General features: G+C 50.6%; 46 protein-coding genes and 2 pseudogenes. 8 read left to right on the forward strand and 40 right to left on the reverse strand.

Annotated features, from left to right (window positions below):
• Nucleotides 1-342 precede the first annotated feature (342 nt).
• From AC52W5_RS04010 to AC52W5_RS04135, 26 genes and pseudogenes are all read right to left on the reverse strand, one after another.
• The gene (locus AC52W5_RS04010) at nucleotides 343-828 is read right to left on the reverse strand and encodes a lysozyme (protein WP_074975878.1); all 486 of its coding nucleotides are present in this window, start codon (nucleotides 826-828) and stop codon (nucleotides 343-345) included.
• A gap of 26 nt (nucleotides 829-854) precedes the next feature.
• Nucleotides 855-1,130, reverse strand: coding sequence for a hypothetical protein (locus AC52W5_RS04015; RefSeq protein WP_495670066.1), 276 nt, complete (start codon nucleotides 1,128-1,130; stop codon nucleotides 855-857).
• Nucleotides 1,127-1,450 (reverse strand): hypothetical protein, encoded by a 324-nt coding sequence (locus tag AC52W5_RS04020; protein WP_256210557.1) that lies wholly within the window; start codon nucleotides 1,448-1,450, stop codon nucleotides 1,127-1,129. Before AC52W5_RS04020 ends, AC52W5_RS04015 begins: the two co-directional genes overlap by 4 nt.
• Nucleotides 1,451-1,452: 2 nt before the next feature.
• Nucleotides 1,453-1,626 (reverse strand): hypothetical protein, encoded by a 174-nt coding sequence (locus tag AC52W5_RS04025; RefSeq protein WP_177219780.1) that lies wholly within the window; start codon nucleotides 1,624-1,626, stop codon nucleotides 1,453-1,455.
• Nucleotides 1,627-1,735: 109 nt separating this feature from the next.
• Complete coding sequence (locus AC52W5_RS04030) at nucleotides 1,736-2,326, reverse strand: HI_1402-related protein (protein ID WP_081363689.1); 591 nt, start codon at nucleotides 2,324-2,326, stop codon at nucleotides 1,736-1,738.
• Nucleotides 2,317-2,667, reverse strand: a complete 351-nt coding sequence (locus tag AC52W5_RS04035) for a hypothetical protein (protein WP_074975875.1) — start codon at nucleotides 2,665-2,667, stop codon at nucleotides 2,317-2,319. Before AC52W5_RS04035 ends, AC52W5_RS04030 begins: the two co-directional genes overlap by 10 nt.
• Nucleotides 2,667-3,563 carry a hypothetical protein gene (locus tag AC52W5_RS04040; RefSeq protein WP_495670067.1) on the reverse strand — a complete coding sequence of 299 codons (897 nt, stop codon included), beginning with the start codon at nucleotides 3,561-3,563 and terminating at the stop codon, nucleotides 2,667-2,669. The genes AC52W5_RS04035 and AC52W5_RS04040 overlap by 1 nt, the downstream gene beginning before the upstream one ends.
• Nucleotides 3,564-3,566: 3 nt before the next feature.
• Nucleotides 3,567-4,190, reverse strand: coding sequence for a phage adaptor protein (locus tag AC52W5_RS04045; RefSeq protein ID WP_495670068.1), 624 nt, complete (start codon nucleotides 4,188-4,190; stop codon nucleotides 3,567-3,569).
• On the reverse strand, nucleotides 4,187-4,519 hold the full coding sequence (locus tag AC52W5_RS04050) for a DUF6682 family protein (protein ID WP_074975872.1): 333 nt from the start codon (nucleotides 4,517-4,519) through the stop codon (nucleotides 4,187-4,189). Before AC52W5_RS04050 ends, AC52W5_RS04045 begins: the two co-directional genes overlap by 4 nt.
• Complete coding sequence (locus AC52W5_RS04055; RefSeq protein WP_074975871.1) at nucleotides 4,519-4,887, reverse strand: hypothetical protein; 369 nt, start codon at nucleotides 4,885-4,887, stop codon at nucleotides 4,519-4,521. Before AC52W5_RS04055 ends, AC52W5_RS04050 begins: the two co-directional genes overlap by 1 nt.
• 74 nt (nucleotides 4,888-4,961) lie before the next feature.
• Nucleotides 4,962-5,402 carry a hypothetical protein gene (locus tag AC52W5_RS04060; RefSeq protein WP_495670069.1) on the reverse strand — a complete coding sequence of 147 codons (441 nt, stop codon included), beginning with the start codon at nucleotides 5,400-5,402 and terminating at the stop codon, nucleotides 4,962-4,964.
• A gap of 82 nt (nucleotides 5,403-5,484) precedes the next feature.
• The gene (locus AC52W5_RS04065) at nucleotides 5,485-6,756 is read right to left on the reverse strand and encodes a phage capsid family protein (RefSeq protein WP_495670070.1); all 1,272 of its coding nucleotides are present in this window, start codon (nucleotides 6,754-6,756) and stop codon (nucleotides 5,485-5,487) included.
• Between the two features lie 14 nt (nucleotides 6,757-6,770).
• Nucleotides 6,771-7,733, reverse strand: coding sequence for a hypothetical protein (locus AC52W5_RS04070; protein ID WP_495670071.1), 963 nt, complete (start codon nucleotides 7,731-7,733; stop codon nucleotides 6,771-6,773).
• 157 nt (nucleotides 7,734-7,890) lie between these two features.
• Nucleotides 7,891-8,085 (reverse strand): hypothetical protein, encoded by a 195-nt coding sequence (locus tag AC52W5_RS04075; protein WP_495670072.1) that lies wholly within the window; start codon nucleotides 8,083-8,085, stop codon nucleotides 7,891-7,893.
• Nucleotides 8,086-8,354: 269 nt separating this feature from the next.
• Entirely contained in the window at nucleotides 8,355-9,323 is a 969-nt protein-coding gene (locus AC52W5_RS04080) for a hypothetical protein (protein WP_495670073.1), read from the reverse strand.
• Nucleotides 9,320-10,144 (reverse strand): hypothetical protein, encoded by an 825-nt coding sequence (locus tag AC52W5_RS04085; protein ID WP_495670074.1) that lies wholly within the window; start codon nucleotides 10,142-10,144, stop codon nucleotides 9,320-9,322. The genes AC52W5_RS04080 and AC52W5_RS04085 overlap by 4 nt, the downstream gene beginning before the upstream one ends.
• A gap of 297 nt (nucleotides 10,145-10,441) precedes the next feature.
• Nucleotides 10,442-10,829 (reverse strand): annotated as a pseudogene (locus tag AC52W5_RS04090) (ATP-binding protein); the annotation flags it as partial.
• 165 nt (nucleotides 10,830-10,994) lie between these two features.
• Nucleotides 10,995-12,764, reverse strand: a complete 1,770-nt coding sequence (locus AC52W5_RS04095; RefSeq protein WP_495670075.1) for a portal protein — start codon at nucleotides 12,762-12,764, stop codon at nucleotides 10,995-10,997.
• Nucleotides 12,761-15,094 carry a PBSX family phage terminase large subunit gene (locus tag AC52W5_RS04100; protein ID WP_495670076.1) on the reverse strand — a complete coding sequence of 778 codons (2,334 nt, stop codon included), beginning with the start codon at nucleotides 15,092-15,094 and terminating at the stop codon, nucleotides 12,761-12,763. Before AC52W5_RS04100 ends, AC52W5_RS04095 begins: the two co-directional genes overlap by 4 nt.
• Nucleotides 15,095-15,111: 17 nt before the next feature.
• Complete coding sequence (locus AC52W5_RS04105; RefSeq protein ID WP_495670077.1) at nucleotides 15,112-15,687, reverse strand: terminase small subunit-like protein; 576 nt, start codon at nucleotides 15,685-15,687, stop codon at nucleotides 15,112-15,114.
• 337 nt (nucleotides 15,688-16,024) lie between these two features.
• On the reverse strand, nucleotides 16,025-16,627 hold the full coding sequence (locus AC52W5_RS04110; protein WP_495670078.1) for a hypothetical protein: 603 nt from the start codon (nucleotides 16,625-16,627) through the stop codon (nucleotides 16,025-16,027).
• A gap of 1,475 nt (nucleotides 16,628-18,102) precedes the next feature.
• Complete coding sequence (locus AC52W5_RS04115) at nucleotides 18,103-19,869, reverse strand: thiamine pyrophosphate-requiring protein (protein WP_495670079.1); 1,767 nt, start codon at nucleotides 19,867-19,869, stop codon at nucleotides 18,103-18,105.
• 166 nt (nucleotides 19,870-20,035) lie between these two features.
• On the reverse strand, nucleotides 20,036-20,638 hold the full coding sequence (locus tag AC52W5_RS04120) for a hypothetical protein (RefSeq protein ID WP_495670080.1): 603 nt from the start codon (nucleotides 20,636-20,638) through the stop codon (nucleotides 20,036-20,038).
• A 60-nt stretch (nucleotides 20,639-20,698) separates the two neighbouring features.
• Nucleotides 20,699-21,082 carry a hemerythrin domain-containing protein gene (locus AC52W5_RS04125; RefSeq protein ID WP_495670081.1) on the reverse strand — a complete coding sequence of 128 codons (384 nt, stop codon included), beginning with the start codon at nucleotides 21,080-21,082 and terminating at the stop codon, nucleotides 20,699-20,701.
• A gap of 63 nt (nucleotides 21,083-21,145) precedes the next feature.
• Complete coding sequence (locus AC52W5_RS04130) at nucleotides 21,146-21,712, reverse strand: NADPH-dependent FMN reductase (RefSeq protein ID WP_074975881.1); 567 nt, start codon at nucleotides 21,710-21,712, stop codon at nucleotides 21,146-21,148.
• A gap of 170 nt (nucleotides 21,713-21,882) precedes the next feature.
• Nucleotides 21,883-22,749 (reverse strand): pirin family protein, encoded by an 867-nt coding sequence (locus AC52W5_RS04135; RefSeq protein ID WP_495670082.1) that lies wholly within the window; start codon nucleotides 22,747-22,749, stop codon nucleotides 21,883-21,885.
• 111 nt (nucleotides 22,750-22,860) lie between these two features.
• Here AC52W5_RS04135 and AC52W5_RS04140 point away from each other — a divergent pair, with 111 nt between their 5' ends.
• The gene (locus AC52W5_RS04140) at nucleotides 22,861-23,766 is read left to right on the forward strand and encodes a LysR family transcriptional regulator (protein WP_495670083.1); all 906 of its coding nucleotides are present in this window, start codon (nucleotides 22,861-22,863) and stop codon (nucleotides 23,764-23,766) included.
• 72 nt (nucleotides 23,767-23,838) lie between these two features.
• Here AC52W5_RS04140 and AC52W5_RS04145 read toward each other — a convergent pair whose 3' ends face one another.
• On the reverse strand, nucleotides 23,839-24,942 hold the full coding sequence (locus tag AC52W5_RS04145; protein WP_495670084.1) for an NAD(P)-dependent alcohol dehydrogenase: 1,104 nt from the start codon (nucleotides 24,940-24,942) through the stop codon (nucleotides 23,839-23,841).
• A gap of 185 nt (nucleotides 24,943-25,127) precedes the next feature.
• Between AC52W5_RS04145 and AC52W5_RS04150 the strand changes: the two genes are divergently transcribed.
• Nucleotides 25,128-25,754 (forward strand): PEP-CTERM sorting domain-containing protein, encoded by a 627-nt coding sequence (locus tag AC52W5_RS04150; protein WP_495670085.1) that lies wholly within the window; start codon nucleotides 25,128-25,130, stop codon nucleotides 25,752-25,754.
• A gap of 86 nt (nucleotides 25,755-25,840) precedes the next feature.
• On the opposite strand, the gene AC52W5_RS04155 is transcribed toward AC52W5_RS04150, so the two are convergent.
• From AC52W5_RS04155 to AC52W5_RS04165, 3 genes are read right to left on the reverse strand one after another with little or no spacing between them, the layout of a single operon-like run.
• Nucleotides 25,841-27,385: an FAD-binding oxidoreductase gene (locus tag AC52W5_RS04155; RefSeq protein ID WP_074975853.1), complete on the reverse strand. Its 1,545-nt coding sequence runs from the start codon at nucleotides 27,383-27,385 to the stop codon at nucleotides 25,841-25,843.
• Nucleotides 27,386-27,410: 25 nt separating this feature from the next.
• Entirely contained in the window at nucleotides 27,411-28,430 is a 1,020-nt protein-coding gene (locus tag AC52W5_RS04160) for a hypothetical protein (protein ID WP_143104384.1), read from the reverse strand.
• Between the two features lie 28 nt (nucleotides 28,431-28,458).
• A complete protein-coding gene (locus AC52W5_RS04165) occupies nucleotides 28,459-28,788 on the reverse strand; it encodes a c-type cytochrome (RefSeq protein WP_495670086.1) in 330 nt (109 codons plus the stop codon).
• A gap of 299 nt (nucleotides 28,789-29,087) precedes the next feature.
• On the opposite strand from AC52W5_RS04165, the gene AC52W5_RS04170 reads away from it, so the two are divergent.
• Nucleotides 29,088-29,528 carry a hypothetical protein gene (locus AC52W5_RS04170; protein ID WP_495670087.1) on the forward strand — a complete coding sequence of 147 codons (441 nt, stop codon included), beginning with the start codon at nucleotides 29,088-29,090 and terminating at the stop codon, nucleotides 29,526-29,528.
• A gap of 44 nt (nucleotides 29,529-29,572) precedes the next feature.
• Here AC52W5_RS04170 and AC52W5_RS04175 read toward each other — a convergent pair whose 3' ends face one another.
• Both AC52W5_RS04175 and AC52W5_RS04180 read right to left on the reverse strand, forming a co-directional pair.
• The gene (locus AC52W5_RS04175; RefSeq protein ID WP_495670088.1) at nucleotides 29,573-31,420 is read right to left on the reverse strand and encodes an autotransporter outer membrane beta-barrel domain-containing protein; all 1,848 of its coding nucleotides are present in this window, start codon (nucleotides 31,418-31,420) and stop codon (nucleotides 29,573-29,575) included.
• A 746-nt stretch (nucleotides 31,421-32,166) separates the two neighbouring features.
• Nucleotides 32,167-32,427: a hypothetical protein gene (locus AC52W5_RS04180; RefSeq protein ID WP_074975849.1), complete on the reverse strand. Its 261-nt coding sequence runs from the start codon at nucleotides 32,425-32,427 to the stop codon at nucleotides 32,167-32,169.
• Nucleotides 32,428-32,694: 267 nt separating this feature from the next.
• Here AC52W5_RS04180 and AC52W5_RS04185 point away from each other — a divergent pair, with 267 nt between their 5' ends.
• Complete coding sequence (locus AC52W5_RS04185) at nucleotides 32,695-33,225, forward strand: DUF4142 domain-containing protein (protein ID WP_074975848.1); 531 nt, start codon at nucleotides 32,695-32,697, stop codon at nucleotides 33,223-33,225.
• Between the two features lie 98 nt (nucleotides 33,226-33,323).
• The gene (locus tag AC52W5_RS04190; protein WP_495670089.1) at nucleotides 33,324-34,712 is read left to right on the forward strand and encodes a hydroxysqualene dehydroxylase; all 1,389 of its coding nucleotides are present in this window, start codon (nucleotides 33,324-33,326) and stop codon (nucleotides 34,710-34,712) included.
• 167 nt (nucleotides 34,713-34,879) lie between these two features.
• On the opposite strand, the gene AC52W5_RS04195 is transcribed toward AC52W5_RS04190, so the two are convergent.
• Together AC52W5_RS04195 and AC52W5_RS04200 are read right to left on the reverse strand one after the other, a co-directional pair.
• A complete protein-coding gene (locus AC52W5_RS04195; RefSeq protein WP_495670090.1) occupies nucleotides 34,880-35,239 on the reverse strand; it encodes a hypothetical protein in 360 nt (119 codons plus the stop codon).
• A gap of 253 nt (nucleotides 35,240-35,492) precedes the next feature.
• On the reverse strand, nucleotides 35,493-36,479 hold the full coding sequence (locus AC52W5_RS04200; protein WP_495670091.1) for an MBL fold metallo-hydrolase: 987 nt from the start codon (nucleotides 36,477-36,479) through the stop codon (nucleotides 35,493-35,495).
• A gap of 233 nt (nucleotides 36,480-36,712) precedes the next feature.
• Here AC52W5_RS04200 and AC52W5_RS04205 point away from each other — a divergent pair, with 233 nt between their 5' ends.
• Nucleotides 36,713-37,327, forward strand: coding sequence for an undecaprenyl diphosphate synthase family protein (locus AC52W5_RS04205; protein WP_495670092.1), 615 nt, complete (start codon nucleotides 36,713-36,715; stop codon nucleotides 37,325-37,327).
• Nucleotides 37,328-37,519: 192 nt separating this feature from the next.
• On the opposite strand, the gene AC52W5_RS04210 is transcribed toward AC52W5_RS04205, so the two are convergent.
• Nucleotides 37,520-38,017 (reverse strand): hypothetical protein, encoded by a 498-nt coding sequence (locus AC52W5_RS04210; RefSeq protein WP_495670093.1) that lies wholly within the window; start codon nucleotides 38,015-38,017, stop codon nucleotides 37,520-37,522.
• A gap of 466 nt (nucleotides 38,018-38,483) precedes the next feature.
• Here AC52W5_RS04210 and AC52W5_RS04215 point away from each other — a divergent pair, with 466 nt between their 5' ends.
• On the forward strand, nucleotides 38,484-38,990 hold the full coding sequence (locus AC52W5_RS04215; RefSeq protein WP_107762748.1) for a hemerythrin domain-containing protein: 507 nt from the start codon (nucleotides 38,484-38,486) through the stop codon (nucleotides 38,988-38,990).
• 442 nt (nucleotides 38,991-39,432) lie between these two features.
• Here the strand turns inward: AC52W5_RS04215 and AC52W5_RS04220 are convergent, their stop codons facing one another.
• The 3 genes from AC52W5_RS04220 to AC52W5_RS04230 form a co-directional block, all read right to left on the reverse strand.
• Nucleotides 39,433-42,291 carry a PAS domain S-box protein gene (locus AC52W5_RS04220; RefSeq protein WP_495670094.1) on the reverse strand — a complete coding sequence of 953 codons (2,859 nt, stop codon included), beginning with the start codon at nucleotides 42,289-42,291 and terminating at the stop codon, nucleotides 39,433-39,435.
• Nucleotides 42,292-42,906: 615 nt separating this feature from the next.
• The gene (locus tag AC52W5_RS04225; protein WP_495670095.1) at nucleotides 42,907-43,266 is read right to left on the reverse strand and encodes a lysophospholipid acyltransferase family protein; all 360 of its coding nucleotides are present in this window, start codon (nucleotides 43,264-43,266) and stop codon (nucleotides 42,907-42,909) included.
• A gap of 92 nt (nucleotides 43,267-43,358) precedes the next feature.
• Nucleotides 43,359-43,634, reverse strand: a complete 276-nt coding sequence (locus tag AC52W5_RS04230; protein ID WP_074974588.1) for a helix-turn-helix domain-containing protein — start codon at nucleotides 43,632-43,634, stop codon at nucleotides 43,359-43,361.
• Between the two features lie 156 nt (nucleotides 43,635-43,790).
• On the opposite strand from AC52W5_RS04230, the gene AC52W5_RS04235 reads away from it, so the two are divergent.
• Nucleotides 43,791-46,253 carry a putative bifunctional diguanylate cyclase/phosphodiesterase gene (locus tag AC52W5_RS04235; RefSeq protein ID WP_495670096.1) on the forward strand — a complete coding sequence of 821 codons (2,463 nt, stop codon included), beginning with the start codon at nucleotides 43,791-43,793 and terminating at the stop codon, nucleotides 46,251-46,253.
• A gap of 169 nt (nucleotides 46,254-46,422) precedes the next feature.
• Here the strand turns inward: AC52W5_RS04235 and AC52W5_RS04240 are convergent, their stop codons facing one another.
• Together AC52W5_RS04240 and AC52W5_RS04245 are read right to left on the reverse strand one after the other, a co-directional pair.
• Entirely contained in the window at nucleotides 46,423-46,836 is a 414-nt protein-coding gene (locus tag AC52W5_RS04240) for a hypothetical protein (protein WP_495670097.1), read from the reverse strand.
• Between the two features lie 269 nt (nucleotides 46,837-47,105).
• Nucleotides 47,106-47,213 (reverse strand): annotated as a pseudogene (locus tag AC52W5_RS04245) (IS5/IS1182 family transposase); the annotation flags it as partial.

Consider the following 47,213-nt stretch of genomic DNA (forward strand, 5'->3'; position numbering starts at 1 on the left):
CAAACGCAATCTGCTGCTCGGTAAATTTGCTTTTCTTCACGTCATGACTCCTTTCCAAAAAGGTAAAAATCATGCCGGAAATTCTACTTTTAAATGGTACGGTTTATCGGGGTAGGGTCACAATTTTTTCTCCAGTATTAAACGCGCCATATCCTGCCGTGCTCTTTCCCCCACCCCAATTCCAGCACTCGCTATCACTCAAGCCAGACGGAACCTTAGATAGAAACTGGCATTTTGTACTGCAATATTTCTTACGATACACCCCGTCAAAAACAATCTTGCATGTTCTACATATCGGCATTGCATTCTCCTATGTCATACCGATATTATAAAACTAGGGAATCAGTTTAACTCTCCTAAGCACTGTTTTTTTTCTTGCTCTCTTCTATTAACCAACCCGTTAACCTTTCTTCCTTTTACATAAACCCATTTTGTAAATTCGTTGCAAGCCCCTTCATAATCACCAGCATTTAACTTCTTAACGAGAGTGCTATTACAAAATGCGCCAACGCCTATATTGTAAGAAATGCTTATCATGGCCTCATACTCATGCTGGAATAGCGGAACCTTGACGCACCGCTTTACGCCCGCCGCATAGACGTTTTCAACCTCGTCAAGCAGGTATTGCAAACCGCGCACAGGATTGGACTTGTCCCCCATCTTGACGCCTTTGGTGCGCCCGAAATCAATGGTCGGCACATCTCCGGGAACGGGGATATACGCCTCATCCTTATACCCCTCGTGCACCGCGATCCCAACCAGCGTGGATGCCGCCAACACTAATAGCGCTACAGCAGACCTGCCTTGGCTATATAATGGCTTGCTCATCTTTCGATTCCTCGTGTCCCATTATGTCAGGGAGCATTTTCTGTAATGCAATCCAGCTTCGCCTTTATGGTCTCCTTCAGATCGCCTGCATCCAGTGTGGCGCAGGAGGATATTTCCGAAACGGGAGATGCTGTCTTGGACTTTGGCTTCGGAATTTCTGCAGTGCTCATCGACGTTTGCGGTTGTACAGTTGAAACAGGTGACTCCATTGCGGTTTCGTTCGGCGCCAGTGGTTCATTCGTCACCAGGGGCGTAAGCATGGTGCATGACGCCAGAAACAAAGCTCCCAGCAGATACCTCATGGCTTTCTCCCTCTCGTCCATTTCTCGATGATTCTGTCAAGCTTGTCGTTGAATTCCTTCAACGTTTCACGCTGCTCGGCTCTCATTGACTTGATTTCATCATCAAGACGTTCATTGGTTCTTTCCTGATACAACTCACCCCGTTTCAGGGTCGCAATATCATTTTGCAGTGTGTTGTATGTAGCTACGCCCGACGCAACGAGGCCAGCCACTGCAATAATTCCACCGAAGGATAATGTGTAGGTGGACGGCCCGCGCCGCCTTTCTGTCCTCCTCGCAACCTTATGATCGCCGTCATCATCTGACATATCATCTGACATGATCAGGACAAACTCCACAAAACCATGATTGCAAATACGACCGCACCCAGCAATATTGCGGCCGTCCATTTCGACCCCTTCAACTTTTCCAATAAACCGTCTGCGCGGCCTTCGACTGCGGCATGTTGTCTTTCCACCTCTTCCTGAATGGCTTTAATGCGTTTGCGTTGAAACATGGTCACAATAATTCCTCCTGGGTATTGAATAAAAAAGCCCGTTCGGGCGAAAAAAAAAAGCGGCTACGCCGCGTCTTGCTCTCTTGTTCAAAAAGTTTCGATCATGTGTTTACCATTTGATGTCATCCAATTGCTGCGGGGTGGGAAAATCGCCAAGGGCAGCAATCATGTCCTGTAATCTCTGCCTCTTGCCCGTCAGTTGACCGTGCACCCCTGCAAATGCAGCAGCCTTGGTGGTAATTTTGGCTGCCAGATCTGCCTTACTTATACTTCGCGCCTCAGCAGCGCTATCCAGCCAGGGAGTATGGGCTTGAGGATTCGAAAACCATGTCTTTGCTTCCGCTTCCTGTAACGCCCAGCTCTTCACTTCTTCCTCTGGATAAACTGCTGTCAATTCCCTTACCTTGGACTGATAAGCAGTGTTAATACGAGCCAGGGCCGCTGCTCTCATTTGATCCGGACTCGGTGCAGTCAACGAGGTGATCTGTTCTGACGCCGCGGCTTTCCATAGATCCACAAATGACTGAAACTCTGCTATGTTTGTGAACAGCGTATTTGCAGTATCGTCATACTCTATATGACCGCTTGTACCGTTCCACTGCACAGCGCGCACATTGGCCCTCAACGACGACAAATCGATTCGCCTGAATACGCCATCTACTCCAACCGCGCTGTCGTCCCGAATGATTGTCACTCGCATATCTCACTCTGCTCCGATAAACCGTTACCCTGGACCTTCCTGTTCGCCATGTGCGCTGCCACAAGCAGCACTCGTTGGGTTTTCTCGCTGTGCTTCACCATCTCATTACGGAAGGATTCTGTAGCTGCGGTGCCCTTGCGGGATTCGTTGGCTGCGTTGATCATCAGTGTGGGCAGCCAGCCTATAGCGCATCCCCATGAATCGGTTTCCTGTCCCGTGTTGACATTTACGCCACGAACCTGCACATACCATGGACATCGATAGAGGACAGGTTTGCTGTCTTCGAGCTTAAGCTCTTCACAGTTTGCTCCCAGGGGACAATTCGCTGTACGTATTTCCATCAATCCTTACTCGCTATGATTATGTCGATGTATTGCACGGCAAGGTTGATGGCCGTGCCGGTAAAAATATGGTTGTGCGAGCCGCCGCCGCCTGTGCCGGCATCCGTAATTGGCATTCCGGTAATAACTCCCCCCCCTCCACCGCTGGGGTTGGCTCCTCCACCTGATGTTCCATACACACTCAAACTATGGGTATGCGCCGGTATCTGCGCCGAGGTCAATGTCGTCGCGCTGTTCCAGCCGGAAACCGCCTGCGACGTGAAGGCTGACGTGAAGGCGACTGAACCGCCCGAACCGCCACCGGTGCTTCCAACAACACGCAGTGCCTTATTATGGTGTGTCGTGACCTGAGTCCAGCCTGTCGGTGCCGTCGCCTGAAAAAATGACATAACAGTTCCGGGAGGAATGAGGCTGGCGGGCGCAGCGCCCAGTGTCGCTCTCGCAACCGCCGCATTATCATCATCCAGCAAGCCCCGGATATAGGAGCTCAGATTCGCCAATGCGACTGTGCCCGGGCCCGTGAAATACGCCATCTTATCGGCTGACGTTTCCAGGGCGCCAAGCGCCTGGAGATTTGGATTTGCAAGGGATTCCTGCAAGGCGATGCTGGTTACACCGGCAACGAAGTAATCGCCTGCTGCCCAGGTACGGGGAGCCGTACCGTCCAGTCCTCGTCCTCCTTGCGCGATGATTAAGCTGTCGGTCGTACGTGCCTCGATTTTCACAATTTCCCGATTGCCGGAAGCATCCTTGAATATGCCATAGAAATAATCGCCGATGCCTGGCGATGGAAAGAGAACGCCCTTTCCGGCCTCCACTGTGAAGCTCAATCCCGTTGTCCCACTGGGAGCGGAACTGATGATGGCCTTGCCAAAATTCGAGAACTTGAGTCCCATGTTTTATCCTCGTTTCAGGATTGCCGTCTGGAGGGGCGCTCGGGCATAGCTTTTGGCCACCCTCACGCCCGCTGCCGCCGTCTTGATAATGAACTGCTGTTGGTGATAGGCGGCTAGCTGGATATCGGTATAAGGCTTTTTGGGTGACAGCATCAGCCGCGCCATCGAGCCGTGAATGATGGCTTCGCGGTATTCCTGGAATAGCGCGCCATCAATCCCTGTACTGGTGGCCGAGGGTTTTAATGCGACCGTTATTGTCAATATCCCGTTACTATCCGGAGTTGGAACCAGGGTCAGCGAAAATGGACCGCCAAGAACATATCGTGGCTTGCCAGTTTGTCGGCACAAGTTTTTGATCGTGATGTTCTTCTCGCAGGCAAAAGACTCTACTTCTTCTCCATCCAGCACTGCATGTATGATGGCATGAACTGCCGCGCCTTCAGGGGGGGAGTAGGCATATTCCGCAATGCCCCCCATTACGAAGACAGGCAGATGCTCGGTTTGCCAGGCCAGGGATTGCTCACAGAACGCTATAGAGGATTGACGCAATGCACTGTCGGCTGCAGCAGCTGGGCATCCGGGCAGGTCTGGCATAAGCAGATCATAAAAATCGCTCCAGAATTTCACGGCTGCGCCTCGGAGCCGAACAACTGCATGAACAGAGCCGCACGCCCGGAATTGACATGCTCATCGTCAGACATTTCTGCTCTGGCCGTGACATAATCTGCTACTGGCTGGAGGCATATAGGCGGTAGCGGAAAAGCATCATCCAAGGCCCGTTCCCCATCGGGCAGGTTGTTGAACTCACCTATGAACAGATCCGGCCGCCGTCTGAGAATCTGCAGCATCCCCTGATTGGCAAAGGACAGCAACACAGTATCCGAGTAACGTGTTTTGTCTTCATCATTCAGCGGAATACGAGCCAGCTCGACGATTGACTGATATGAGAATGACATCAGTCCGGCATCTCGTTCTTGGAAAACAGGGCAATCACTTTATGCCGTATGGTTCCCTCGTTTTGACGCCTGTCTAGCCGTTCGTTGTATTTGCGCTCGGCAAACTCAAGCAGAGCTTTTTTTCTCATGGAATGAAAGTCGATCACCGGCAGCGGTTCTTCAACCGGTTTCTCTGCTTGAGCCAGCCCGATCGGCACAACGTTATCCAGCGTCTCATCGTAGACGCGCATCCAGGTATCGGAGTAGACGAGCAGCCTCTCAGCAACTTCAGCACTTACATTCCGCACTTGATCCGGTTCCCAGCGCAGCCCCACGCCATTGATGCTGTCAATCTTGATGCCGGTGGCAATATATTTGACTTTTGGCATATAAAATCCTCAATAAAAAGGCGATTCCCAGAGATTCTGGGAACCGCCTTTGACTTCCTGATTACTGCTTGCTTTTACTTGACGCCTGTCGCCTCGCCCGCAACGATTGCAGTGATATTGCCCGAAACAAACGCAGTAGCCGGTACAGTTACCGTCATGATGATGTACACATCTTTTTCGAATTTGATGGGTTGAAATCTCAGGTCGGTAAGAGCCGGGCCGGATAAAATTGTGGTGGCAGTGGAAAAATAACTATCATTTTCAACAGGACCTTGACCGGAGTCGACTGGGGTATAGCCGATTTTTACAGCAAATGTAGTGCCGCCTGTATCCATATCGTCATTTACTATCCGTAACGCTGTAACACTCATGCCAGCCGGGATTCTGACCGGACGGTAGATGCTTCCAACTACTCCGGATAAGGGCGTTGCTGTCCCATAAACCACCGCGGCGTTGCCATAGTTGCCCATGGGCAGCGCTTTGCTGTTCAGATCTGGTGCGCTAAAAGTGGCCATTTATCTATATCTCTCGAAAAAGTGATGGGTGAAAGCAGAACATTAAAGCCCCGCTTTCATGTATCAAACGGGTTAAAATGGATTAAAGTGGTACAACCGAGTCAACCGCAATCACACCAAAGTCGGTGGGTACCTTGAAACCTGTTCCATCGTCGATAGAGAAACGGGTTTTCGCTTTGCCACAAACCTTCTCACCCATTACTTCCAGGTTACTTTCAAAGTTATACCAATGCTCCTTCCATCCGAACTGCATTCCGCTGACCCTGGTTTTGCCATAAGCGACACCCAGTGCTTGTGCGCCCAATAATAATCCGCGCTCGATCGCATAGCCGGCAGTCAATGCTCCATTGACAGCTTGATCGGTTTCTGCTGCAGTTGCCGCGTTTGCTGCGGTAACTATCTTCGTGTTTTCTCCCGGCATAAAGCGGATCGCGCGCTCATTCTTGATCACCAGAATGCCATTCCACATTCCAACCTCACCGGCAAATAGCGGGTGGCGCTCGTCAAAATATGCCGCCCGATTGATGGCGTTCTGCTGGAATGCACGTAACGAACCTTCGGTCAAAAGGAGCGAGTACTGATTGGGTGTGGCGAGAAATACCCAAATCTTGGAAGTCTGCGCGGCCCGATCCCCTGCCAGTTTGACGGATTGCAGCGGCTGATCCATGTCATCGAGCCTCTTCCGCAGCAGATCCAGATGCGACAAGCGCAGGGCGTCCGTTGAAACGATGGATCCCAACTGCTGCCCTCCTGAGATCAGATTGGCGCCGTTCACTACAAAATGGCGATTATAGGTAGGCGCCTTCACGGGGTTCACCATTATGGAACCGAAGTTTGGGGCGCTTTGAAGCGGTACTGTCCAGTCCGAACCGGTTTGCGATCCGCGCGCCCCAGCGAGATGTACCAGTGTTTCCTGGGCGTCGAGACGGGGGAAATACCCTGACAACTGCGCCAGGGCAATTTCACGCAACTGATGTTTGGTTCGCTGCTGAGACATGCTGCCACCTGCATCGATGACCTTACTGGATAGATCGATTTTGATCTCCATCGAGGAAAACGAAAGCGCACTGCCCCGTCCTTCACGATTGACATCGCCCATTAGCGGTTCGCCACCCACGGTATCGACCAGATCGAGCGATACGACATCGCCAGCACTCTTCATCAAATTATCGATACGCACAACAGGCATGCCCGGATTTGTCTGCCCGGCAATTTTCTGCATTGCTACCGAAGGCTCGACCGGACCGACAAGGCTGTCAATCGCTGTGGATCCTTTGAGCGTGTTGGCGAAGAGCGCCGCGCTATAATGTTTGACTGCCAGTGAACTTCCGCTTGCTACGTTTGTTTCAGCCATTTAATCAATAATCCTTAATCAAGTTCGGCTCTCAAGGCTGCCGCCTGATGCGTGGGCATCTTCATCAGCTTCTGAGCAAGTTCAAATGGGCTCAGATTCTCAAGCTGCTCACGTTCAGAGGCTGGATTTGCTCCACCCTGAATATCCGATAGAGTTACAGGCTTCCTCACCGGGGCTGCCTCAAGCTTGGCTTGCACATCCGCTTTCATCATTCCCGGATCGGGCTTCTTTTTTGGAGTGGAGGCTTCCGGCATAATCGCCCTAACACGCCGGACAACCTCCTGGAAACGTTCCGCATAAGGCTTTCCCGCCCACTTCGTATTGGTTCTCAGAATTTCGTCCTGCCTCAGCGCTTCTTCCCAGGCGTCAGCGTCATTACTTTCCCAATTCACGAGATCAGGGTTATTGTCTTTTGCCTCAGCGACTTGCTCTGCAGTACTCTGCTGGCTTATGCGCTCGGATTCCTCCTTTTCACGCTCCAGTTCCCGCAGCGTTTGCTCCAGCCTTTCGCCTTGCTTCCGACTCCCCTCGAGCAGCGCACTGAGTACCTGATGAAGTTGAGGCATCTCTTCCTTCAGAGCCTCAAGGTGCGTCTTGAATTTTTCATCCAGCACAACGGGCTCTGCTTCCTTTGCTTCCTCTTTCCGCATCAGGAATTCGTCGAGTTTGCCTTGCGTGGACTTTAGCTGCTCGCGCAGCGCTGAGTTCTCTACCCGCAGTTCCTTGTGCTTCTTGTAGGGAATAGTTCCCTTGCCGCTCTTGTTCAAAACGACAGGCTCATCTTCACCTTCATCGTCACTCACTTTGCTGAACGCATCGTCTTTCACATCAGAGCTAGATTTCTCCGTTCCTTCTTCCTCAGGTACTTCCTGTCCGCCTAGAATTTCCGCAAGCTTGCCCGGGTCGCTTTCCAATATCTCGATTTGTTCCGGTGTAAGATTTGCGATTTGCTCATCCGTAAGCTGATCCACTTCCATTTTTTCTCCAAACTACTTAACCCAGTGAGCGGGCCTGTCCTTAGCAGGGTTCAAAAAAGAAACCCCCGAGCAACACGAGAAGCGCATTGATCAGAGGTTTCAGGAGACTACTACTGCAATATTGTCCTAGTACTTCATTTCAGCGGATTTGAAGGGTTCAAGCGGCATATTTTTCCATGGCCCCAGGCGCGCCTGTGCCAACGGCCGGTAGAGCCATGACGATGCCTCCGGATGGACCACCCGGCAGGGCCAGTACCTGGCATTCATTTATGCCTACACCATTATTCATGGGAAGGCGCCAGCCGAGCGCGATATGGAACGTTTCTTTCGTACCACGCCGCCCAGTGTTCACAGCATGCTCCAATACCCTTGAACAACATGGCTTCATCCGGCGTCAGCCAGGCATGGCACGATCGATTCAACTACTCGTCCCCTGTGAGCAATTGCCTATTCTTAAACAAGTCCAATGATGTTCTAAATCAACACTTCAAATCCCCTGAAATGGGGTACTAGCGTATTCACATGAGTGAAAACCAATAAAAAGCCGCAAGAGCGGCTTTCAATTAGGGTCCATAGCAGGCACTCAACCGAAACCCTGTGCCATTTCTGAAAATGGAAGCGTTAACCTATTATTGATATCGCATTTCTAATTGCTGCCCAATAGTTGCTGCTAGCCCCGCCCCTTGCATACCAGGCTGTGATGTTGGCACCGTACACTGCAGCGGTACGCGCGTTTTCAAGGTATCTTTCTGTAAGGCTCGAATCATTATTTCCCGTGCTCATGTAGTCGACGCACATAAGCGTTTTCATTGCCATCGGATAAGCGCCTGCAACTGGCTGGATGCCGGATAGCATTTGTGGCAAACGAAATGTGTCTGTAATTCCCGCACACATCCCTTGACCAATCGACCAATCCAATTCCGCTAATACCTGTTCCGATGTACTTCCATCACAATAGTTATAAAATGGGTAAATTTCTTTACCAGGAAAACAACTTTGAAAATGTAAACATTTTTCTCTATGTGCATAGCGGACTTGTGCTGCCGTCAGACCAGCCGTTGCTAAAGTTCCCCAAAGGCTGCCATAACTCCATGCGGATTCATCTGGTGCCATCCCTTGCAAGGCAGGATGGTTGCCAAACTTATCCGCCATGCTGGTGATAAGCGCTTTGAAACGCTCCATTACTGCCGGATGCTCGAATCTCGGTGTATGCCCGCCGAATGCATTGGGCCTGACTCCCCCTTGGGATGGGGAGCCACCGTAGGTGATCTCGTCGTTCAGCATGTAGCTAGGGATTGGTTTTGGCTGCGTGCCCGAATAGCTCTTATAAAACACCCTTATAATCATTTTTTTTCCGTTAGTCGCGGCGAAATTTAGCGCGGACATAACAGCCGAAAAATTATAGACGCCTGCCTCGCTTTCGAGGTCTCTCCAGTGGACGGTATACAGTATCCCGTCTGTATCCATCACGCACTGATGGTAGTAAGAGCTGTTTAAGTTCGCGTTATAGCTTTCTGGTAACATCCAGTTCTCGTGCCCGACAGGAAATGGGGTTATGGGCGAAAGATTGACGCCAAGCAAAAGACTCATTGCGATTCCAGTACTACTGAGTACCCGATCAAGTCAAAAGAATCAAGCGCATTCGCGGAAGCAATGCCTATCGACAATTTCATTGCAGCATCCGTGTTGATATTGGCAGTCATGGTTGAAAATGCGCTTGCCGCACTAGCGCCTGGAGCCAGCCAGAATGTAGATGTCAGGGAACTGGAAGTTGCCGTCCCTATCTCCAGGTCGGTTCTGGTTTGCTGTAAGTCGCCGTTAAAATTAAGGCTAAAAGCAGTAGCGTCTGCAGTAGTTCCCGTTATACCCAGATAAATCCTAGCTATGGCGGTCCCATTTGCGCCGCGCCGGTGAAACAATGCTGCTACTCGCAACAAACTACGGCCAGGTATCAGCATTGTCGCGGGAACAACTGACGATCCAGCACCACCATTTACGATGAATAATGCTCCGGTCGATCCTGTAATGCTTGCAGCAGGAGAGGTGACAGAACCCCACTTAGATGCTAGCTTGACCGAGCCATTGAGCGGAACCCATCCCGCTGGGGTGGCCTTCCAGAGCGATCCCGCTTCTCCCCCGACATCCCGTATATTGATTACTGTTCCGGCGGGGGTGATGAATGCATTCGGGCGAGTATTCCAGGTATACGAAAGCGCAAGGGGAATGCCTGCGTCCCCATCACCGGTCAATCCAACAATATTGCCGTTTTGATCTCTCGAAAATACTCCGGTTCCACGGTCCGCATCGCCATTCGCCAGCAAATACAGTTCAATTGATGGGTCGAGGTTTAAGAGACTACCCATTCCATGGCGGATTCCACCAATAGTTGTGTCACGTAAAAGACGAATCATTTTAATACCTCCAAATCGGGTTGGAGGGGAGATTACTCTCGCCGTCCGCCCCCACCCCACCATACGTGGGGCTCCGCATACGGTGAAACACACTGAAAGCGCTGCACTGTATCGAGTAGCGAAACCAGCCCCAGTTGATCAAACCAACGCTTCGGATACACCCGATCCATATGCGCAGCCTTCCGGTTCCACCACGCCCGTGTCGACGGCAATTTAAAACTGATACAGTTTTTTCGTTATCGATAATTGAAATTTGATACACCCCTTTGTCGTGTTATTGGTGTTACTGATAATTTTTTACAATTGCATATCCTCCTTTTCGATGGGTTTGTTTCGGGCCAGCAGCCCGGTGCGGCACTTGTCGCGTAAACGGAAGCTTTCTCCCTGAATCTAGGCCACATGAGCGTGATGCAGCAGTCGATCTAGCATGGCGGCCGTGAGCGTGGCATCCCCGGCGAAGGTTTGATCCACTGCCCAAACGGCAGATTGCTCGTCAAGATCATGCTGCCTTTTTCATGGCACTTGGCATCGCCTGGAAGAACAGGTTGGCCTGTTCCTGGCTCATTGGCAAATAGCCGATCTCATCGATGATCAACAACCGATACGGATTGACGAAATGCTTGAGTGCCTCGGCAAGCTGGTTTTGCCGGTGCGCAGTCGTCAGAATCAACAACAGATCGGCAGAGATCAGCAAATGAGCAATTTGTTCAATGAACTTCTAACTCAGGATACTAGCGGCTCATTTTGATTATGCGTAGATTATGTGGTCCGTGGCCCCTGGTAGGCAATAAGCGAAGCGCATTGCGCTGAACGAAAACACCGACTTTTGCTGCCGTGTTTGCTCAGCCCCTTAATCGAGCCCTCCTCCGCCGCTGAGCTTGCGCAGGCGATCCGCCAGTTCATGCCGGTTAGGTAAGTCAGATAACTCCAACATTACAGGGTATAAAATCGCCTGATACATGGGTGGTGCTGCTTGCACAATCTGGCTGAATGCTTGCAACTGTTGTGCCCGGAAGCTGGGTGTGGCGGGGACATCTTCCAGTACAACCTTAACCTGAGCCGTGGCAATGTCGTTCTCTACGATCGGGCCACCGGGAGTCATCACCGAATGATTAAAATAGATGAGTTTTTGCTTTGCGCCTTGTCTGATTGTGACGACCTTCTGACTGCCCAACATATCCTCCTTGATCAGCGCAAGAAGTTGCTGGCCAACAAGTCGGCGAGCATGGCGAAAATTATCATTGGGCTCCGCCAACACGGTCGAACCCTGCTCCACCAGACTGTTGATCGCCACACCGCTACTTGCTGAGGTATGTGCTCCCAGCATAGTACGATAGATTCCCCCCACTTCTTCGATTCTGCGCTTGCGTTCCTGCACGAGCTGAAACACTTGGGCGGCAAGCTGATGCTCACGTATCACCCTGAAGCCGCTGGAATTCCTTCGCTGAGAGTTGAGGATGGTCATCGAGCGCAGACTGCTTATATTATTGGCAACCTCCTGATAAGAATTCTGGCTGAGATCGAGCGCATCATTGTCCACTTCAACTTTTACTGAATTGAGGACTTCGTAGAGAAGAATATCCAGATCGATTATCTGATCCTGGGGTCCCCGCATGTCACGAATCAATCCATAGGGAGCCCGACTCCTATCCTTGCGAAAGCACCAGAATGGAACGTATGGAAAATCTGAATGAGGTAATGGGCTCGGAACGTCCATGAGTTTATGCGGCCCCAGCCAGATTGAAACCCGCATCCTGGTGAGAACCGACTTCTGGACCTGCACGAGACCTTGGGCAACCGCTGCCTGATGATATGGATTATCCTCGCTGTATTCGATCACCTTCCCATCAGGCAATACTAGGACGTATGCATCCTCGAAATGCCGATACCATAATTCGGAAAGCCTGACCATACCCGAGTTTCGGTTCAGGTAATCTTCCTGGTTGCGACTCCATGCCTGCTCGATTTCATAGGCTCTCGCCAGGCTGTTGTCATAACCTTCATATACATCCGTGCCATTCCACCCCTTCCAGCTATTTGCAATGATTTCCGCCCTGTCCGGGAACATAAGTGCAGCCTGAAGCTGGTCTATCCACTTATCGCGTCGCAAATATCGAGCATCGGACAGATCCGGCTCTCTTGAACTCCAGTCCCAGTAAATTTCGTTACGATGCACCTCCCGGACACGATACGGATATTTGAGCGCATCAAATTCCCGGGATATTTCCACCCACCCGATACCTGCACGGATCATGCTGGAATACGCATCTGACATGGCCCGGTCTGCCCGTGACTCGGTCTCGGCCTCCTTGATTTTTGCGGAAAGACCTTCCGCAATCTCTGCCTGGCTCTCATCATCCGCCGTCACCCTGTAATCCGTTCGGCTACGCGCTTCCAACCCCAATACTGCATTGATCGTCGGCTTGATCAGATTGGAGTCCTGGGGAGGAATACCTGCCATCTTCAGCCGCTCGATCACCTCCGCGCTGGTCTGCGCGCCGTCGTAATAATCACAGTCCGTGTCCGAGTCCGCTCGCCACTTCGGTTGATCCCGAATATCGCGGCATATTTTGTCGTAAGCTTCAATCGAAATATCTGCCGTAACACCTGCCTCAGTCATGCCCGCCAACCTTTCATATTAATGCCTCGCGCACTCACAGCCGGTTTATCCTCCTCGATTGCCACAGCAAAATAGCGAAAGGCATCGGCTGCATGGCTGTGATAATCATGTAAGGGTCTTGCGCTGAATTGACCGGAATCGGGATCGACATCAAATCGATAATGCCTCAGGCTTTGCAGGCCTTCTGCACAATTCAGCTCATCAAAATAGCAACGTGGAAAGATAGTTCTCGCCGCGTTGATACCATCATGAATGGAGAGATTTGGCACAATTCTTACTTGTCGCCCCGCTGCAAGCATAATTTCCTCCACGCTACGTCCGGTTGCCAACGTTCGAGCCCTGGCATCGTGTGGTAACCAATCTGTACTGTACATATACCCTTTGTTTTGCAGCACTCCGATATAATGCTGAATTGGCATCTGACTATTACTGTAGTAATCGATCAACCTGAGTTCGTTACCAACGGTCTGCGCAAACCAGATGCTGGTGTTGTCGGCCCAGCCGAGATCAAAGAAGGTGTGTACCGGCTTTGCCTCATCATATGGCACACTCCGTATCCTTCCTTCTTCCTGTGCCAATCGCAGCTCCTTCGCATAAACCGCTCCGTCCAACGTTACCCTACAATTCCCTTCCCATACGTTCTGGTAAGCATCCGGGTCACGCGCTTTCAGTTCATCCTTTTCCCGTCGCAGGGTCTCCGGAAACCATGGGTTGTCATTCCAATTGATTTTTACTACGACAGCGCCAACAGGGGGATTGACTGCAAACCGCTGATGAGTCTCATCAGTATTGAGCTCAGGGTTGTAAGTCACCCAGATTTCCGACCCCTCTTTACGAATAGTCGGAATAAGCGTATCCCAACTTGTCTTGCTCACTGTCTGTGCTTCTTCCACCCAGACCCTGTCCACACCCTCGAACGACTTGATCCTGGTTACATTGCTATGCAGACCGGCAAAGATGAACTCGGAACCGTTTGCTCCCCGGATAACGTTGTTTTGCACTTCGTAAAATGAGCTTAAACCGATGGCCTCTATCTGAGCTTTCAATAAATGATGCACAGATTCGACGATAGAATTCTGAAATTCTCTCGCACACAAGATGCGCAATGGGGTTGCAGCCGCCTGAATCAATAATGCCCTGCCAACACCCCACGAGTTATGTGTCACAGTGCCATCAGCAAGGCAAAACAAGTGATCGCCATCTATAGAAAACCCGGCGTAAGGGCCAGCACCTATGCTCTCTACACTGAAATAGGACAGCATCTTGTCCTTATTCGGCTTGTAGTCTTCTTTCCTTATCTGCTTTCGCTTTACTTTGCATGGAATCTTCCAGCAATCCCCATTGATTCCAACTCTCCAAGCAACTCCGTGCACCCCATTATTTGTACATACTGTTCTATTTTTGGAAATTGAAGTACGGAAACCAAGCGTATCGGCTAAGAGCTTTATTTCATTAGCAAGCCTCTCGTTTGCAAGCGCTATCGCGTAACCGTTTTTTTTCATTGATCCATCAGTATCAATCAGCCCAGCAAGCACTTGAAGCCTGATCTCTTCGCTGTTTGATAGATAGATTTGCGGAATATGCTTGTTCGATACGACACCAAGTTCTTTAAACCCACGCCATACTGGATTTTCTCGCCCGTTTGCTGGGTTCCTGCCCAGCCTGTAATCAGAAGCAAGATTTCCTTTCTTGCCGCCTTTGGTAAAAATCAGATCATTCTCAACGCAAAACTCGCGCATCCATTCAATAATTTCTTCATCGGCAGACGTAATCATCAACTTACGATGAAGACCGTCGCCAAGCCACACACCGAGTAGATAAGGATTAACTGGAACTGGACGCTGATCAAATTGAATCAGGCCAGCCTTATATCCGCGAAAGTGATCTTTCCAGCGCTTCGATTGCGCTATGTAATCCACAATTCGGATGTTTGTCACATCGGGCCAATCTGGATATCTGCCTCTTGGCCTTCTGAGGTTTCCACTTGGCATCGTGCCGCCCGTATCCATCGAACTTGATTTCGATTTTCTGAGGGAAAGGATATGCTCATCATTAACAACGTATGTCATGGCGGAAGTCTGAGAAACTCTAAAAAGTTCAGACTCTCCACGAATCGTGGAGATAACCGTTCTTGGGGTTGAATCAGGCCCCATTACCAGATCCCCAACCGCAACCTCCTCCACAGCCTTGATTGTTCCATCGAACATCAAGACAGGCGTTCCAAGGCCAAGGCATTTCGCCCCTCCCCTCCCCCCATATAAAACCTTGTATCGCGCAGGTTCAAATAAAAATTTGAGCTTTACGGGGAATTCAGCTCTATGGAAAGTCATAGCTTCCGACCAGTTTTTTAAGACGACATGTTTAGCTTGTCGACCCCGTCTTCCGGAGCGACAAAGGCTATCGCGATATTATGCACTACGGATTTCTTGGCATCGCCGCCTTCGTGTGTGACAGGTAATTTGTCGCCATATTTCCTTGGTGCCAGTCGTGCGGCATACCACTTGCGTGCATCGATGCGCAATTGCGCGCGCGCAATAACCTCCCGGTTTATGACCTCCCGCCCCTTCTCATCGACATACGTATCTCTTGATCCCTCGTCCGAAATTTCGATGATTTCCTCCGCGTAGGCATCCACGCAAAGCTCCTTGGCACGTTGATATTGGCGCATAAGTTCTTCGTCACTCGCTAGCCAGTTCCATAAAACCCTCTGACTGATGCCAACCTCCACGCACATTGCACGAGCCGACTTTCCAAGTGAAATGCCAGCAAAGATCGCGTCAACTACCTCACGCTTCTTTATGGCTCGACTGCTCTTTTTCGGACTCGCAGGCTCTACGCTTATTGCACCCTTTTCTGTTTCCTCGCTGGATATTTCACTCTCGAATTTCCACATGTCCGGCTTTATCAGCGCTTCCCTTTCCATTTCCTTTTACAGGCTCCTCATACCCTTCTTGCATCCTCTCAATGCAGCAAGTAATTTGACCTCACATGCCGATCTTTCTTCTATTTCCGTACGCAGCGCTCTATTGATCGTTAGAGGGTCGTCCTTGATTGACACGCGATCAATCGCATAGGCCGACTTGCACTCGGATGGAGTATCAACGAGACAAGGGACAGCAACAGGTTTCTCGATCACCTGAGTCTGAATCACCGGCTTCCCCGCACAACCGGCCAATAAGGTCGCAAAAACCAGCGCCAAGTGGGCTAGCAAGCAGCGATTGAATCGCGAGGAGGCGCTATGGGGATACACGGAGTTGAATCTAATCGGTCTGATGGCGGCTCTGCACATACTCTATCTGCTCTCTCGTGATTGCCTCATACTGATGCTCGGGTGCTACTGATGGAAGGGTGCGTATTTTCTTTGCATGGCTTATGTGCTTTGCCGCAGCAGCAGTCGCATGACGCATTGCCTCGGCTGCATTTTTTTCTCTCTCAGCCGCCACTTCTGTCAACGTACTCATCGCTGTCCTCACCGACTGGATATCCAATGCACACTTTTCATTTGCCGCCGACAATACTGCATTCTGCGAACTCAAGCGCTGCATCTGCGATTCAGATCGCCAATCACTGACAAAGTATCCACCGGTAAAAGCAAGGGCTGCAAAAATGGCAACCAGGATTGCTGTAATCCTTGGTCTGATTGCCTCAATTACTGGCTTGATGGCACCAATCATTGATTTGATTGCCGTAATCATTTTCTCGTAAACATTTGTGTTGTTGCCTCGAAAAACCCGCGAGAAGCGGACATAAAAAAACCCGCTCGAGGCGGGTTGGCTATTACTGCAAATACCGGATACGGGCTTAGAATTAACTGAACGTGGGAACAGCTGATCTAGAGCTGCCCTCCATCCTTTGTCTTCCATTCGCTTCGATCTGAGTTGCAGGATCGAGGTGATGAACGAGACAGATGATGAACGAGACTTAAGGGATGTTTATCGAAGCACCGCGTCTATCGACTGTTCAGTTCCGTCTTCTGATATCAATAACGAAGCTGTAAGATGCTAAGCAGGCATCGCACACCGGTTCAATTATTTTCTGACACCATAGAAGGTACAGTTTCTTGCAAACATTTTTATCTTCCGCCAAAGTTTTATTACCTCTGCTATTACAAGTAAAAAATAGCTTACTTGCCGATCTTTCTTATTTGATACTATGCGTAGGTATCAGGCTTCAACAGACAATAAAAAACCCGCTTAAAAAGCGGGCAATAAAAAACCCGCACTAGACGGGTGGATGTACAACCGCTACAGCGGAGTTTTTAGTTTTGTGATCGTGCACGACAATCCACAATATGGTGGCGAATTATACACCGTTACCGGCTATTGTCAAGCTATTTGTTGCCCTCAACTTGACCTTTAAGAGAAAGGGATTTTTTCCCTGAATTATCCAATCACAGCAAAATTGATTTTTCTCCCGTCAGGGTTATAAATTAAAGGTTGTTGGGTCGTCCACAAATACCATCCTATCTCCTGCTTCCAAAGCTTTATCCATACTTTTTAAGCGAAATTCTGTGATAAAAAAACTCTTAACGCTTCTTATATTTGGTCTGCCATATTCAAATAGCGCAACAGCACAAGAGTTGGGGTCGGGAGAGATGGGTGCGCCAGAAGGCACTGTTCTGGTAGCCGAACCCACAGCGGAATTGACGCCAAGTGTCCTTGGCAGCTCTTTTTACCCGTCCTTTTATTCCCCAACACCTGTAAATCAGCCTGGCGTATTCGCACAAGCTCATGGTGGCACTCCGCTCAACACGCATTTGTTTGGCCGGCCAGTCATTGTGCTGCCCATGCAGCCTTATATTGATCCGGTATCCCGCTTTCAATACCCCGGCAGCTACATGCCGCCCGGGACACCTCTTCACAGATTCAACGGCTATATCATTTGTAATCCCCCAAATCTGAACAGAGATGCAGTTGCGGAAGCAGCGGCAGGAACAGGTGCCCAACGAGTAATCAAGATCACCTCAACGCGATCTCCCTCCATACCGGGGTATTCAGGACCATGCCCTACCTACACGATAAATGGCGAGCTTCCACCCCAGAAAAGTCATAACACAATTTTGCCTCGTAGAACGCCACCTACGCGACAACAAGGGGAGCATCAATGATTTAACACGATAGCAGCACTCAATGACTATCTCTTTGCAGCCGACCTGTCCATCAAAGGGTGTGTGCTAAATCGTGTGCGCAATCGTTACGGGGACGGAACGGTGAATGGGCTTACCATCCGGACGGCTCTATTCGAAAGCGAAGCAGTGCGTCGAGTTTTCAACTACAAATTCACCCCAAACTGGAATGGTGAGCTTATTATCGCGTGCTGCCCCAGCATACGAAATTGCTCAGGCAAAAATCTGCTTTACTGTCTCCCTGAAGATTTCCCTCGAGTCTGAATCACCTTGCATAATTGCCGAGGCATAGGCTCTCGCCTGTTTGAAAGTGACATGGGGTGGCAACGGTGGCACGTTCGGATCGGTACATGCCTCGAGCACTACCGGCCGATCTGCGGTCAAGGCATAATCCCACGCGCTGGCGATATTTTCCGGGCGGTCGAGGCGTATACCGTGCAGACCAATCAGTTTTGCATAACTTGCGTATGGGACATCCGGAAGATCCTGAGCGGCATCGAATTTCGGATCACCCTCAGTGGCCCTCTGTTCCCAGGTTACCAGGTTCAGATCGCGATTATTCAAAACCAGTACCACTAACCGTGGATCGCTCCAATGCCGCCAGTATTTGACGATGGTAATGAGCTCGTTCATGCCATTCATTTGCATGGCGCCATCTCCTGTCACGGCTATTACCACCCTGTCAGGGTACGCAAATTTAGCCGCGATCGCATAGGGCACCGCTGAGCCCATCGTAGCAAGACCGCCAGAGAGCGAAGCCATCATGCCTTTACGGATTCGAATATCTCGCGCATACCAGAAAGTTGAAGAACCCGAATCGCCTGTGAGAATGCAATTATCCGGAAGCCGTGGCGATAACTCATAGAATACGCGCTGGGGATTGATGGGGTTTGCCGGCTCCATCGCTCTTGCCTCGATTTTCTTCCACCACTCGTCGACATTGCTCTCGATACGATTGCGCCACGTACGGTCTTCCTTCCTTTTGAGTAACGGTATCAACAGCTTTAGCGTATCCCCACTATTCCCGACGAGGTTTACCTCCATCGGGTACCGCATGCTCATCATTCGTCCATCGATATCGATCTGGACACCGCGCGCCTGCCCCTCCTCAGGCAGAAATTCGGAATAGGGAAAGCTGGAACCGATCATCAGGAGCGTGTCACACTCCGTCATCATGCTGTAGCTCGGCTTTGTGCCTAGCATGCCGATCGTCCCTGTCACATAAGGCAGATCGTCAGGGACCACAGTTTTTCCCAGTAGAGCCTTGGCAATTCCCGCACCGAGCAGATCAGCCACCTGGAGAATTTCACTTGTTGCATTCAATGCTCCCGCGCCAACCAGAATCGCCACCTTCGATCCATCGTTCAGCACATCCGCGGCCCGTTGCAGGTCCTCAATCTCTGGAACCACATGCGGAGGCCGATATCCTACTCCCGAATAAATCGTGCCATGTTCGTGAGGGGGTTTCACAAACTCCATGTCCTGGATGTCATTGGGAACAATAACGCAGCATACGTTATGCTCGGCCTTTGCAATACGCATAGCCCGATCGAGCACGTGGCGCGCTTGCCCTGGCGTTGTCACAATATGAACATACTCATGCGCCACATCCTTGAAGAGCGAAACAAGCTCGACTTCCTGCTGGTAGCTGCCCCCCAGAGCGGTACGTTTCTGCTGACCCACTATCGCCACCACTGGCTGATGATCGAGCTTGGCATCATATAAACCGTTAAGCAGGTGGATGGCTCCTGGGCCCGAGGTGGCCAGACAAACGCCCACCTCCCCTGTGAACTTGGCGTGTGCGCATGCCATGAACGCCGACATCTCTTCATGCCTGACCTGGATAAATTCGAGCTTATCTGAAACTCGATTGATTGCCCCCATAATGCCGTTGATGCCGTCGCCAGGAAGGCCAAAGATACGTTTTACCCCCCATTCGGACAAACGCCGAACCAGGAAATCGCTGACCGTTTCTTTCATGATCGAACTCTGTTGGGAATATTATTGCTCCCAAACATCGCATAAATGGGCACGAAACATTGTGCGGTAGCTCACGGTAGCAACATAAACCCAGACTTTTGTCAGCATTTTCCTTTGCTATCCGGATTGGAGTGCCAAATGCTATTGCAGAACTGTCATACAGGCCTCACTCTTTTATCACATCGGGATCATCCGCAAACTCCAATAGCAGGCGGCGTACACGTTCCTGCCATGCCTGTGAAAACGCCCCGCGCTGCAGGTCGTTTGCATGACCCTCCAGGATGGCAGCCAACCGCTCTCCCTGAGCGGGATCCGCCGGCACCGGCGAAACGTTGAGATGAACCGCTACACTCGCACCCGTATCGAGGCGTTTGAAGGTAATCGCCTCCCCTTCCCGTTGTTCCGCGAAAGTGAGCAAACCCTTGCGCCTGAACTGTCCCCGAATACCATGAAAACCATTGTCGGAAGCAGCCCCTGTGAGCAAAGTCAGTACTTGCGCCATGACACCCGTCACCCCTTCGTGCTCAGGCGCCGGCATGTGCACGGCAATATTGCCGCGTTCGGCAGGCTCATCAGGGTACAGAGCAGCCAATGCTGCGCGCCCCACCAGAAACGCGCCCGCAACTGTAGGACAGGAGTGTCCGGCAAGGCGTACAGCGTCCACATAACAGTATTCCAGCATGCCATCACGAGCGGCGCCGAGCATGGCAGCAAATGGGTCGCGAGTGCGTACAACAGGCGCTTTTTCATAGAAATCGGGAAAATGCATACATCTCCTTTTGACTTTTGACTAACAGGCTTTCTGGAAAAACTTGAGCGGCCGCACAAGCTATACATCCGCATTGATAATGCCGGGATGTGATTGCAGCTGTGGAAAAACAAACCGTTCCTCGTAACGCACGTGCGAACCGAGAAGGTCGCTGAATCGGCGCAACCGCTCCATCGGGTCAAGCTCGCAGCTATTGCAGGCCAATCCCCGTAATTCTTTGTGTTCCGCGCGAATTCGTGCTGCCACTTCTGCATCGAACGCGCTCCCCAGAGTTTCCAGCAGCCGTTCCTCCACCTCGAAATGCCGGACTAGAAGCGTAGCCCAATGGCTCTCGATATGCTTGATAGCTGCGGATAAGGCGGCTGGGTCGCCAGTACTGGCTGCACGCCGCGCATCCCGCGCCACTACCAGTGATGTATGGTGTTCACGGGATAACGAGAGCAAGGCGCCAATCCGGGGCATTTCAAGGGTGATAATGAGGTTGACGACGACAAGCCAGGGTTAAAGTCATTGTCGCATTGTTTTCAACGCCACTGCCCACTTATGTAGTTCATTGAGCAGCGATGTACCCGAACTTATATGATGTTCGTTCGGCACAAAATTCTCGACATCGTCCAGATGTGCCGACACATTCTGGATCGCAACCGCCTCCATCATAGGCATCACTTTCAGTGTCGTAAGAGTAAGTTTTTCAACCAGTGCTGCGCGCATGCCACCTGAGACTCCACCGTAGCTTACCAGTGCCGCAGGCTTATAATTCCATTCCTTGTAAACGTAGTTGAGCGCATTCAGGAGAGAAGGTGGGGACCCGAAATTATATTCCGGCGTCACAAATATATAGGCATCTGCCGCCTCCACACTGGCCGCCCACTTCTTCGTATGCTCATGCTGGTAGTGCTGACGAACCGGATGTTCGGGCTCATCATATACCGGCAGATTGAATTCCTCCAGATCGACCAGCACCGCCTCAAATTTTCCGTGCTGTACGGCAAATTCATGAAACCATCTGGCAACGGAGGGTCCCACCCGGCCCGGCCGGGTACTGCAGATAATGATGTGAAGTCTAAGAGTCATGTTTTTCCTTTCGTTCATTGTGATAGCTAAAAGAAGGAACGAATTCCTGCTATCCGCTCCACCCGATCCTGCATCATTTGACGCGACGCGCGCAGGAATATGCGATTGGAATGAATGATCCCTGCCTGACTGAAAATAGCTGTCGCTTCGCCGGAAACAGCAAACTGGAACTAATGGGTTATTTGCCCGAAGCGACCACTGTTGAAATCATTCATGGCCTGGATAATTTCCTGCTGGCTGTTCATCACGAATGGGCCATGACCAACAATGGGCTCATCAATGGGTTCGCCGCTTAGCAGCAATACTACAGCGTCGTTGTTGGCTTCAATCGAGAGGTCTTGACCCGCCCGATCCAACACCACCATCTGCGCCTCACGAGCAATTGTTTCGTCATTTACGAGCACGGTTCCATGCAGAACAATCACTGCCACGTTCCATCCTTCAGGAAGTATCAATTTGGTCATCCCCCCCTGTTTCAGCCGCATGTCCCAGACGTGCATTGGCGTGAAGGTTCTGGCTGGACCTGCATGACCGGCATACTCGCCTGCAATTACGCGAACCGTTCCCGTCTCGCCAGGGAGTACTACCCTTGGGATATCACGGTCGAGGATGGCTTGATAGCCGGGCGCAGTCATTTTGTCCCTGGCTGGCAGATTCACCCACAACTGTACCATTTCCAGTATGCCGCCGGATTCAGTGAATGCTGGGGAATGAAACTCCTCATGCAGGATGCCTCCGCCCGCCGTCATCCACTGCACATCACCTGGACCGATAGTTCCCCCTTGTCCGGTCGAGTCGCGGTGCGCCACCTCACCTTTGTAAACGATGGTGACTGTCTCAAAACCGCGGTGAGGATGCTTGCCCACACCGCGAGGCCTGTCAGCAGGTGAAAAATCGGCTGGCCCTGCATAATCGAGCAACAGGAAAGGACTGAGTTGCTTGCCGTGACTTTGGTACGAGAACATGGAACGCACGGGGAAGCCGTCTCCCACCCAATGGGAACGAGGTGCATTATAAATACCGAGAATTCTTTTCATGTCGAACTCCTGATTAATAGGATGTAATGAAAGTATAGATTCGAAACCAGTAAGTGTGTAGGCTGCTAAAATAGCTATCAGAGTCCTATTTTTAGGACAATAGGCAATGCTGTGCAAGATTTGAATGACCTTTACTACTATGTTCAGGCAGTCGATTACGGCGGCTTTACGCAGGCGGGCCGGGCGCTGGGAGTGCCCAAATCAAAGCTCAGCCGTCGCATCGCAACACTGGAAGAGCGGCTTGGGGTGCGCCTAATCCAGCGTTCGTCACGGCGCTTTGCGGTTACTGAAGTCGGGCAGACCTATTACGAGCATTGCAAAGCGATGCTCGTGGAAGCGGAGGCCGCTCAGGAAGCAATAGACGCAATGCAAGCTGAACCTCGGGGTGTCGTCCGTCTAACATGTCCCGTGGCGCTGCTGCATGTGAATGTCGGGGTGATGCTGGCCGACTTTATGGTGCGTTATCCGCGCATCACGCTCTATCTTGAGGCCACCAACCGGCGTGTGGATGTGCTGAGCGAAGCAGTGGATGTAGCCATTCGCGTGCGACCCCCACCCTTGCAGGATAGTGATCTGATCATGCGGGTTCTGGCTGATCGGGGGCAGTGTCTGGTGGGCAGTCCGGCGCTTGTACGGCACTTCGGTTTTCCTCGCACACTTGGCGAGTTGAGCAGCTGGCCTAGCCTCGGACTGGGGACGCCTCAGCAAATCCACAACTGGGTGCTGCATGGCCCGGATGGCGCCCAGGCAACGCTTCATCACATGCCGCGTTTAATCACCACCGATATGATTACCTTAAGAAATGCGGCATTGGCTGGTGTGGGAATAGTACAACTACCTGTGCTGATGGTACGTGATCATTTGGCAGCAGGTTCGCTGGTCAGACTCATACCCGATTGGACCCCTCACCGGGAAATTATCCACGCTGTATTTCCATCTCGACGCGGACTTCTGCCATCGGTGCGAACGCTCATTGACTTTCTCGCACAGCGCTTTCGCTTACTGCATGAGGATTGAGTGCAATATTCGCGGGAAGCGGTTTCCTCTCCGTCCTCCCCGTATACGCAAGAAGCGGGGCTATAGGATTTCTTATAATGCCAACCTGATAATCGGCTTGATGGTGATACCCTTCTCGCTATCCTCTGCCGCCTCATTGATCCTGTCAAAAGGGTAAAACTTTACAAGCTTGTCGAATGGAAAGCGTCCCTGCATATAAAGCTCGACAAGGGCTGGTATGAAGAGGTCCGGCGTGCTATCGCCTTCGATGATCCCGATGATGCGCTTGCCGGTGGTCATTACGCCATTCACGTCAAAGCTGGCCTCTGTTCCAAGAGCGGGCGCGCCGACAATGCCGCAGGTGCCGCGGATAGCCAGGGCATCAATGGCCTGGCGCAATACCTCGGGGCGGCCGCTGGATTCAAGAGTGTGCTCTACGCCGCCGCCACTGATCTTGCGCACCGCCGCGACAGGATCGGTTTCGCGGCTATTCACCGTGTGGGTTGCCCCGAGCTCTCTCGCCAGCTCCAGCCGGGATGGAACGACATCCACAGCAATAATCGTTATGGCGCCCGCGACGCGAGCCGCCATTACCGCACTCAGCCCTACCGCTCCCCCGCCGAAAGCTGCAAAACTGGCGCCTGGAGCGACTTTAAGCGCATTCATCACTGCACCGGCGCCAGTTTGAATGCCGCAGCCAAGCGGACCAAGAAGTTCCAGCGGAGCTTCCCTCGGCACCTTGATCGCATTGCGTTCGTGGGTAAGAGCAAAGGTCCCGAACGACGACTGGCCGAAGAAATGGTCATGAAGCGAACCATGCGCATCGCGAGTGGAGCTGCTGCCGTCTTCCCTGGCGCCGCCAAAATTCAGCGCATAGAAATTCTGGCAATAGGTCAAATCACCCTGGAGACACGGTCTGCAGTGGCCGCACCACATATAGGTTAGCACTACGTGATCTCCTGCTGCTACTTTCTTCACGTTGCCGCCTACCCGCTCGACAACACCCGCTCCTTCATGCCCAAGCACGATCGGCAGGGGAACATCATAAAGCTGATCGCGCGCCACCATGTCGGTATGGCACATGCCAGTGGCCACAATACGAATCAGCACCTCTTCTGGCCTTGGCTCATCCAGAGTCAAATTCTCGATCCTGAAAGGCCCGCCCTTCTGTCGAATCGTCGCTGCCTGGATTTCCATCTATACAGCCTCCTCTATTTAAGCCCCGTTCATTCTTTTGCATAGAGCGCGGGAGAAATTTCCACCCATATAAAAAATTACCTCATCTTCAATTTTAGCTATAGAATTGAATTCCAAGTGCCACATTCACAAAATGTTTTAGCTGATTCGTAACTCTCTAACATAAATAATACAAGGAGCGAAAGATGAAAAAGCTTGTTCTGACAACAACTCTCCTGTTAACCATGCCCGCCTATGCGGGGTTGAACGGCGCCGAAGTCACCCTTCGAACAGTCGTGCAGGATACATCATCCAGTTCCCCGGTCATCACCTCTCTTGAAAAGACGGTGACGATTGGACCGGGAATCGAATATCCCCACGTGGCAAACCTTTTCAATGCGGGAGCAGCAACAGAAGCGCGGCCTGGAGTCATGCCAAATCTTGTTGATGTTGCTATCAATATCGCCAACGACTACATCACCATCGACTTTGCCAACTCCGCCCCTTTTTCACATTTTGGCTCCGGATTTCAAAATACGTATGTTTTTCAGTTTGATCCCGACATCGCGAGAAGCATTGCCGCAGCAAAAATTGACAGCAGCGTGACAACATTGGGACTGCAGTCATCCGACGTGCGTCTGGTGGGGAATGAACTGCTTATTAATGCCGAGAACCTTCAGTTCAATCCTTCCACTTTTGCCCGCGTGAATCTTGCCATCGAAGAAGGGCCCGTGTCCCCTGCTCCGGAACCCGCTACCTACGCCATGATGCTCGCCGGTCTTACATTGATCGGGTGGATCGGAACAAGAAGGAGTCGTCGCGGACTATCCTGATTAAGAAGCGCCTCCCCTCAGTGAGGAGGCCTTCACTGAGAATATACTATCTTGCTGGCCGATTTAGTTTATCGGCCAGCCAAGGGTCAGCGAATACCGGATTTTCCCGGAGCCAGGATACCGTTTGGGTCCAGCGCCTTCTTTAGCGTCTTGTGGACTTGACGCTGTACCGGTCCGTATGTTTCCGCCACCTTATCCATAAACGCCGTATTGACGCGGTAGGTTCCATACCCCTGCGCAGAAAAGATTGTCAGCAATTCATCGAAACACTGGTATGCCGCCTTGACCTGACCCGGATCGGTCTTGTCATAGAGCACGTCTACGATATGATGCATATCGCGCATTCCGACGATGAATTCTCCGGAATAATCCAGACCATACTTGGCAAGGATTTCCTTGGTTAACGCCATCTGTTTCAGCGTCTCGCTTCCTCTTGCCTGAGACACCGGCGCGAACCACATGGAGCCGCCGCCCCCGCGCCAGTTGTACAATGAAAACTCCTGAAGTGTCATGTCGCCGCGCATGAGAGATGCGCGATATTTAAAGGCAGGATCGTCGCCCGCCTCCCGCTCGGTCAGAATCTTCGCTTTGCCGGACTTGCCGAATGCCTGGGTCACAATCTTCCAGTTCACCTCGTTCTGTTCTGGCGTACCATACAGTGCGGCATACACGTTCCAGATACCCAGATGATGGTCCTTCGCGAGCTTGCGCACTGCCGCATCCGGAATAGCCCCTGGGCCGGTCACATAGTCACTGCGGCGGGCCTTGACGGGCGCTTCATATAACGCGTGGGCAATGACAACTGCATTTGGAATCACCCCGCTGATGCGTAGCGGACGAATGATTTCCACGATCTCCACGATATCTTCCTCATTCTCGTACTGAATGACGAAAGGCTTGAAAGCAGGTGGGGCGGGCATAAGCCAGAAGCCGAACTTGGTGACAATGCCATAATTGGATTGAGTAAAAATCCCGTCCAGATAGGGTCCGTACCCCCACTTGAACACTTGCCAGGTATTGGAATTCGGCATCGACCCCATTCCGGTGCGCAGCACTTCGCCATTTGCCAGGACCACCTCCATACCGCAGGCAAACAGGAAATGTTCTCCGTAGGGGGTATAGCCCACTCCACGGTCAAGCGTATTGCCGACCGGTCCTGCAATTGCGGAAGGAGCAGGCATGGATAGCCACAGTCCCAGCTTATGCTCGGCGATATAGTCATAGAGCTGCTTGTAAGTCACTCCCGGCTCAACCAGGGCATAAGCCAGATCTTTGTCGACTTCCAGGATGCGGTTCATTCGCTTGAGATCGAGGACCACCTGTCCGCGCTCAACCGGTGCCGCCGAGCCGTAGCCCAGATTTTTTCCAGTGGAAATGGTCCAGATGGGAACCTTGTACCGGTTACATATGCCGACAATTTTCTGGATCTCCTCCACCGTCGTCGCCATCAACGCGGCGGATGGAGTGTGGTCCGAATCAGGCACGGGCATCATCGTTTTGATGTAAGGGGCAAGCTGCTGTGGGCTGGTAAGCACGGCTGCGTCGCCGAGCACACTGCGAAAATCCCCTATGGCAGAATCGAAAGTCTTTTCGGACATTCCTTTCGGCAATGCGATATATTTATTTGACATTTTGAGTCCCTTGCTCCTATCCGGGTTAGGTCTCTATTACGAATGAGGCGAATCGTTCGGTGCGCACATTCCGTCGAGGATGTGGCCCGAGCGGTAGCTGGTGTACGAATGCCCGTTGGGAGCACGGGATTTGATATGAATGCAATCCCATCGCGGCAGTCATGGCGGCATATCCTACGGATTCAATCCAGCCGGTCAATTGCATCTGCGCAGGCCTCGGTCGCGTTGAACCCTCGTCGGATTCCAATTCCTGCCCTTTGAGGGGCACCCACGTGCCTGCCTTGCTCCAACCCACCGATTCACAGCCGTCTGCTGCCGAAAGACCGGAACAGTAAAGATGAATATCATCAAATCCATCCAACCGGTAACTGAGGAAGCCCGGTTTAGGCTTATTTAATCTCCGAGGGTACATTCTGGCAGCGAAATGCTCGCTCGAAAGAAAATCCTCTACGATAGAAAAACTGTTGTAACCCGGAAGGAGTTTTTCCGCAAGAGCATCACCCGCACTGAATTCTGGCGATACGGCGGTCCACACATGCCGAAGCTCTGGAACCTCCTGGGAGAAGCTGGAGCCGCCGGAGGCCCCATGACGGGAGAATGCGTGTGAACCCCGAAGAATCAGTCCTGCACCGGCATTGCGCATCAATTCCATGAAAACCGCCGCACTGCCATCATCCATGACAGCAATCCAGCGCACTCCACGGGCACCTTCGAGCAGTTTCCCCACTACCTCATACTCGGTAAGCAATCCGCCTTTCAGTTTTATCACGCGGGGTGGAGAGAACCAGGCTTTCCCAATCGACCCCGCTCGCCCTGTTGCCTCACTTTCAGCAACTCCGTTTAGCCTTGCATTACTGCTGAGAGCGTAAGCAGTGCGAACTCCTGCTGCGAATGCCGCGTCTACTGGAGTATTTCCCAGGAGTAATCCAAATTTCCGCGCGCTTCCCGCCGTTGTACTTGCAAACACTCGTGGAGGAATTCCAAGCGCTAATAGCGTTCCTCCCGTCACCAGGCCTTTCATGAGATTACGTCTGCGTACGTCCACGATCCCTCCTCAGCTCGCACCTTGCTGATTAATTGCGCTGGATATATTCGGCCAATTTCGCCAGCGACTCATCGTCGATTTCCGACGGGCGGAATGGAGGCATTGCCCTGTTCCCGTTTCGTACTACGGCACGAGTATATTCCGGCGGAAGTTCTCGGCCGAAAAGGCGCGGTCCTACCTGACCTTCATGGCAATAACTACAAACCTTGGAATAGACTTCTGCGCCATTTCTCCACCGGAACCCTTTATCCGCGTTTGTTTCCGCAGCGGCGCTCGCGATATCCGCCATCATCGCCGCGGCGACTGATATTGAGAGCATGAGCGCGGTCACAGTCCTTACGGATTTCTTCTTTCTCATATTATTCCTCCAGGCAGAATCTTAGCCGAAAAGACATTTCATTTCATTGCTTTATCGGAGGGTTACGGATAAACCTTTATGTTTGCTTGGATAAAATGTGGAGTTTATCTTGTTCCGCCGTCAGTTCTTATTATAGGTTGCATCGCCCTCTTCCGTGCCGATTTTGAGTTGGGAAAACACTATAACAGACGTCTATGACATTAGAAAAACCATTCAATGATTAAGGTTGAGCTTGCTTGACAACGCACATTTCCTGACATATTCTTCACATATTAATCACAAAAACTTCACAATTAGAATTGAAATTAAATCCTGTTTGTCGCCAGATTTATTTAATCGGAAGAAGCGCGATGGCGAAAGCTGGAAAAGCGATTATTCTGTATATGACTGCTTCAGTGATTACACTGATTTCACCTGTATCTATGGCAACAGAGAAGGTAATGAACGATGCTGCCCAGAAAATAATAACTGGCATGGATCATTCTGCATCAGCGGATTACTATGAAGATATTGCCAGGCAGATGATGGCAAAGATACGGGAGCAAAAAGCGCTACAGGAGCAATACCTGAATAAAAGCTACCTTTACGGCAGGCAAGCTCAGGATTTACAGGCTCAAACATATGCCAGGGAACGGCAGTACGAAAAACTGGCAAAGGTCAATTCAGAAAAAGCCGCTCTGCATCGCCAGATGGCTTTGCGGGGAGAGGAGGACAGAAATATAAACTACCTGGAAAAGTAGAGCGTGAAGGAATAGCCGATTGAAAAAAATGCCAGGCATCAAACTCAGAATTTCCAACTGAAGTTTGCCCGAATACCATGATCGGCAAGGTTGTGAAGAATTTGTCCCTGGTAATAAATACCCAGGGTCGCTGCTCCGAGGACATGCGCATCCACTCCTCCGGCGAGGACTATTCCATTGCGGGCAATAGGCACACCGGCTGTAGCAAAGGATGAGCCATTGGCAAAAGCAAAAGTCGAAGCAGGCGTCATCTCACCGAAGGCATGCCGCCATCCGACGCTTCCACGAAGCGTAGTAACCATCTTTTCCAGTCGGGATAGCGTCTTCGCCACATTGAGGCCCAGAGTGGTATATGCAGTATCCTGCTGACTGCTATCACTGCGCAGACTCGATATTCCTCCACGCTCCTGAAAACCTTTTGTCCGCAGGTTTACGTAAGCGAGCCGGGCAAATGGTTCGAGTGAAATGACATCCAGGGGCAAACCATAGCCAACCTCGCCGAACGCCTGCACTCCGTGCGCATTGTATTCAGCGTTGAGGTGATTTGAAAAACCTCGAAAGATTACATCCCGGCCTGTTTCCAGATCGTGCCAGATATGCGCGGCCCCAAGGCGCAAGCCAAGCGGTCCCCACTGTCCGCCCCCATAAACAGAAACGTGATAGCTGTCGCTTGAGGCGGTGAAAAGGCGTGCTCCTTCATAGGATCCCTGCGTGTATCCTCCAGCAATGCCGAGAAGAAATTTATCGGCAATTTGCATATCTCCGCCCACAAAAATTCCAGCAAGCGCGCGTCCGATACGGGCGGCATTAAGGCTTCCATCCCGATGGCCGAACGAACCCAGGACACGTCCCCACAATGCCCCATCGGCAGCAGAGTCCTGTTGAAGAATATGTCCAGGAGTATCAGAGGACTGCGCACCCGCCAGATGGAAAGCTTGCCTGACCCGGTCTGAGACCGCTTCCCGTATAAAACGGCTGTCTTCAATGATCATGCCCTGGATACTCGCATGTCCTTCGCCGGAAAGACTGTTAAAAGCCTGGCGCACGCTCTCCTGATCTGGCTGATGGACAATCGCTTTATAGATGGGATTGCTGGCGCCTAGCCTCTCGGCTGCGCTTCCTGTAGCACACTGAGTAGGCGTCTCGCCGATATCGCAAAAACGCAAAACATCGAGGTAGATGTGAGTAGGATCATAGGAGATACCCAGGTTGACCAGGCTATGCGTGAGTGAATCGAATTTTCCGGTCAAGCCACTATTCGCTGTCAGGATCGTGAAGCGGCTTCCAGGTGTGAATTCCTCACCCGCGGGAATAACAGAAACTGTCCCCCCTTGTATATCAGCAAGATCTGTAACAATGACCTGGTCGCTGGCACCACCCGGATCAATTTCTACCTCATAAGTGGAACCATGAAGCTGGACATAATTACCGTGAACCGTAAGCGTGCCAATCGAATTTCCCGGGGACACAGTCCCTTCGACCGTCGTGGCTCCTATATGCCCAGTACCATGAAGGGAAGCATGGGGCAATACGTGGAGCGTTCCACCCAGCATTCCATTTACCGCCAGGATGCCGCTTTGGGCAGTGATATGCTCCCCGAATGCTCCCGAATCTCCTGATAATATCGGTATATCCAGGCCGGCTTTATTCAGGAAGCCCGAACCCGAAATCGTACTGTCATGGTGGATGCTGTCCGGGTGATTGAATACCAGATGGGAGGAGTCATTCACATTATTCGTATTATTCTGAAATGTACCTTCGGTGTTACTGCTAAACCACGTTTTGTAGGCCCATGGCTGAAAACTTATGCCATTAGGCCAAGTGGTAGAAGTTGTGCTCCGGATATCGTTACTACGGCTCATTCCCATCTCGATACTGTTTACATCCAGCATAAGACCTTCCTGAGCCCGAGAAGGTACCGGCGCAACCGTAATCACCAACGAAGCAATGATAAATTTCGCACCCGGAGAAAGAGAAACTGATTTTTTTCTTTTTGCCATGCTCTACAGAAATAACCCAGCTCTGGCTCCCGCTCCTCTTTAGGGGAGCGTCCAGATTGACGGTAGTGACGGTAGTAGAAGTGCTTTACCGCAGCCGGAAATGCGGTTCACGGCAGGAGTAAATTTGAACTGAGGCAACTACCAGCTCTGCAGCTTTTCAAAGATCGAAAGCTGAAGTTATGATGGTGTTGAAGTTATGACGGCGGGGCGTTACATCCGGATTGAGGAAATTCTTGAAAAGATGCGGAAACGTACTCAGGCAGATAATGAGGTGAATCTATCGGAAATTTTTCCTGATATTTGACGGGCAAATGACAACGGCACATGATGGAACCAGAGTAAGGTACAGGCGGATTCAAATCGAATCCATTGTTAATCCATGAGCATATGACAGAGCGGCGCTTAAAGCAACCCTTTGGACCCTTTATCCTTAATAAACCCTTTATCCTTAGTACTCTTGGCAGCCGGTGCTTCGGCCCGTTGAGAACGGGCACTCTGGAGAGAATTGCCAAGCGGAAAGTAGTATGTGCGGTTCTACCGAACAAGAGGGATGAAAATTAATATCGTTTCAGAGGAGCGGGACCGGAATCGGGATGCTCGTTAGTATGTGCGGTTCTACCGAACAAGAGGGATGAAAATTAATATCGTTTCAGAGGAGCGGGACCGGAATCGGGATGCTCGTTTCTCGGATCGTGGTGCGCTTCGGTTCCGGTAATTGATTTTTTCGCTTCCTCCTGAGTTTCCTGTTTCTTGGTTCCACGGTTGCCTATCTTTTCCTGGCCTCTGTTTCCGTGGGTTTCTTCATCGACGAGCGCACCCTCATCCACTTCATTCGGCATTTGAGCCCTTGCATCGTCTTCCCTCAATTCCTCATCGTTGGTTTCCCGTGGATCTTCCATGATGGCTCCTGCAAGTTTATCGGTCAATTACATCTACATATGGCTCATTCTCCCATCACTGGCGACCAAAACTCGGTGCGCTAGCGCACAACATCCACACTACATATAGTTGTGTCTGGTAGCGCACAGAAACTTTCCTAGCTCAGCCCCATCATTGTCAAGTAGCGATTCCCGCTACTACATGGGGCTCCCGCTACATGTCCCTTATCAAGTCTACGTTTTTATTAACGCAAGCATTCCAAACACATCATACTTAGGAGAAGAATTATGAAAAAATCGGTCATACTGGCAATGGCTCTGATGCTTCCTGCGTTTATCGTCAACGTACAAGCGGCAGATACCCAAGATGCTCTCACTGACGCGGAAATTGCACACATTGTGGTAACTGCGAACACCGCTGATATTGAAAATGGAAACCTGGCCAAGAAAAAGGCCTCGAACGAAGACGTCCACGGGTACGCGCATCGAATGATCGCGGACCATACGGACAGCAACCAGCAAGCGACTGAGCTTGCGAAAAAACTCAATGTAACCCCCAAGGATAATGCCATCAGTCAGAGCTTGAAGGATGACGCCAAAGCCGCTCTCGAAAAACTTAAGGGATTGAGCGGGAAGGAATTCGACAAAGCATACATTGACGGTGAAATCGCGCTTCATAAGAAGGTGATCGAAGTTGCCGACAGCAAACTCGTGCCCAACGTCAAGAACGAGGAACTGAAGGCATTGCTGGTTAAAACACGTCCAACACTCGTCTCGCACCTCGAGCACGCAGAAAAAATCAAGTCTACTCTCAAGTGACAGAAAATCCCGCCGGAATACTTCCTCATCGTTCTGGCACTTTCCTGTGGAAGCTATGAGAGAAGTAGAATGTTGCGTCACCGCGACGCAACATTCATTTGCCAAAACCAGATCCAACAGCCATATCCCTTGTCCTTATCATGCGTAAACCCAAAACTATTGTCATCGGCAGCGGCTTGGCGGGTTTGTCTGCAGCGCTTGAACTGTCCGGTAACGGATTTGAGGTGCTGTTGCTGGAAGCTGCTCCCTACATAGGGGGGAGAACCGCATCATGGAATAAAGATGGAATGGAAGTAGAATCTGGCTTACACCGAGTATTGGGCTTTTACACAGCTTTTCCCAAACTCGTGAAAAAAGCCGGATTGAAGATGAAAGATATTATTATCTGGGAAGACGAAATAGAGATAAAAATCGCAAGTGATACCGGTAAGGGTCCTTCGTACGTCTACGGCGCCTCCCCTGTCTTCAAGCCCTTTAAAACGTTTTCAAGCCCCTTCAGAAATCATCTTCTTTCCTGGAAAGAAACCTGGAAATCACTGAAATTCTTTATCTCCGGCATGATCACGTTCATAACCCGTCCTGAGAAGCTTGATGAGTTCTCAGTGCTGGATTATGCGAACAAATTTCATCTAAGCGAAGAAACGGTACGGAGGTTGCTCGTTCCTCTCACCGCCGGGCTATTTTTCATTCCCCCGGAAAGGTATAGCGCATATGTCTTTTTTGGTCCATTCGTGCACGCCTTGAAGCGATTCTACCGTATACGCATTGGCGCCTTTCGCGGAGGCATGACCGAAGTTCTGGCGCGACCTATCGCCGAACGCATCGCTCAACTTGGGGGAACTGTGGTTACCGATGCACGGGTTACACGACTTGTTGTTGTCAATAACCGGGTGCGAGGCGTTCTCGTCAATAATGAAACCGAGTACGCTTGCGATTACGTTGTGCTCGCCACTTCGCTGGAGCCCGCCCACCGTATAATACGAGCCTCTTCTCTGGAAAACGCATTTCCAGACCTGCTTTCACTCCCCTCCATGCCTGAAGTCAATCTGCAAATAGAATCGAGCCGTCCCGCTTGGCCTATTGATCACACTGTATTCGGTGTGGGAGCCCCGCTTGTAACCTTTACAGAACAATCGCGAACGACCTTCACAGATAAGGCGGGCAGACTGTCTATCATACTGTCCCCACCAGATAAGATCATTGGTTTAAAAGATGAAGAAATTTTTGAAATTTTCAAGCGTGAAGCGCCGCGACTCGGAATAGATACCGCTCACGTCACAAATTATAGAGTGATACGGCATCCCGCCGACTTTTACCTGCTGTCACCTAACATGAATAAACTTCGCCCTCAACCACGCACCCCCGTCAGTGGGTTGTTTCTCGCAGGTGATTATATCCAGCAATCTTTTATGGCAACCATGGAAGGTGCGGTAATTGCGGGTAACAGTGCAGCACGCGAAGTGATCAACACAGAAAAATCAGTATAGATGAGCCTCCCCCGTAATACGGGACGATATGAAGAGGAGAGCTCTATGGCACAGGAAAGGATATGGACCCAGTGAATACGCACCAAGGTACTTCTAAAGGAATATCCGAGAAAAGGCGGGCTCAGCGTTATATCACTGGCCGCGCCTTATGCATAATGTCAAAGAAGCTAGTATCCTCCGCCGCCAGACTGGCCGGAGGATCCTCCCCCCTGTGATCCTCCACCCTGTGATCCTCCACCCTGTGATCCTCCACCCTGTCCCGAGCGTTTTTCGTACGATTTATCGTGCATATCATGCCGTTTATCATACCCGGCCTGGCCGGAGCCCTCCCCTGAACCGGAACCGGATTGTTGGTAGCCCCGCGGCTCGGGGGCGTTGCTTCCTTTTCCATGCTTCGACATATCTCCATATTCTCCAGTCTGCTCACCCGCACCTGCTGCCTGGGCTACCCCTGTGGCGCTAAAAGCGATTACGCCGGCAAGCACGAAAGACTGCGCTACTTTTTTCAGTATTAAAATATTTTCCATGGTAGTTCCTTGAGATTGACCCAGCAAAATTGCTGAACTTAAATGCTACTCAAATCGTGAGGGCTTTCCGTACGCTTACGCACACACCACATACCAGGCAATGAAGGTATATGTAGGAAGGAAAAGAGTGGTTGTATCGGAGAAGCCCTGTGTTCCTGGCACTGTCATACTCCATCTCAATTCTCTGCGGCTGAGGGGTTAGGGCAAGGGCTTGGGCACCTCATACTGGTTTGAAAGCCTTGGACGAGAGCAGTTATTTCTCCGTAGGATGAAACTCGTATGTGTCACCGTGCTCCAGATAAATGATCTTATCCTGTAACCCCGCCCGCTCTATTTCCTCCTGGAAAGCGCTTAAAGGCGACTTGAAAACATCATAATCATTGTAATGGATCGGAATAGCCTTTTTGGGAACAATGAGCCGCATCATTTTGACACCCTCTTTTGCATCCATGGTCACGGTCACAAGGCCCAGCAGGCGGGTGCCACCCAGATGCAACAGAGCGAGATCAACATCCGGATAGCGCTTTGGAATTTCCTTGATGTCGTCAAAAACCATCGTGTCACCGCTTATGTACATCCTGTAGGTGCGCAGTGAATTCTTGCTCCCGAAATCCAGCATGGAGCCCATTACTTCCGGCAATAATTTCGCGACGACTGGCGGGCCGTGCCGCCCCGGCATGGCAGTTACCCGAAGCATAGTATTGCCTTTCTCGACAATAAGCGTATCCCACGTTTTCAGCGGATAACGCTTCATGAATCCTAGCTTCTTCAAAGATTTCGTAGCTTCTTCCGTTGTTACAATGGGGATATTCCGATCAAGATTTTTCTGAACAAATTTGTCGAAATGATCCTCATGCATATGTGAGAGTACAACCAGATCGATTGACGGCAAGTTTTCCAGTTCAATAGCGGGATTGGTAAGCCGCTCGGAAGTAAGTCCGTATCCGAGATGTACATGATCCCCTCGATGCAGAAAATTCGGATCGGTAAGAATTGTCAGGCCGCCATAACGAATAATGACCGTCGCGGTACCCACAAAAGTAATGGAACCGGTTGCAAACTTATCCTCATCCTCGGAATCCGCCGGAATTTGCAGCAAATGCAAACTTCGCGGATTTTCATTGTCCATCGCCTTTCCTGGATCGGGTTGGCCCTTGGGAGAGTTGACGTCATGAGCCGTCGCAAAAACAGGCGTGATTACAGCAATGGCACCCTTCAAAAACCGGTAATTGAAGTCCATTTTTTCTTCTTCCCTGATTTATCTCACTTCATCCAATAATGAGTGGTAACGCTCGCCCCCTGGAACCACAATGAAAGTGTATGGGTAAACGAAGAGCCGCTATGTGCGCTCTCGCACAGCGGGGAATAAAAAGTTACACCTAGTATTCGCCCATTACATTACATTTGCACGCTCCCAGAACGCTTAACAAGAGCAAACATAACGAGTACTGGCGCGGGCTACCGGAAATTACGATGGCACGAAAAAACGTTCCGCTCCATGTTGGTTTCATTCCTGACGGTAACCGCCGCTGGGCCTTGAATCATGGCCTGCGAAAAGAAGATGGATACGGTTTCGGTATAGACCCGGGATTATCTTTGTACGAAATCTGCCGAGAACAGGGCATCGTTGAAGCTTCCATTTATTGTTTTACACAAGACAATACAAAGCGGCCCGACGCTCAAAAGCGTGCCTTTACCGATGCATCGGTGGCATTTGCTTTTGAAATCGCGCGGCGCGGAGCAGCTCTTCTGGTAGTGGGCGATGAGACCTCGGCGCAATTTCCAGAAGTTTTGAAAACATTCAGGATTCGCCAAGGGAGTGGCATGAAGGTGAACCTGCTTATCAATTATGGCTGGGAGTGGGACCTCGCCGGGCTCAAAAACGGCGGACTACGTTCAAGCGATGTATCACGCCTGGATCTGATCATGCGATGGGGAGGCGGACGCCGTCTGAGCGGCTTCCTTCCGGCGCAATCAGTTTATGCGGACTTTTATATACGGGACGAATTCTGGCCGGATTTTGAACCCCGGCATTTTGATGAGGCACTTTCCTGGTTCAAACGGCAAGACCGGACTCTTGGAGGATAGCCTTCACTTTCCCTTGTGAATAAAGGATTATCGCAGTGGATGGTTTACGTATCCTCCGCTGTTGCTCGAGGACAGTATCAGTACAAACACGTTTCCGGGATTAAAATGAAAAAACTGAGGAAGCTTCCCCTGCTAAAGCAGGGAAAGGCTAATCTAGGTTCGGGTGGACTCAAGCATGTGTCGCGAATCTACTTACTTGGCAATACCTTCGCTGCTCCCATCCGCGGGGGCGCTCGCGTCAAGCTTCGACTTGTCACTCTTTCCGGTACCGCCACTGCCTATGCTTTCTCCGGCATGGCCTGCTTTTGTATCGGTGCTGCCGCCCATGATGCCACGCGCACCCTTACCTCCTTTATTTTCCCTCAGGTTGCTGAATCCTTTATCCCCGGTTGATCCACCCAATGCACTTCCCTCCGGTGACTTTGAACCCCCGGAACCGCTCCCCCCGCTTCCCGAACTGCCAGGCTCGTCGCTGCCCAAGGTGTCTTTCGTCCCCCTTGTTGGGTTGTCCTTCTTGTTGTAACTATCCTCGCCCTTCTTGCCTGCATTATCTTGGCCGGTGGACGCCCCGCCTGTCGCGCCGATCGACATTGAACTGCTTTGAGCATACAAACTTCCGGCAAATGCAAACGCCAACACAGACACTGCCGTAATGCAGGTTTTCTTGTTCACAATTGATGAGCGCATCATTTTTCTCTCCTTGAATGCATATTGAACTTAAAGACACGGGATAGTATTTCCTTGAACCCTTGTTCCTCATTAAGCCCTGAATTTTGAATCCCCCCGGATTTCCTCATCCCCTTACAGCAGTTTTCATACTGCTCACACTTTCAATCGAATCTTCCCGATTCCATCTCAAGCGGTGATTCCTGTCTCCAATTTGCGGGAGAATGACTGCATCATAAAGTGACAAAACGGCCCACTCTGTGCGGGAGCATACATAGCTCGTCATCGGCCCGCCATTCCTCGTTCCTGGCCGCTTGCTTCCATTTCTATTTCTGCGAATCACGAAAATGGAGGAAGCGGGGAAAAGAACAGTGTGGGTTGCCGTACAGAACTCTGCAATCCTTAAGATTATCTTTTGTTCATGCTTGTGTATCCATGAGCTGGGCATAAACAGCAAACCGTTCAACCCTACATTCCATTGGAGGTCATCATGCCAACTACGCAAACCACTTCACATAAAACCACCGAACACAAAACCACGAGAAGGTCCAAACATGACGCAATCAAATTGCTGACCGACGATCACAACAAGGTCAAGAAGATGTTCAAGGAGTTCGAAAGGCTGCACAAAAAGCAGGAAGAAGGAAAGGAAGAGATTGCACAGCAAATTTGCATGGAATTAACGATCCACGCGCAACTGGAGGAGGAAATATTCTATCCCGCTGCCCGTGAAGCCATTGATGATGATGATCTGATGAACGAAGCAGCTGTGGAGCATCAAGCCGCCAAGGATCTCATCGAAAAAATTCAATCAATGAACAGTTCAGACCCAATGTATGACGCTATGGTAAGCGTCCTTGGAGAATACGTTAATCACCATATAGAGGAAGAACAGAACGAGATATTTCCCAAGGTGGAAAAAGCGAAAGTCGATCTTGAAGAAATTGGCGCTGAAATAGCTGCCCGCAAGGAAGAACTTACTGAAGAGCAGGAATAACGGAAGGGAAACTGACACGTTGACCCGGTCCAGGTTGCCGATGGGTTACCAACTGCCCAATTCGCTTCTGGAGGATAAGATCAACTACTGTCGGTTCGGTACACGAATAGCCGACCAAAAGAAGAATAGTGCAGATGTAGTCGTACCTTTATTGACAGGGGACGCGCATGGATAACCTTCTTTCTTGGGTTGCTTATATAGTGATAATGGTTGCTGGCTTGGGTGTACTGGGAATAGGCTGGCTATAGACCAGCAGCACCACATTCTCACTGCGTTCGATGAAGGCCTGCTAACCCCTGAATCTGTGCCTTGGGCACGCCTGCAGATTGGAGCATGCTCGAGCTTCAGAAAAACTAAAGGTTAAGAAGTGTGAGCCGGGCGTGCTGCTCGCGCAGGATGTATATATTCCGTTGAACCTATTGAACCTGAGGATGTGCAAGATTCATTGGCAAAGGGTTATGGTTGGGCGCGGCTCTTCAATCGCATACCCCTGGGCATAGTCGACACCTATCCTTCGCAGCACCTCGAGAAAAGATGGGTCCTCTACCCATTCCGCTATCGTCTCTATTTTCATTACGTGGCCTATATGATTAATGGCCTCAACCATGGCATGGTCAATAGGATCATTGATTATGCCCTTGATGAATGCTCCGTCGATTTTTAGATAGTCCACGAGTAAATGCTTCAGATAGGCAAACGAGGACATTCCGCTGCCAAAATCGTCCAGGGAGAAGCGGCAGCCTAGCTCCTTTAGCTTGCGGATCAACGCAGCAGCCTGAGTAAGATTTGCGATTGCCGCAGTTTCCGTTATCTCGAAACAGATTCCGGCAGGATCAGCCTGAGACTGCTTGAATTGATCCACCACGAAATCGTATAAATGCTCATCGCAAATGGATGCGCCTGAGAGATTGATAGTGCAAGTGTCTTTTGTGCCTCGTAAGCGATATGAAGCATATTGGGTAAAGGCGTTAGCGATTACCCATCTATCGATTTGAGGCATGAGACCGTAGCGCTCCGCGGCAGGGATGAAAGCCATGGGAGGTATGAGTTCTTCATTTTCTCCTCTCATTCGCAACAATATTTCGTAGTGGTTAGAGTGTGTTGAGTTGTCAGAAAGCGGCATTATTTTCTGTGAATACAGGACGAACTGCTGCTTATCAAGCGCTTTGTGCAGACGCTCCACCCATCCCATCTCACCACGGCGTTTCTCGAGGTTCTTGTCATCAGAAGCATAGAGTTGAACGCGATTGCGGCCATTATCCTTGGCAAGAAAGCAAGCCGTGTCTGCCATGCGTAAAACGTCCGAGAAAGTTTGCCGGCCACTGAAGAAGGTGGTCAGTCCGATGCTTATACCAAGTGAGAACAACCGCTCTTCCCAGACAAAACGAAACTCCTGTACGGTTTGCCGCAGCACTTCAGCTATGCGAAGGGCAGGTCCCCTTGAACATTTCTCAAGCAATAAGCCGAATTCATCTCCTCCAAGGCGCGCCAGAGTATCATCCTTTCGCAGCTTTGCTTGCAGGAGGCTGGTGAGCTGTTTCAACAACTCGTCCCCTGCCAGGTGACCACAAGTGTCATTTACAATCTTGAATTGATCAAGATCAAGATAAAGCAAAGCATGCTCGTCAGTCTGTTCATCGCTCTCCAGTGCCTGTTTCAGCCGCCGCTCGAATTCGTGCCTGTTGATCAGACCAGTCAGTGCGTCGTGCGTCGCCTGATGTCGCATTTCCATCGCCAACTTCTGCGCATGGCTAACGTCACGAAACACTAGCACGACGCCGATGATTGCGCCGTTTTGATCTCGAATGGGCGCGGCGGAGTCCTCGATCGGGAAGGTTTGACCATCTCGCCGTATAAGAAGCGCATGCGAATTAAGGTTTACAGTCTCCTTATTCCTTAAAACCCTTTCGGCCGGGTTGGATGCTGGTTCGTTAGTTTCCGCATGGATGATTTGAAATACATCTTGAAGAGGCAAACCCTTTGCGTCCTCGGAACTACACCCAGCCATGGCTTCTGCAACCGGATTCAGATAGGTGACCCTTCCTTCCGTATCGGTTGTGATAACGGCGTCACCAATACAGCTCAGCGTGACGCGAAGGAGTTCCTTTTCTTCAAAAAGCGCCTTTTCCGCTATTTCGCGCTCAGTGAGATCGCGTCTGAGTTGAGTTTGGATTTCCTTAGTACGCTTGCGCTCAGTGATATCGCGGATGGCACTGGATACCAGGACCCCTTCTTCAGTTTCAATGGGGCTAAGACTGATTTCAACAGGAAATTCAGTGCCATCGCGCCGGAGGCCATAGAGCTCGAGTCCAACCCCCATTGGGCGCGTACGGGGCGCACGGAAAAAATCTTCCCTAAACCCGGGATGTTTTGAACGGTAACGGGGCGGAATAAGAATCTCCATCTTTTTACCGAGCAGCTGTTCTCGCTGGTATTCAAACAATTTCTCGGTTTGGGAATTCACCAGCACAATTTCACCATTGCGATTCACAATGACGATTGCATCCGGCGCGGCTTCCAGCAGTCCACGGAATTTCTGCTCCGCTTTTTTTCGATCGCTAATATCGCGAATTGCACTCACGCTAAATCTGCCCTCATCCATTTCAATGGGACTCAAGCTCATTTCCACTGGAAATTCGGTACCGTCCTTGCGAAACCCGTATAGCTCCCACTCGGCGCCCACCGTCCGGATGTGAGGGTAGGCAAAGTAAGCTGCGCGTTCTCCCGGATGGAGGTCGCGCTTGCGCGGTGGCTGCAGCATTTCCACGGGCTGGCCGCAAAGTTCATCTGCAGTATATCCAAACAGTTTCTCCGCTTGCGCGTTGACCAGGACTATCCGCCCTGACGAATTCACTATGACTATTCCATCTGGTGCTGAATCGAGTAAATTGCCGAATTTGGTGCCGATCAGCTTGGCGTCGCGTAATGCCTTGATATGCGTGATATCTGTACTGGTAATCAGGACGTAGCCATGCTGTCGCTGTTCCTGCGACAGGACCTTGCATGAAAGGTTTACATGGATCAGCAGGCCGTCTTTTTTGCGACATAACATCTCGCCTACTGAAGCCCTTGCCTCGAGCGCATCTTTCAGGCTCTGGCCGATCTTCCACTGATGATCGGAAGCGCCAACAAGTTCACTGAGCTTGCTTTGCAAGGCTTCCGCCACTGTATAGCCAAATATAGATTGCGCCCCCTTGTTCCAGTAAACGACAACGCCATCGGCAGTGGTAACAATTGCGCCACCGGGCATTTCATCAAGAACAAGCTTGCCAAAATCTGTTGGTATTACCTTCGGTTCCATTCAGAAAATAGGAAAGACTTCGAAATCGGAGATGTTAATAGCCGAAGTTACAGCGTCTGAAACACTTACTTTGGAGCTGTTAATCGTTCGCTGGGTCGTGGATGCCTTGTTCATTGAATAAATTGCATAGGGCTCTCATCAGGCAGTCATCTACGCCGATTTATAATAGGGGCAATGACCTCGATTAACACTTTAAATAGGACGGATTAGGGATTTATTATCCATCGCAAAGGGATTAATTTAAGTATTGGTCATAATTTCATTACTCGGTCCTGGCTGTTGATTTTCTTCGATTCGATCGAACTAATTCGTTTTAGCAAAGCCTTGTGATTTCGAGGAGCGGTATGCAATCTGGAACAGAACAGCATGGATAAAAACTTAGCTTGATCTGCGATACTGATACTGGAAGCGCAGGATTCTTATATACGTCAATCTCCCAACTACAAGTTGTTTTCACGCAAATCGTTTTCAATTGTCGGAGGTTCTTCTATGACTCTACCATATGGCCTAATGGTCTTTTGCTCAGCTGAAGATGCTTCTCTATGTTTATTGCGATCTCCAGGTAGAGCGGGCGCAAGTTAACACGTATGTTGCTGATCGTTTTTCCGACATTCATCATCGAGGGGACTCGAAGGCATGATGATCGACGGGGCCACCGATAAATTTCTGGTCGAAACCGGGCTTGGCGAAGTGATGTGCGAGCCGTTCCTCAGTGAGAACGAATACGGTATCAATCTTGTTCAATCGCGCCATTGCAAAAGTAGCGAGATAAAGACTGATTGGAATGTACGGAAAGCGTCGCGATCGGGAGGTTTTAAAATCACCGTCTGAAATGACAAGCGGTCTGCCAGCTTCGCCTTTACGCCTTCTGTAGCTGGAGGTTACAGCAAGACGCGATACATCTGCGCTGCGGTGCCAGCCTCCCTTAAAAATTTCACCCCTTACAAATTTGAAATATAAATAGCTCGTCTGCAAACTTTTCCTGCAGCTGAGCATTTCCAGATTTCGCTCAAAATCGCATTGCTGCCGCATCTCGATGGAGGGCCGGGTGCTATCAGGTTCTAAATCTACTCTACCCTATCGATTAAGCGACGTTCCCATCGACGTCTGCTGCCTTGTCGCCTGTCCACTAGGAGCAATGGCGTAATTGGCTCTTCTCCGGTGATTAACCAATCTAGTGAAAAGACAAGTGCAGAACGCAATTTCTTTAGTTTGGCTATGTCAGGCATCGTACTTCCCGTCTCCCATTGGGATATGGCTGCCTTTGTCACTCCACACAATTTTCCTAATTGGGTTTGATTCAAGTTATATCTATGCCGTAGCTGTATAAGCCTCGGTCCCATGCCCACGCTGTACTCCCCGTCTTAGATGTATTGCTTGTCCCCAAGATTAGTAAAGCTTGATTATGATGTCAAGTTCTACTAAACATAATAGAGGCAGGAAGCGATTAGATACGTTAATATGTTTAGACCTGCTTAACGTTAAGAGGTGAACTGCTTATGGATAATGAGGAGAAGATTAGAAAAGAAATCGGGCCTGTGGATAAAAATTCTGTTGAGTTCCTGCTTTCTCCTTGGGCTATCGCTACTTTAACATTTACGATTTTTATATCGCTCACCTTGATAGGCTGCTCTTTTGCACAGGATTTACAGGAGCAAAGCGCAGCGATTGAGGCGTCTTCACCCCCTCTATTTGAAAAGGCTATAAAAGGTTATGAGTCGTTTCTCGTCCTACTAGGGAGTGTTCTGGTCAGTATTCTGACTGCGCTGGTTTCTTTTGTTCTTGCATCGAACAAAGAGAAAGCAGCGGCACTGGTGCGTGTCAATAAAAAACTGCTTTCGGCCATAGAGGAACAGCAGGCAACAGCACGCGAACTTTCAGATGCAAGGCTTCGCACAGAGAGAATTCTAGAGAGCATTACGGAGGCTTTTTACACGCTGAACCGGGAATGGCGCTTTACCTATGTAAATAAGGAAGCAGAAAATCTGTTATGTCGCGAACGTAGCAATCTTTTAGGCAAGGTGGTCTGGGAGGAATTTGAGGAGGCTATCGGAACTACCTTTGATTATAAATTCCATCGAGCACTCACGGAAAATACGGCAGTGACGTTTGACGAGTTCTATCCTCCCCTTGCCAAATGGTTCGAGGTACATGTCTATCCATCGGAAGAGGGCTTGGCTATTTATTTTCATGATATTACTGCACGCAAGGAGTCTGAGCGGGCGCACCAGGAAGCCGGTAGGCGCATTCGCCAGCAGGCTTCCTTGCTCAACAAGGCGAGGGATGCAATCATTGTGCGCGACCTTCATCATCGTATCCATTTCTGGAATCAGGGGGCTGAGCGGCTTTACGGATGGGCTTCCGAGGAGATATCCAGCAGATCGGTAGAGGTGTTGTACGAGGACCTCTCGCCGCTCAATGAAGCAACGAACCTGTTACTGGAGTCGGGGGAATGGAGAGGTGAAATCGTGCAGCGCCGGAAGGATGGAAGCATATTGCCCGTGGAAGCACATTGGACTTTAGTCAGAGACGACGAGGGACAGCCAGAGTTTGTCTTTGCGATCAATACCGACATTACCCAGCGCAAGGCAGCGGAGAAGAAGATTCAATATCTCGCCTTCTACGATCCCTTGACCGGGTTACCCAATAAGCAGCTCCTACTGGACCGGCTCCGGCAGGTGGTGGCGGCGAGAGCCCGTAATCGGCAAATGGGTGCGCTACTGTTCATTGATCTTGATAATTTTAAATTGCTCAATGATACGTTTGGCCATCATTTCGGCGACCAGTTGCTGCAAGAAGTCGCTCCGCGCCTGACCTCATGCGTGCGTGAAAGTGACACGGTAGCCAGATTGGGCGGCGACGAATTCGTGGTAATACTGACAACAGACTCGAGTGATGACGAAGCTATTGCTGAGGCTGAGGTAAAAAAGATCTGCGGGAGGATTCGCAGTGCTTTCAATCGACCTTTTAATCTTGGTGCATACAGGCACCACATAACGACGAGTATTGGCGTTGCGCTGTTTAATGGTGGGGCAGATACAACAGATGAGTTACTCAAGCATGCGGATCTGGCGATGCATCAGGCAAAAGCTTCTGGCCGCAACGCCGTATGTTTTTTCAATCCAAACATGCAAGCAGAAATGAATACTCGTGCCGCTCTTGAATCAGATTTACGCAAAAGCTGGGAGAGAAATGAGCTGGTTCTCTACTATCAGCCGCAAATGGATAACTGCGGGATTATAGGAGCCGAAGTGCTTGTGCGGTGGCAACATCCTCGACGCGGCCTTTTGCTTCCCTCCGAGTTCATTCCTCAGGCCGAGGAAACCGGACAGATTCTTCCTTTGGGTGGATGGCTGCTTGAAGCTGCTTGTGATCAACTTGCAATGTGGTCGAGGTATCAGAAGACAGCCCAACTTAATCTGGCGGTAAATGTAAGCCCCTGCCAGTTCGGTCAGTCAAACTTCGTCGAGCAAGTAGTTTCTGCCCTCGATCGAAGTGGTGCCAATCCGCAAAAACTCAAGCTTGAGCTGACGGAGAGCATCCTGCTGCAAAATATGGACGATACCATTGCAAAAATGATGACACTGAAAGCCAAAGGCGTGGACTTCGCCTTGGACGATTTCGGGGTCGGCTATTCCTCACTCTACTACCTTAAACACTTGCCGTTGGATTGGATAAAAATCGACAAATCATTTGTAAGAGATGTCCTAATTGATAATAACGACGCTACGATCATTCGTGCGATTTTACTTCTTGCTAAAAGCATGGGGTTATCGGTAATTGCCGAGGGGGTGGAAACCCCGGCCCAAAAGGATTTTCTCGTTATGCATGGATGTCGCGCATATCAGGGATATCTGTTCAGTCCACCTTTGCCACTAAATCAATTTGAGGAGTTTATACATGGAAGAAAGGAGTGCAAGCAATTCAGGAGCGAGTACGCCAAAGAATTCCTCTACTGCTAATAGCCCATTTCGTAGGATTTTTTTTGTTGAGAGATAGACTCACGAACTCTAATACCCATTTATCATGGATAAAATCCTATACGACCCCACCGCAAGACACGAACGTAGGATAGCTCGACGTTCAAGGTTACTGAACACCGGGCTTATCCTATATCCTGGTCGCAGTTACTTACATTGCCGGACTTTGGGGGTCGGACCCAGCATGGTTTTCATCAAGTTTCGATGCCATTTGACGATGCAAGGTGGCTTCTTGCATGTCGGCCGCGATGGTCTGCTCGTGACGGCGTATTAATGCTGCAGTATGCGATTGCAGATCCTGAGCTTGCCTGCCATAAAGATAGCTTTTATTCTTATACTGCTCCAGCAATTCCTTTTCTTCCTTCACTTTTGCCTGCATTTGCATAGCGGCATTTTCATAATATTTCGCTACGGCCTCATGATCGCTCCGAGTCCTGGCCTTCTGGACAGCCGCACGAATCTCAGGGGTGTCAATGGGCTCGGCTGCAATCGTCAGGGAGCTCATCGAACCCAGCAGGACTGCCATCGATAACACTGCGAAGATATTTCCTGATTTCGTTTTCATGATAGTAATGAACCCAAACAGGATGAAAGTGACTTTATCCTATCTCAGTCAACACTATGCGTATATTGGGGAAACTCTGGTTTTATACTAAGGGAAACCCTTAGAGTGACAAGATGAAAGGATATGGCCCACGACCAACTCTCGATCAGCGCGAACGCTATTGTGGGCCCGATGGATTAGGGATTCAGGACAGGGAGCGAGTCGAACTGCAAGTGCCTTCCTGGCAACTATTGTCCCCTCATTTACTGACCCTTCTCTAGATAGTGTAGTCACGAGACTTTGAGCCAGAGGGCGATGCACCTGATCTGGATGGCGGCAAGGAATGATGCGCTGTTTTTGGCGTACCGGGTGGCAATGCCTCGCCAGCGTTTCAGGTG

Source organism: Nitrosospira sp. CT (assembly GCF_059489795.1).

Excerpts from the sequence above, each read along its gene's own strand:
- AC52W5_RS04050 (WP_074975872.1), bottom strand. The coding sequence starts at position 4,519 with ATGTCATTCTCATATCAGTCAATCGTCGAGCTGGCTCGTATTCCGCTG.
- AC52W5_RS04020 (WP_256210557.1), bottom strand. The coding sequence starts at position 1,450 with ATGTCAGATGATATGTCAGATGATGACGGCGATCATAAGGTTGCGAGG.
- AC52W5_RS04135 (WP_495670082.1), bottom strand. The coding sequence starts at position 22,749 with ATGAAAAGAATTCTCGGTATTTATAATGCACCTCGTTCCCATTGGGTG.
- AC52W5_RS04105 (WP_495670077.1), bottom strand. The coding sequence starts at position 15,687 with ATGGAAAGGGAAGCGCTGATAAAGCCGGACATGTGGAAATTCGAGAGT.
- AC52W5_RS04215 (WP_107762748.1), top strand. The coding sequence starts at position 38,484 with ATGCCAACTACGCAAACCACTTCACATAAAACCACCGAACACAAAACC.
- AC52W5_RS04230 (WP_074974588.1), bottom strand. The coding sequence starts at position 43,634 with ATGGGACCGAGGCTTATACAGCTACGGCATAGATATAACTTGAATCAA.
- AC52W5_RS04185 (WP_074975848.1), top strand. The coding sequence starts at position 32,695 with ATGAAAAAATCGGTCATACTGGCAATGGCTCTGATGCTTCCTGCGTTT.
- AC52W5_RS04220 (WP_495670094.1), bottom strand. The coding sequence starts at position 42,291 with ATGGAACCGAAGGTAATACCAACAGATTTTGGCAAGCTTGTTCTTGAT.
- AC52W5_RS04035 (WP_074975875.1), bottom strand. The coding sequence starts at position 2,667 with ATGGAAATACGTACAGCGAATTGTCCCCTGGGAGCAAACTGTGAAGAG.
- AC52W5_RS04175 (WP_495670088.1), bottom strand. The coding sequence starts at position 31,420 with ATGCTGGATGTAAACAGTATCGAGATGGGAATGAGCCGTAGTAACGAT.
- AC52W5_RS04115 (WP_495670079.1), bottom strand. The coding sequence starts at position 19,869 with ATGAAAGAAACGGTCAGCGATTTCCTGGTTCGGCGTTTGTCCGAATGG.
- AC52W5_RS04150 (WP_495670085.1), top strand. The coding sequence starts at position 25,128 with ATGAAAAAGCTTGTTCTGACAACAACTCTCCTGTTAACCATGCCCGCC.
- AC52W5_RS04080 (WP_495670073.1), bottom strand. The coding sequence starts at position 9,323 with ATGAGTCTTTTGCTTGGCGTCAATCTTTCGCCCATAACCCCATTTCCT.
- AC52W5_RS04095 (WP_495670075.1), bottom strand. The coding sequence starts at position 12,764 with ATGACTGAGGCAGGTGTTACGGCAGATATTTCGATTGAAGCTTACGAC.
- AC52W5_RS04055 (WP_074975871.1), bottom strand. The coding sequence starts at position 4,887 with ATGCCAAAAGTCAAATATATTGCCACCGGCATCAAGATTGACAGCATC.
- AC52W5_RS04240 (WP_495670097.1), bottom strand. The coding sequence starts at position 46,836 with ATGAAAACGAAATCAGGAAATATCTTCGCAGTGTTATCGATGGCAGTC.
- AC52W5_RS04195 (WP_495670090.1), bottom strand. The coding sequence starts at position 35,239 with ATGGAAAATATTTTAATACTGAAAAAAGTAGCGCAGTCTTTCGTGCTT.
- AC52W5_RS04070 (WP_495670071.1), bottom strand. The coding sequence starts at position 7,733 with ATGGAAGTGGATCAGCTTACGGATGAGCAAATCGCAAATCTTACACCG.
- AC52W5_RS04010 (WP_074975878.1), bottom strand. The coding sequence starts at position 828 with ATGAGCAAGCCATTATATAGCCAAGGCAGGTCTGCTGTAGCGCTATTA.
- AC52W5_RS04180 (WP_074975849.1), bottom strand. The coding sequence starts at position 32,427 with ATGGAAGATCCACGGGAAACCAACGATGAGGAATTGAGGGAAGACGAT.
- AC52W5_RS04015 (WP_495670066.1), bottom strand. The coding sequence starts at position 1,130 with ATGAGGTATCTGCTGGGAGCTTTGTTTCTGGCGTCATGCACCATGCTT.
- AC52W5_RS04100 (WP_495670076.1), bottom strand. The coding sequence starts at position 15,094 with ATGACTTTCCATAGAGCTGAATTCCCCGTAAAGCTCAAATTTTTATTT.
- AC52W5_RS04165 (WP_495670086.1), bottom strand. The coding sequence starts at position 28,788 with ATGAGAAAGAAGAAATCCGTAAGGACTGTGACCGCGCTCATGCTCTCA.
- AC52W5_RS04130 (WP_074975881.1), bottom strand. The coding sequence starts at position 21,712 with ATGACTCTTAGACTTCACATCATTATCTGCAGTACCCGGCCGGGCCGG.
- AC52W5_RS04200 (WP_495670091.1), bottom strand. The coding sequence starts at position 36,479 with ATGGACTTCAATTACCGGTTTTTGAAGGGTGCCATTGCTGTAATCACG.
- AC52W5_RS04120 (WP_495670080.1), bottom strand. The coding sequence starts at position 20,638 with ATGCATTTTCCCGATTTCTATGAAAAAGCGCCTGTTGTACGCACTCGC.
- AC52W5_RS04040 (WP_495670067.1), bottom strand. The coding sequence starts at position 3,563 with ATGGGACTCAAGTTCTCGAATTTTGGCAAGGCCATCATCAGTTCCGCT.
- AC52W5_RS04145 (WP_495670084.1), bottom strand. The coding sequence starts at position 24,942 with ATGGAAATCCAGGCAGCGACGATTCGACAGAAGGGCGGGCCTTTCAGG.
- AC52W5_RS04110 (WP_495670078.1), bottom strand. The coding sequence starts at position 16,627 with ATGGAAGACAAAGGATGGAGGGCAGCTCTAGATCAGCTGTTCCCACGT.
- AC52W5_RS04235 (WP_495670096.1), top strand. The coding sequence starts at position 43,791 with ATGGATAATGAGGAGAAGATTAGAAAAGAAATCGGGCCTGTGGATAAA.
- AC52W5_RS04065 (WP_495670070.1), bottom strand. The coding sequence starts at position 6,756 with ATGGCTGAAACAAACGTAGCAAGCGGAAGTTCACTGGCAGTCAAACAT.
- AC52W5_RS04155 (WP_074975853.1), bottom strand. The coding sequence starts at position 27,385 with ATGTCAAATAAATATATCGCATTGCCGAAAGGAATGTCCGAAAAGACT.
- AC52W5_RS04025 (WP_177219780.1), bottom strand. The coding sequence starts at position 1,626 with ATGTTTCAACGCAAACGCATTAAAGCCATTCAGGAAGAGGTGGAAAGA.
- AC52W5_RS04085 (WP_495670074.1), bottom strand. The coding sequence starts at position 10,144 with ATGATTCGTCTTTTACGTGACACAACTATTGGTGGAATCCGCCATGGA.
- AC52W5_RS04030 (WP_081363689.1), bottom strand. The coding sequence starts at position 2,326 with ATGCGAGTGACAATCATTCGGGACGACAGCGCGGTTGGAGTAGATGGC.
- AC52W5_RS04060 (WP_495670069.1), bottom strand. The coding sequence starts at position 5,402 with ATGGCCACTTTTAGCGCACCAGATCTGAACAGCAAAGCGCTGCCCATG.
- AC52W5_RS04205 (WP_495670092.1), top strand. The coding sequence starts at position 36,713 with ATGGCACGAAAAAACGTTCCGCTCCATGTTGGTTTCATTCCTGACGGT.
- AC52W5_RS04210 (WP_495670093.1), bottom strand. The coding sequence starts at position 38,017 with ATGATGCGCTCATCAATTGTGAACAAGAAAACCTGCATTACGGCAGTG.